51 protein-coding genes and 1 tRNA gene (1 of these 52 cut by a window edge) are annotated in these 55,945 nt (G+C 67.1%); 29 read left to right on the top strand and 23 right to left on the bottom strand.

Annotation, left to right across the window (positions count from 1 at the left end):
• Positions 1–188: hypothetical protein (locus ACWKWX_RS25865; protein WP_483829265.1), on the top strand; the 188-nt coding region annotated here is incomplete at its 5' end.
• An 83-nt stretch (positions 189–271) separates the two neighbouring features.
• Here ACWKWX_RS25865 and ACWKWX_RS25870 read toward each other — a convergent pair.
• Positions 272–994 carry a FadR/GntR family transcriptional regulator gene (locus tag ACWKWX_RS25870; protein ID WP_416423179.1) on the bottom strand — a complete coding sequence of 241 codons (723 nt, stop codon included), beginning with the start codon at positions 992–994 and terminating at the stop codon, positions 272–274.
• Positions 995–1,164: 170 nt separating this feature from the next.
• Positions 1,165–2,904, bottom strand: coding sequence for an IlvD/Edd family dehydratase (locus tag ACWKWX_RS25875; protein WP_473005873.1), 1,740 nt, complete (start codon positions 2,902–2,904; stop codon positions 1,165–1,167).
• Between the two features lie 170 nt (positions 2,905–3,074).
• Here ACWKWX_RS25875 and ACWKWX_RS25880 point away from each other — a divergent pair, with 170 nt between their 5' ends.
• From ACWKWX_RS25880 to ACWKWX_RS25915, 8 genes are all read left to right on the top strand, one after another.
• Positions 3,075–4,406 carry an MFS transporter gene (locus ACWKWX_RS25880; protein ID WP_483829266.1) on the top strand — a complete coding sequence of 444 codons (1,332 nt, stop codon included), beginning with the start codon at positions 3,075–3,077 and terminating at the stop codon, positions 4,404–4,406.
• 21 nt (positions 4,407–4,427) lie between these two features.
• A complete protein-coding gene (gene araD1, locus ACWKWX_RS25885; protein WP_483829267.1) occupies positions 4,428–5,420 on the top strand; it encodes an AraD1 family protein in 993 nt (330 codons plus the stop codon).
• A 9-nt stretch (positions 5,421–5,429) separates the two neighbouring features.
• Positions 5,430–7,004, top strand: coding sequence for an aldehyde dehydrogenase (NADP(+)) (locus ACWKWX_RS25890; protein ID WP_483829268.1), 1,575 nt, complete (start codon positions 5,430–5,432; stop codon positions 7,002–7,004).
• A gap of 249 nt (positions 7,005–7,253) precedes the next feature.
• Positions 7,254–7,526 carry a DUF5629 family protein gene (locus ACWKWX_RS25895; protein ID WP_416423184.1) on the top strand — a complete coding sequence of 91 codons (273 nt, stop codon included), beginning with the start codon at positions 7,254–7,256 and terminating at the stop codon, positions 7,524–7,526.
• 71 nt (positions 7,527–7,597) lie between these two features.
• The gene (locus ACWKWX_RS25900) at positions 7,598–8,770 is read left to right on the top strand and encodes a lactonase family protein (protein ID WP_483829269.1); all 1,173 of its coding nucleotides are present in this window, start codon (positions 7,598–7,600) and stop codon (positions 8,768–8,770) included.
• Between the two features lie 142 nt (positions 8,771–8,912).
• Positions 8,913–9,734, top strand: a complete 822-nt coding sequence (locus ACWKWX_RS25905) for an alpha/beta fold hydrolase (protein WP_483829270.1) — start codon at positions 8,913–8,915, stop codon at positions 9,732–9,734.
• A 191-nt stretch (positions 9,735–9,925) separates the two neighbouring features.
• Positions 9,926–10,000 (top strand) — tRNA-Gln (locus tag ACWKWX_RS25910).
• A gap of 209 nt (positions 10,001–10,209) precedes the next feature.
• Positions 10,210–10,821, top strand: a complete 612-nt coding sequence (locus ACWKWX_RS25915; protein WP_416423187.1) for a hypothetical protein — start codon at positions 10,210–10,212, stop codon at positions 10,819–10,821.
• 24 nt (positions 10,822–10,845) lie between these two features.
• Here ACWKWX_RS25915 and ACWKWX_RS25920 read toward each other — a convergent pair whose 3' ends face one another.
• Positions 10,846–11,484 (bottom strand): RES family NAD+ phosphorylase, encoded by a 639-nt coding sequence (locus ACWKWX_RS25920; protein ID WP_483829271.1) that lies wholly within the window; start codon positions 11,482–11,484, stop codon positions 10,846–10,848.
• Between the two features lie 420 nt (positions 11,485–11,904).
• On the opposite strand from ACWKWX_RS25920, the gene ACWKWX_RS25925 reads away from it, so the two are divergent.
• The gene (locus ACWKWX_RS25925) at positions 11,905–12,084 is read left to right on the top strand and encodes a hypothetical protein (protein WP_416423189.1); all 180 of its coding nucleotides are present in this window, start codon (positions 11,905–11,907) and stop codon (positions 12,082–12,084) included.
• Between the two features lie 271 nt (positions 12,085–12,355).
• Here ACWKWX_RS25925 and ACWKWX_RS25930 read toward each other — a convergent pair whose 3' ends face one another.
• From ACWKWX_RS25930 to ACWKWX_RS25985, 12 genes are all read right to left on the bottom strand, one after another.
• Positions 12,356–12,928 carry a glutathione S-transferase gene (locus ACWKWX_RS25930; protein ID WP_483829272.1) on the bottom strand — a complete coding sequence of 191 codons (573 nt, stop codon included), beginning with the start codon at positions 12,926–12,928 and terminating at the stop codon, positions 12,356–12,358.
• A complete protein-coding gene (locus ACWKWX_RS25935; RefSeq protein ID WP_483829273.1) occupies positions 12,925–16,563 on the bottom strand; it encodes an AAA family ATPase in 3,639 nt (1,212 codons plus the stop codon). Before ACWKWX_RS25935 ends, ACWKWX_RS25930 begins: the two co-directional genes overlap by 4 nt.
• The gene (locus ACWKWX_RS25940; protein ID WP_483829274.1) at positions 16,560–17,798 is read right to left on the bottom strand and encodes an exonuclease SbcCD subunit D; all 1,239 of its coding nucleotides are present in this window, start codon (positions 17,796–17,798) and stop codon (positions 16,560–16,562) included. The genes ACWKWX_RS25935 and ACWKWX_RS25940 overlap by 4 nt, the downstream gene beginning before the upstream one ends.
• 42 nt (positions 17,799–17,840) lie before the next feature.
• A complete protein-coding gene (locus tag ACWKWX_RS25945; RefSeq protein ID WP_483829275.1) occupies positions 17,841–19,469 on the bottom strand; it encodes a BatD family protein in 1,629 nt (542 codons plus the stop codon).
• Complete coding sequence (locus ACWKWX_RS25950; RefSeq protein ID WP_473005883.1) at positions 19,466–21,232, bottom strand: vWA domain-containing protein; 1,767 nt, start codon at positions 21,230–21,232, stop codon at positions 19,466–19,468. The genes ACWKWX_RS25945 and ACWKWX_RS25950 overlap by 4 nt, the downstream gene beginning before the upstream one ends.
• Positions 21,229–22,305 carry a vWA domain-containing protein gene (locus ACWKWX_RS25955; protein WP_483829276.1) on the bottom strand — a complete coding sequence of 359 codons (1,077 nt, stop codon included), beginning with the start codon at positions 22,303–22,305 and terminating at the stop codon, positions 21,229–21,231. Before ACWKWX_RS25955 ends, ACWKWX_RS25950 begins: the two co-directional genes overlap by 4 nt.
• Positions 22,298–22,792 carry a DUF4381 domain-containing protein gene (locus ACWKWX_RS25960; protein WP_416423196.1) on the bottom strand — a complete coding sequence of 165 codons (495 nt, stop codon included), beginning with the start codon at positions 22,790–22,792 and terminating at the stop codon, positions 22,298–22,300. Before ACWKWX_RS25960 ends, ACWKWX_RS25955 begins: the two co-directional genes overlap by 8 nt.
• Positions 22,789–23,733, bottom strand: a complete 945-nt coding sequence (locus ACWKWX_RS25965) for a DUF58 domain-containing protein (RefSeq protein WP_416423197.1) — start codon at positions 23,731–23,733, stop codon at positions 22,789–22,791. Before ACWKWX_RS25965 ends, ACWKWX_RS25960 begins: the two co-directional genes overlap by 4 nt.
• A 5-nt stretch (positions 23,734–23,738) precedes the next feature.
• Complete coding sequence (locus ACWKWX_RS25970) at positions 23,739–24,698, bottom strand: AAA family ATPase (RefSeq protein WP_416423198.1); 960 nt, start codon at positions 24,696–24,698, stop codon at positions 23,739–23,741.
• A gap of 234 nt (positions 24,699–24,932) precedes the next feature.
• Positions 24,933–25,976, bottom strand: coding sequence for a patatin-like phospholipase family protein (locus tag ACWKWX_RS25975; protein ID WP_416423199.1), 1,044 nt, complete (start codon positions 25,974–25,976; stop codon positions 24,933–24,935).
• A 123-nt stretch (positions 25,977–26,099) separates the two neighbouring features.
• Positions 26,100–26,474: a hypothetical protein gene (locus tag ACWKWX_RS25980; protein ID WP_416423200.1), complete on the bottom strand. Its 375-nt coding sequence runs from the start codon at positions 26,472–26,474 to the stop codon at positions 26,100–26,102.
• A complete protein-coding gene (locus ACWKWX_RS25985; RefSeq protein ID WP_416423201.1) occupies positions 26,471–27,445 on the bottom strand; it encodes a hypothetical protein in 975 nt (324 codons plus the stop codon). Before ACWKWX_RS25985 ends, ACWKWX_RS25980 begins: the two co-directional genes overlap by 4 nt.
• 427 nt (positions 27,446–27,872) lie before the next feature.
• Here ACWKWX_RS25985 and ACWKWX_RS25990 point away from each other — a divergent pair, with 427 nt between their 5' ends.
• Positions 27,873–28,163 (top strand): DUF3077 domain-containing protein, encoded by a 291-nt coding sequence (locus tag ACWKWX_RS25990; protein WP_416423202.1) that lies wholly within the window; start codon positions 27,873–27,875, stop codon positions 28,161–28,163.
• Positions 28,164–28,601: 438 nt separating this feature from the next.
• Here ACWKWX_RS25990 and ACWKWX_RS25995 read toward each other — a convergent pair whose 3' ends face one another.
• Complete coding sequence (locus tag ACWKWX_RS25995) at positions 28,602–28,763, bottom strand: hypothetical protein (RefSeq protein WP_483829277.1); 162 nt, start codon at positions 28,761–28,763, stop codon at positions 28,602–28,604.
• A gap of 217 nt (positions 28,764–28,980) precedes the next feature.
• On the opposite strand from ACWKWX_RS25995, the gene ACWKWX_RS26000 reads away from it, so the two are divergent.
• The 6 genes from ACWKWX_RS26000 (at position 28,981) to ACWKWX_RS26025 (ending at position 34,815) form a co-directional block, all read left to right on the top strand.
• Positions 28,981–29,259 (top strand): hypothetical protein, encoded by a 279-nt coding sequence (locus tag ACWKWX_RS26000; RefSeq protein WP_416423204.1) that lies wholly within the window; start codon positions 28,981–28,983, stop codon positions 29,257–29,259.
• 51 nt (positions 29,260–29,310) lie between these two features.
• A complete protein-coding gene (locus tag ACWKWX_RS26005) occupies positions 29,311–30,228 on the top strand; it encodes an AAA family ATPase (protein WP_416427561.1) in 918 nt (305 codons plus the stop codon).
• Complete coding sequence (locus tag ACWKWX_RS26010) at positions 30,198–31,181, top strand: DUF58 domain-containing protein (protein WP_483829278.1); 984 nt, start codon at positions 30,198–30,200, stop codon at positions 31,179–31,181. Before ACWKWX_RS26005 ends, ACWKWX_RS26010 begins: the two co-directional genes overlap by 31 nt.
• Positions 31,178–33,169 (top strand): transglutaminase TgpA family protein, encoded by a 1,992-nt coding sequence (locus ACWKWX_RS26015; protein WP_416423206.1) that lies wholly within the window; start codon positions 31,178–31,180, stop codon positions 33,167–33,169. Before ACWKWX_RS26010 ends, ACWKWX_RS26015 begins: the two co-directional genes overlap by 4 nt.
• Positions 33,169–33,933, top strand: a complete 765-nt coding sequence (locus tag ACWKWX_RS26020; RefSeq protein WP_473005887.1) for a CHAD domain-containing protein — start codon at positions 33,169–33,171, stop codon at positions 33,931–33,933. Before ACWKWX_RS26015 ends, ACWKWX_RS26020 begins: the two co-directional genes overlap by 1 nt.
• 84 nt (positions 33,934–34,017) lie before the next feature.
• Positions 34,018–34,815 carry an acyl-CoA thioesterase gene (locus ACWKWX_RS26025; RefSeq protein ID WP_483829279.1) on the top strand — a complete coding sequence of 266 codons (798 nt, stop codon included), beginning with the start codon at positions 34,018–34,020 and terminating at the stop codon, positions 34,813–34,815.
• Positions 34,816–34,827: 12 nt separating this feature from the next.
• Here ACWKWX_RS26025 and ACWKWX_RS26030 read toward each other — a convergent pair whose 3' ends face one another.
• From ACWKWX_RS26030 to ACWKWX_RS26040, 3 genes are all read right to left on the bottom strand, one after another.
• Positions 34,828–35,013, bottom strand: a complete 186-nt coding sequence (locus ACWKWX_RS26030; RefSeq protein ID WP_416423209.1) for a hypothetical protein — start codon at positions 35,011–35,013, stop codon at positions 34,828–34,830.
• 526 nt (positions 35,014–35,539) lie between these two features.
• The gene (locus tag ACWKWX_RS26035; RefSeq protein ID WP_416423210.1) at positions 35,540–36,793 is read right to left on the bottom strand and encodes a methyl-accepting chemotaxis protein; all 1,254 of its coding nucleotides are present in this window, start codon (positions 36,791–36,793) and stop codon (positions 35,540–35,542) included.
• Between the two features lie 84 nt (positions 36,794–36,877).
• Entirely contained in the window at positions 36,878–37,684 is an 807-nt protein-coding gene (locus ACWKWX_RS26040; RefSeq protein WP_483829280.1) for a TatD family hydrolase, read from the bottom strand.
• A 125-nt stretch (positions 37,685–37,809) separates the two neighbouring features.
• On the opposite strand from ACWKWX_RS26040, the gene ACWKWX_RS26045 reads away from it, so the two are divergent.
• The 6 genes from ACWKWX_RS26045 to ACWKWX_RS26070 all read left to right on the top strand — a co-directional run bounded on the left by ACWKWX_RS26045 (position 37,810) and on the right by ACWKWX_RS26070 (position 43,684).
• Positions 37,810–39,240 (top strand): MltF family protein, encoded by a 1,431-nt coding sequence (locus tag ACWKWX_RS26045; protein WP_473005891.1) that lies wholly within the window; start codon positions 37,810–37,812, stop codon positions 39,238–39,240.
• 236 nt (positions 39,241–39,476) lie between these two features.
• Entirely contained in the window at positions 39,477–39,914 is a 438-nt protein-coding gene (locus tag ACWKWX_RS26050; protein WP_416423213.1) for a DoxX family protein, read from the top strand.
• Positions 39,915–40,063: 149 nt separating this feature from the next.
• Positions 40,064–40,867, top strand: coding sequence for an alpha/beta fold hydrolase (locus ACWKWX_RS26055; RefSeq protein ID WP_473005893.1), 804 nt, complete (start codon positions 40,064–40,066; stop codon positions 40,865–40,867).
• Entirely contained in the window at positions 40,864–41,718 is an 855-nt protein-coding gene (locus tag ACWKWX_RS26060) for an alpha/beta hydrolase (protein ID WP_483829281.1), read from the top strand. Before ACWKWX_RS26055 ends, ACWKWX_RS26060 begins: the two co-directional genes overlap by 4 nt.
• Before the next feature lie 103 nt (positions 41,719–41,821).
• Positions 41,822–42,613: a DUF4892 domain-containing protein gene (locus tag ACWKWX_RS26065; RefSeq protein ID WP_416423216.1), complete on the top strand. Its 792-nt coding sequence runs from the start codon at positions 41,822–41,824 to the stop codon at positions 42,611–42,613.
• 15 nt (positions 42,614–42,628) lie between these two features.
• The gene (locus tag ACWKWX_RS26070) at positions 42,629–43,684 is read left to right on the top strand and encodes an AI-2E family transporter (protein WP_416423217.1); all 1,056 of its coding nucleotides are present in this window, start codon (positions 42,629–42,631) and stop codon (positions 43,682–43,684) included.
• Positions 43,685–43,719: 35 nt separating this feature from the next.
• Here the strand turns inward: ACWKWX_RS26070 and xopAW are convergent, their stop codons facing one another.
• The 3 genes from xopAW to ACWKWX_RS26085 all read right to left on the bottom strand — a co-directional run bounded on the left by xopAW (position 43,720) and on the right by ACWKWX_RS26085 (position 46,742).
• Positions 43,720–44,640: a XopAW family type III secretion system calcium-binding effector gene (gene xopAW / locus ACWKWX_RS26075; protein WP_473005895.1), complete on the bottom strand. Its 921-nt coding sequence runs from the start codon at positions 44,638–44,640 to the stop codon at positions 43,720–43,722.
• Between the two features lie 258 nt (positions 44,641–44,898).
• Positions 44,899–45,978, bottom strand: coding sequence for a sensor histidine kinase (locus tag ACWKWX_RS26080; protein ID WP_416423219.1), 1,080 nt, complete (start codon positions 45,976–45,978; stop codon positions 44,899–44,901).
• Positions 45,978–46,742, bottom strand: coding sequence for a response regulator (locus ACWKWX_RS26085; protein WP_008371971.1), 765 nt, complete (start codon positions 46,740–46,742; stop codon positions 45,978–45,980). The genes ACWKWX_RS26080 and ACWKWX_RS26085 overlap by 1 nt, the downstream gene beginning before the upstream one ends.
• Positions 46,743–47,087: 345 nt before the next feature.
• On the opposite strand from ACWKWX_RS26085, the gene kdpF reads away from it, so the two are divergent.
• From kdpF to ACWKWX_RS26115, 6 genes are all read left to right on the top strand, one after another.
• Positions 47,088–47,177, top strand: a complete 90-nt coding sequence (gene kdpF / locus ACWKWX_RS26090) for a K(+)-transporting ATPase subunit F (protein ID WP_416423220.1) — start codon at positions 47,088–47,090, stop codon at positions 47,175–47,177.
• Between the two features lie 8 nt (positions 47,178–47,185).
• Entirely contained in the window at positions 47,186–48,880 is a 1,695-nt protein-coding gene (kdpA, locus tag ACWKWX_RS26095; RefSeq protein ID WP_483829282.1) for a potassium-transporting ATPase subunit KdpA, read from the top strand.
• Positions 48,881–48,897: 17 nt separating this feature from the next.
• Positions 48,898–50,958: a potassium-transporting ATPase subunit KdpB gene (gene kdpB, locus ACWKWX_RS26100; RefSeq protein WP_483829302.1), complete on the top strand. Its 2,061-nt coding sequence runs from the start codon at positions 48,898–48,900 to the stop codon at positions 50,956–50,958.
• A gap of 10 nt (positions 50,959–50,968) precedes the next feature.
• Positions 50,969–51,526 (top strand): potassium-transporting ATPase subunit KdpC, encoded by a 558-nt coding sequence (kdpC, locus tag ACWKWX_RS26105; RefSeq protein WP_483829283.1) that lies wholly within the window; start codon positions 50,969–50,971, stop codon positions 51,524–51,526.
• 115 nt (positions 51,527–51,641) lie between these two features.
• Positions 51,642–54,293: a DUF4118 domain-containing protein gene (locus ACWKWX_RS26110; RefSeq protein ID WP_473005899.1), complete on the top strand. Its 2,652-nt coding sequence runs from the start codon at positions 51,642–51,644 to the stop codon at positions 54,291–54,293.
• 2 nt (positions 54,294–54,295) lie between these two features.
• On the top strand, positions 54,296–54,988 hold the full coding sequence (locus ACWKWX_RS26115; RefSeq protein WP_416423224.1) for a response regulator: 693 nt from the start codon (positions 54,296–54,298) through the stop codon (positions 54,986–54,988).
• 102 nt (positions 54,989–55,090) lie between these two features.
• On the opposite strand, the gene ACWKWX_RS26120 is transcribed toward ACWKWX_RS26115, so the two are convergent.
• On the bottom strand, positions 55,091–55,945 hold the 3' portion of the coding sequence (locus ACWKWX_RS26120) for an MATE family efflux transporter (protein WP_483829303.1). 519 nt of this gene lie beyond the right edge of the window; only the last 855 of its 1,374 coding nucleotides appear in the window; its start codon lies off the right edge, out of view — the gene reads right to left on this strand; its stop codon occupies positions 55,091–55,093.

Below are 55,945 nucleotides of genomic sequence, written 5' to 3' on the forward strand. Positions count from 1 at the left end.
TGGCGATCGGCGTGTGCACCTGGATCTTCTCGGCCATCAAGTTCCAGGCCGACATGGGCCTGATGCTGACGTTCATGCTGCTGTGGAACATGTTCGGCGCGCTGTGGCTGCTGCCGGCGCTGGCGCGGTTCCTGATCAAGCCGGAGAAGATGGCGGGCAAGGCGGGGGGCTCGATATTCGCGCATTGACGCGGCCTGCGGCCGCTGCTACGACGGACCTCGCGTAGCAGCGGCCGTTAGGCCGCGTCTGGGCGTTACGCGGTGGCAGGAGGTTACAGAGTCAACTCCGACCCCAACACCATCCCCAACGCATTGCGCGCATCGTCCAGCTGCACCAGCGTCGCCTGCCGCGCTGCCAGGGCATCGCGGTTCTCGATGGCGGTCAGGATCGCCTTGTGCCGTGGCATCGCCAGTTCATGCAGGTTGGGCCGCTGGTTGGAATGCTTCAACGCCTCGCGCAGCGCCAGCGCCAGCATGTTGCACAGGTGCGCCAGCAGGTCGTTGTGGGTGGCCTCGGCAATGCGGCTGTGGAAGTCCAGGTCCGGCTGCAGCAAGGCTTCCGGCGTGGGCGCCGCTTCCATGCGCTGGTAGGCCTCGGCAATCGAGGCCACGTCCTCGGCGGTGGCATGCTGCGCCGCCAGTGCCGCCGCCGCCGGCTCGATGATCGCGCGCACGCTGGTCAGCAACGCGAAGAACTCGTTCTGCGGGCTGCTCTGCATCAGCCAGTGCAGCACGTCCGGGTCCAGCAGGTGCCACTCGCGCCGCGCCTTCACCACCGTGCCCACCCGCGGCTTGGAATACACCAGCCCCTTGGCCACCAGCACCCGCGTGGCCTCACGCAGCACCGGCCGGCTGACCGCATATTCCTCGCACAACAGCGCCTCGGCGGGCAGCTTGTCATCGGGCTTCAGCCGCCCGGAGACGATCTGCATGCCGATTTCCTGCACGATGCGCGCGTGCATGCTCTTGCGGTCGGAGGGTTTGCGGTAGTCCATGGGGGGTGGGGAGGTCCTGAGCGATGGTTGGCGCGATCATAGCATTCCCAAGGCGTCTCGCCTCCCGTAGCAGCGGCCGCCAGGCCGCGTCCCGGGCGCCGCGTACCGTGAGGAGTGCGCGGCGCGGCGCGGCGGGACGCGGCCTGGCGGCCGCTGCTACGGGTGGAGTGTCAGTGGGAGTGGCGGGGCACCTCGGCGCCGCGGCAGCCTACCAGGAAGTCGAAGTCGCAGCCCTGGTCGGCCTGCATCACATGGTCCACGTACAGCTGGCGGTAGCCACCGGCCAGCAGGTTGTGCGCCGGTGCCTGCCAGTCGGCCAGGCGCGCCGCCAGTTCGGCGTCGCTGATGTCCAGGTGCAGGCGCCCGGTGCTGCAGTCCAGTTCGATGTAGTCGCCTTCCTGCACCGCTGCCAACGGGCCGCCGGCCGCCGCTTCCGGCGCCACGTGCAGCACCACGGTGCCGTAGGCGGTGCCGCTCATGCGCGCGTCCGAGATGCGCACCATGTCGGTCACGCCCTGGGCCAGCAGTTTGGCCGGCAGGCCCATGTTGCCGACCTCGGCCATGCCCGGGTAGCCCTTGGGGCCACAGTTTTTCATCACCAGGATGGAGTCGGCGTCCACGTCCAGCTGCGGGTCGTTGATGCGTGCCTTGTACTCGTCGAAGTTCTCGAACACCACGGCGCGGCCACGGTGTTTCATCAGCGCCGGGGTGGCGGCAGAGGGCTTGAGCACCGCGCCCAGCGGCGCCAGGTTGCCGCGCAGCACGCAGATGCCGCCGTCGGCCACCAGCGGGTTGTCGATGGCGCGGATTACCTCGTCGTCGCCGTAGATGGGCGAGTTGCGCACGTTGTCCCACAGGCTCTTGCCGTTGACGGTGAGGGCCTCGGGGTTGGGGATCAGGTGGTTTTCGCCCAGGCGCCGCAGCACGGCGGGCAGGCCGCCGGCGTAGTAGAACTCTTCCATCAGGAAGCGCCCGGACGGTTGCAGGTCCACCAGGGTCGGGGTGCCGCGGCCGATGCGGGTCCAGTCGTCCAGCTCCAGGTCGACGCCGATGCGCCCGGCGATGGCTTTCAGGTGGATCACGGCGTTGGTGGAACCGCCAATGGCGGCGTTGACGCGGATGGCGTTTTCGAAGGCTTCGCGGGTGAGGATCTTCGACAGGCGCAGGTCTTCCTTGACCATCTCCACCGCGCGCATACCCGACATGTGCGCCAGCACATAGCGGCGTGAATCCACCGCCGGGATGGCGGCGTTGTGCGGCAGCGAGGTGCCCAGGGCTTCGGCCATGCAGGCCATGGTCGAGGCCGTGCCCATGGTGTTGCAGGTGCCCGCCGAGCGCGACATGCCGGCCTCGGCAGAGAGGAATTCGTCGAGGCTGATCTGCCCGGCCTTCAGCGACTCATGCATCTGCCAGACGATGGTGCCGGCGCCAATGTCGCGGCCCTTGTGCTTGCCGTTGAGCATCGGCCCGCCGGTGACGACGATGGCCGGCACGTCGCAGCTGGCGGCGCCCATCAGCAGGGCAGGGGTGGTCTTGTCACAGCCGGTGAGCAGCACCACGCCGTCGATGGGGTTGCCGCGAATGGCCTCTTCCACGTCCATGCTCGCCAGGTTGCGGGTGAGCATGGCGGTGGGGCGCAGGTTGGACTCGCCGTTGGAGAACACCGGGAACTCCACCGGGAAGCCACCGGCCTCCAGCACGCCACGCTTGACGTGTTCGGCGATGGTGCGGAAGTGGGCGTTGCAGGGCGTCAGCTCGGACCAGGTGTTGCAGATGCCGATGATCGGCTTGCCGTGGAACTGGTGGTCGGCGATGCCCTGGTTCTTCATCCAGCTGCGGTACATGAAGCCGTTCTTGTCGGCGGTGCCAAACCATTGGGCCGAACGCAGTGCAGGTTTCTTCTCAGACATGGGGGCTTCTCTTATTGTAAGACTTAATGACGGCGCTGATAGCTAAAATATGCCTAAAATCCCAACATGTGAAGTCGTTGTTCGTTAAATAGTAATACTATATAGTCGTTCGCAACGGAGGACGGCCTGCCGATCCCCATCCATAACAAGAACAATTGGAGACCGTTGCCATGAGCGAAGAACTGCGCCTGGTCAGGCGTATCACCCTCAAGCTGATCCCCTTCCTGATCCTGCTGTACCTGGTGGCCTACGTGGACCGCTCGGCGGTGGGCTTCGCCAAGCTGCACATGGGCAGCGACGTGGGCATCGGCGATGCCGCCTATGGCATGGGCGCCGGGCTGTTTTTCATCGGCTACTTCCTGCTGGAAATCCCTAGCAACCTGCTGCTGACCCGCTTCGGCGCGCGGCGCTGGTTCGCGCGCATCATGATCACCTGGGGCGCCATCACCATCGGCATGGCGTTCGTGCAGGGGCCCAACAGCTTCTATGTGATGCGCTTCCTGCTGGGCGCCGCGGAGGCGGGCTTCTTCCCTGGCGTGCTGTACTACATCACCCAGTGGTTCCCGGTGCGCCACCGCGGCAAGATCCTCGGCCTGTTCATCCTCTCGCAGCCCATCGCCATGATGATTACCGGGCCCGTGTCCGGCGGCCTGCTGGGCATGGACGGGGTGCTGGGCCTGCACGGCTGGCAGTGGCTGTTCATCGCCATCGGCACGCCGGCCATCCTGCTCACCTGGCCGGTGCTGCAGTGGTTGCCCGACGGCCCGGCGCAGGTGACGTGGCTGAGCGCCGTGGAGAAAGGCTGGCTGGCCGCCGAGCTGCAGAAAGACCTCGACACCTACGGCCAGACCCGCCACGGCAACCCGCTGCACGCCCTGAAGGATTTCCGCGTGCTGTTGCTGGCGCTGCTCTACCTGCCGGTGACCCTGAGCATCTATGGCCTGGGCCTGTGGCTGCCGACGCTGATCAAGCAGTTCGGCGGCAGCGACCTGGTGACCGGCTTCGTCTCGTCGGTGCCGTACATCTTCGGCATCGTCGGCCTGCTGATCGTGCCGCGTAGCTCCGACCGCCTCAACGACCGCTACGGCCACCTGGCCGTGCTCTACGTGCTGGGCGCCGCCGGCCTGTTCTTCAGCGCCTGGCTTAGCGTGCCGGTGCTGCAACTGGCGGCCCTGAGCCTGGTGGCGTTCTCGCTGTTCTCCTGCACGGCGGTGTTCTGGACCCTGCCGGGGCGCTTCTTCGCCGGCGCCAGCGCGGCCGCCGGCATTGCCCTGATCAACTCGGTGGGCAACCTGGGCGGCTACATCGGCCCGTTCGTGATCGGTGCGCTCAAGGAGTACACCGGCAACCTGGCCAGCGGCCTGTATTTCCTCACCGGCGTGATGCTGTTCGGCCTGCTGCTGACCGCGGTGGTCTACCGCCTGCTGGAGCGCCGCCACGCGCTGCCGGCCGAGCAGTTCGCCGCCAGTGCCCGCAGCGCGCAACCCAGCGCACGTACCTGACAACAAAAGGGAGCAGCAACCATGCGTCTAGTGCAATTCCAATTGATTGATGGCCAGCGCCGCGTGGGCCTGGTGGACAGCGACCGCGTGCACGAAGTGCGCGGCGCCAACAGCGTGCGCGAACTGGCCCTGGCGGCCATCGAGGCCGGCATTGGCCTGGCGCGCCATGTCGATGACCTGGGCCTGGGCCAACACCACGATTACCTGCAACTGCTGGACGAGGGCCGCATCCTGCCGCCGCTGGACCACCCGGACCCGGCGCACATGCTGATCACCGGCACCGGCCTGACCCACCTGGGCAGCGCCGCCACCCGCGACAAGATGCACCAGCAGGTGGGCGAGGAAGCGGCGGTCACCGACAGCATGAGAATCTTCAAGTGGGGCCTGGATGGCGGCAAGCCGGCGGCGGGGCAGGCCGGGGTGCAGCCCGAATGGTTCTACAAGGGCGATGGCAGCATCGTCGTGCGCCCCGGTGGCGAGTTCCCGGTGCCGCCGTTCGCCGAAGACGCCGGCGAAGAGCCGGAGCTGGGCGGGATGTACGTCATCGGCCGCGACGGCAAGCCGTACCGCCTGGGCTTCGCCCTGGGCAATGAGTTCTCCGACCACGTGATGGAGCGCAAGAACTACCTGTACCTGGCGCACTCTAAATTGCGCCACTGCTCCTACGGCCCGGAATTGCGCGTGGGCGAGCTGCCCACGCACCTGGCGGGCACCAGCCGCATCTGGCGCGACGGCAAGCTGCTGTGGGAAAAAGAGTTCCTCAGCGGCGAAAGCAACATGTGCCACAGCTTCGACAACCTGGAGTATCACCACTTCAAGTACGCGCAGTTCCTGCGCCCGGGCGATGTGCACATCCATTTCTTCGGCACCGCGACGCTGTCGTTCGCCGACGGCATCAGCACCCAGCTGGGCGACCGTTTCGAGATCAGCCTGGACGAGTTCGGCGCGCCGCTGAACAACCGTGTCGGCCGTGGCGAGGCGGCGTTCGCCCCCGGCAGCATCGGCAAGCTTTGAGGAGGTTCCATGATTCGTGGTCATAACTACATTGGCGGGCGCCGTAGCGCCCAGGGCACGGTAGTGGTCAAGAGCGTCGACGCCAGCACCGGCGCCGAACTGCCGTTCGACTTTCACCAGGCCACCCCGGAAGAAGTCGACGCCGCCGCCCGTGCGGCCCGGCAGGCGTACCCGCTGTATCGGCGCCTGAGCAGCGAGCGGCGCGCGCAGTTCCTTGAAGCGATTGCCAATGAGCTGGACGCGCTGGGCGATGACTTCGTCGCCCTGGTCACCCAGGAAACCGCCTTGCCGGCGGCGCGCATCCAGGGCGAGCGCGGCCGCACCAGCGGGCAGATGCGCCTGTTTGCCAAGGTGTTGCGCCGTGGCGATTTCTACGGCGCGCGCATCGACCGCGCGCTGCCCGAGCGCACCCCGCTGCCGCGCCCGGACCTGCGCCAGTACCGCATCGGCGTCGGCCCGGTGGCGGTGTTCGGCGCCAGCAACTTCCCGCTGGCGTTCTCCACTGCTGGCGGTGACACCGCCGCCGCCCTGGCCGCCGGCTGCCCGGTGGTGTTCAAGGCCCACAGCGGCCACATGGCCACCGCCGAGCGGGTGGCGGACGCGATCATCCGCGCCGCCGAGCGCACCGAGATGCCTGCCGGTGTGTTCAACATGATCTACGGCGCCGGGGTAGGGGAGGCGCTGGTCAAGCACCCAGCCATCCAGGCCGTGGGCTTCACCGGTTCGTTGAAGGGCGGCCGGGCCTTGTGCGACATGGCGGCGGCGCGGCCGCAGCCGATCCCGGTGTTCGCCGAAATGTCGAGCATCAACCCGGTGATCCTGCTGCCGCAGGCCCTGGAACTGCGCGGGGAAACCGTGGCCCGCGAGCTGACCGCCTCGGTGGTGCAGGGCTGTGGCCAATTCTGTACCAACCCCGGGCTGGTGATTGGCCTGCGCTCGCCGGGTTTCAGCGTGTTCGTCCAGCAACTGGCCGCCGCCATGGGGGCGCAACCAGCGCAGACCATGCTCAACGCCGGCACCCTGCGCAGCTACGCCAAGGGCCTGGAGGCGCTGCACGCCCACCCCGGCATTCGCCACCTGGCCGGCAGCACCCAGCAGGGCGCCCAAGCCCAGCCGCAGCTGTTCCAGGCCGATGTGCAGTTGCTGCTGGATGGCGATGAAGTGCTGCAGGAAGAGGTGTTCGGGCCTACCACCGTGCTGGTCGAGGTCGCGGATCAGTACCAGCTCAACGCCGCGCTCGAGGCCTTGCACGGCCAGCTGACCGCCACGCTGATCGGCGAGCCGGCCGACTTCCGCCACCACGCCGAGCTGACCGCGCTGCTGGAACAGAAGGTCGGGCGCATCCTGCTCAATGGCTACCCTACCGGCGTCGAGGTTTGTGAAGCCATGGTCCACGGCGGGCCGTACCCGGCCACCTCGGACTCGCGCGGCACCTCGGTAGGTACCCTGGCCATCGACCGCTTCCTGCGCCCAGTGTGCTTCCAGAACTACCCCGACGAGCTACTGCCCGAGGCGCTGCGCAACGCCAACCCCCTGGGCCTCACCCGCCTGGTAGACGGCGCCCCCAGCCGCGACGCCTTGTGACATAAACTCGACAACCCGCAACAACCCCGTAGCCGCTGCCGCAGGCTGCGCTGGCCCCATGCCCCGCTGGAGATCTCCAGTGTACTCAGGGGCCAGCGCAGCCTGGCGGCAGCGGCTACGGGGTTTTGCGTCGTAGGGTCGCGGCGTTTTCAGGCATGGGGGTGCGACAGTTTGAAGCGGAAACCGGTTTCAAATTGGCCGATTTGGCATATCATGGGCGCCTCTCCACCCCCTTTATGAAAGATGGTCATGACCGGCCTTAAAGAACAACTAGAAACAAGCGGCATGCTGCTGATCAATGATCTGCATGCCTTTGATTTTGTCCTGGACGCGGGCGAACTGCGTATCGAATGCATGGATGGGCGCGAGCTCAAGCGCTGGCGCTTCACCGCCGAGCAACTGGCGGCGGCGCGCTTCGACGATGCGCAACAGTCCTGGGAAATCAGCAACGACACCGGCAACTATCAACTAGTCTGCCTCAGTGGTTTCTCTGCAACGGATGAGGATGACGAACAGGAATAAGCGTTCCTGGCGTCCAACTTCTGAATATGACCGGGGTCTTTTGATCAGGACCCGTCGAGGATAAAACTACAATGAAACGCCATCTCCTGCCCCTGCTGCTCGCCAGCGGAATCAGTGTGCTCTCGTCCCACGTCATGGCCGCCAGCGGCTACGACCTGTTGGTGGGCACCTACACCAACAACACCAGCGAAGGTATCTACCGCTACCACTTCGACAGCGCCACCGGCCAGCTCAGCGCCAAGCCGCTGGCCGTGACCAAGGCCGAGAACCCGTCCTGGCTGACCATCAGCAAGGACCAGAAGCACCTGTTCGCCGTGAACGAAAACGGCCCTGACTCGGCCCACGATAAAGTCGGCAAGGTCAGCAGCTTCAAGATCGACCCCAAGACCCATGACCTGACCCTGATCAACCAGGTCGAGACCAAGGGTGAAGACCCGACGTTCTCCAGCCTGGCCAAGGGTGAGAAGCACCTGTTCGTGGCCAACTACTCGGTGCACCCGGACCCTAACGGCAGCCTGTCGGTGTTCGGCGTGAGCGCCGATGGCACCCTGAGCCAACTGGTGCAGCAGGAAAGCCACGACGCAGCCTCCAAGGTGGTTGCCGAGCGCCAGGCCAGCGACCACGTGCACTCGGTGGTCTCCAGCCCCGACGGCCGTTTCGTCTACGTCCAGGACCTGGGCGCCGACAAGGTGTTCGTCTACCACTATGATGCCGCCAACAAGGCCAAGCCGCTGACCGCCGCTTCGCCAGCCTCGGTGCAACTGCCAGCAGGCAGCGGCCCGCGCCACCTGTTGTTCAGCGCTGATGGCAAGCACGCCTACCTGACCACCGAAATGAGCGGCCAGGTGTTCGTGTTCGACGTCAAGGCTGGCAACCTGGTGCAGAAGCAGGCCGTCAACCTGGCTGCCGCCGACGCCGATGCCGCCCACAAGGCCACCGCCGCGCTGCACTTCTCGGCCGATGGCAAGTTCTTCTACGTCACCAACCGTGGCCAGGCCAGCGAGCTGCTGGTGTTCAGCATCGACAAGGCCAGCGGCGAGCTGAAGGAAGTACAGCGTCGCTCCGTGGAAGGTATCGAGCCGCGTGAATTCACCATCGACCCGAGCGGCAAGTTCGTGGTGATCGCCAACCAGAAGAGCAACCAGATCGTGGTGGTCAAGCGTGACCCGGCCACCGGCAAGCTCGGCGACACCGTGCAGAAGCTCGACATCGATTCGCCGTCGGATGTGAAGTTCCTGCGTTGATTCACCAGAACCCCCGCGAAAGCGGGGGTTTTGCTTTGCGGTGCCCGACGACGAGCGGCACCATCGCCCCGCCTTCCACCATCTAACCTCCCTGTTCGGCCTGCGCAGCGTGCGCATGCTTTCCGCACACTGGAGGTGACACATGGCTCTGTTTACCCTCAAAGACGGCACCCAGCTATTCTACAAGGACTGGGGCACCGGCCAACCCATCGTGTTCCACCACGGCTGGCCGCTGAGCGCCGACGATTGGGACGCGCAGATGCTGTTCTTCCTGCACCAGGGCTTCCGCGTCATCGCCCACGACCGCCGCGGCCACGGCCGTTCCACCCAGACCGCCACCGGCAATGACATGGACACCTACGCCAGCGACGTCGCCCAACTGGTGGCGCACCTGGACCTGAAGAACGCCATCCACGTCGGCCACTCCACCGGCGGTGGCGAGGTGGCGCGCTATGTGGCCCGGCACGGGGCGGGCAGGGTGGCCAAGGCGGTGCTGATCGGCGCCGTGCCGCCCATCATGGTCAAGTCCGCGAGCAACCCCGGCGGCCTGCCCATCGAGGTGTTCGACGGCTTCCGCAGCGCCCTGGCCGCCAACCGCGCGCAGTTCTACAAGGAAGCGCCGGTGCCGTTCTACGGCTACAACCGTGAGGGCGCCGACGTCTCGGAAGGCGTCAAGGACAACTGGTGGCGCCAGGGCATGATGGGCGGCACCAAGGCCCACTACGACTGCATCAAGGCCTTCTCGGAAACCGACTTTACCGAAGACCTCAAGCAGATCAGCGTGCCGGTGCTGGTGCTGCACGGCGACGACGACCAGATAGTGCCCATCGCCGACTCGGCCGAGCTGTCAATCAAACTGCTGAGCCGTGGCGCGTTGAAGGTCTACAAGGGCTATCCGCATGGCATGTGCACCACCCATGCCGATGTGATCAACCAGGACCTGCTGGCATTCTTCAAGGCCTGACACCGCCGGCGCTGGCCCCCGCAATCCGCAGGGAAAACGGGGCCCGGCGCCGCCTTGCGGCCTTTCGAGAGGGCAAGCAGCTGTTTTTAAAGAAAAAATTTCACACTAGGGCTTCACAGATCGATATTTTGCTGGTAAATTGCGCGCCATACCCAACGAGCACTAAGCAACATGCTCGTCGCAACACCTACAGGGGCGTCGCCAAGCGGTAAGGCAGCAGGTTTTGATCCTGCCATGCGTTGGTTCGAATCCAGCCGCCCCTGCCATTTTCTCTTCCAGTATTTGAATTCTTTTTCTCCCAAGTGCATAAGCATTCTGGGGGATTTGTCGTGCCTGGCGTTTGAGCTTTATGGGTGGCGGAGGTAGACATTTTTGCTTACTTTATGGGTGACAGGTAGTCAGGTTTACAAGTTGACAGTTGTTTTTTGTAGGCTTAGCCTTCATTCACTGCTTCTTGAATCCTGGGAAACCTGCCATGAACGTCCACCCCACCCCGTTGAACCCTTCGTTTGAAGCGGCCAAGGCGGCGCTGCTGAAGGAATTTGAGGCGCTGATCCTCGCCATTCCCGAATCAGCGGTTATTGCAGCGGCGAAGCTCAAGGGTGAAAAGGCGGTTGCGGTGGTCCTCAAGAAGCCTGCCCGGCCAATGAGCATCCAGGCCCGTAATGAAATCGCCCTGGCACAGATGAAAGCCGATGCCCTGCAAGGTTTCCAGAAGGCCTACGACGCCTTGGAAGCCAGCGATGTGTGCGCCATTCTTGGGGTCACCAAGCAGGCGCTGAGCAAGAAAACCCGGACGGGCAGCGTGGTCGCCTACACTCACAACCGTCGCCGCTACTACCCCGATTTCCAATTCCGCAACGGCAGGGAAACGCCAGTGATTGGCCAGTTGATCAAACAGCTGGGCATAGACCCGGCGGATGAAACGCTGGTCAATGTGTTGGTCTTGTTCCTGGCCCAGCCGATGGATTTCTCTGAGCCAGGGAAGCCGGCAAACTGGCAGCCTCGTTACCTGCTGCTGGAGCATGAGGCGGCGTTTGACATCATTCTGCGCGACTTCCGTAACCGGTTGGAGATGGGGAAGTAACCGGCAGCCGTTGAGGTTGCTTGGCTACACCACAAGCACTTTGAGCTGAAGTAAAAGCTCAAGCGCTGTAGTGTCCCCGGATAGCATGACAGTCTCAACAGGTGATGCGTCGAGGGCTAGCAACTGGGTGCCGCGCCCTTCGAACAGCACCACATTATGGCCCTCCATCGATAGGGCCCGGCCAAAGGCTACCGAGCTGTACACAAGGCCATCCGCGTCAACGCCGCTTCTCATGCAGGCACCGCTGAGCTGTTGGGTGAGCCGATATCCTGACCCGCCTTGCCCCCTGCCTTCGCAGATAGCGCCCAATTTGCCCCCGAGGTAGCTACTCAGGCGCTGCACATCAACAAGCCGCAGGGTCCGAGCCGTTTCCAGCTGGTGAAGTGACGCGCTGCTGATTTCGGCTACGAGCACGGGAGAGCCAAGCCCATTCCGGCCGTGCTGGAAAGTCTCGGCAATGGCAACTTCCGGGCTGCCCGCGACGTAGCAAACCCCTACCTCCTGGAAGGGGTCGCTGTACCTCGAGATCGAGCGGCGGTTGTAGAAAATGGGCGTTGGGTGGCTGGTGATGCGAAACACCGAAGTTTTTGCTGGCAGGTGTATCCATACATCCTGCCGTTCCATGAGAAGGCGTTGCACCGTCTCCGGATTGGTCTCGGTCATGTTTGTCCATTTCCATAGGTTGTTGTGTACGCAGCTGCGCAGACCTGCGGGATTGGGGGCCGTTGGATGTGGAGCGGGAGAATAGGAATACCTGGCAAGGAGGACAACCCCTACATCGGTCCGGAAATGTTACCGGATGCAGCAAGGGCGGCCGGGGGGGCTGACCCGGCCTGGCGGCCGGTGCTACAGGGTACTTGCGTAGCAGCTGCCGAAGGCTGCGTCTGCGGTCCGCAAGGTATGCGGCGGTGCGCGGCGTGCGTGACGCGGCCTGCGGCCGCTGCTACGGTGAGGTCGCTCAATATCAATCCCAATGATATCCGCTACCACCCCAATGAATTTCAACCCGCGACACCCCAGGCGTAAGTTTGACCCATGGCCTCACCGGCCCCAGCCAAACCACCCTATTCGAGGTACGCCGCCATGAACTTCAATCTCTTCTCCGTGATCGCCGCTTCCGCCGTTTCCGCCACCGTGGCGCTGCCAGCCCACGCCAGTGTGCAGGTCACCGAACGCAAGGCCGCCGTCAGCAGCTACACCCAGCAGTACCTGCAGAAAAGCGCCAACTTCTATGCAGCCCTGGACCACAAGATCCAGCACTGAGCAGCCCTGGGCAGACCCGCCCGATCTGCGGCGGGTTGCTAGCCATCAGCTACAATCAAGAAAACCGATAACCTTCATTGATGTTTGTCACTGGTTTTCGGCGCGGCAATACCTGATCCTGTCAGCCTGAATTCTTCGCCACGGAGCCTTCATCATGGCCAGTGCCATTCTTTCGTCTGCCCGTCACGGTGCCTACCTGGCCATCGGCCTGTATGTAGCGGTGATGCTGGCGGCCACCATCGCCACGCAGTTCGTCGTCGGCGGCTGATACTCAGCGGGCCATGATGGCCTTGAACAACGCAGACTCGATGATGCCTTCGATCCACGCGCGCACGCGCGGGTAGGGCGCCTGCCCGAACCAGTCCGGGTCCACGCCGCGGAACTGGCGGATGAAGGGCGCGATGGCGATATCAGCCAGGCCCAAGCGCTCACCTGCCAGCCACTGGTTTTCCAGCAAACGAGCTTCCAGCACCTGCAGGAACGCGCAGCCCTGTTCCCGGTAGCACACCATGGGGTGTTCGGGGTAGCGGTCGGCGTACTTGTAGCGGTTCAGCGCCTGCTTGAACGGGCCGTCGTTGCAGGCGATCAGCTCATTGCCATCGCTCTCCAGCCAGCCATCCGGATCGTTGTGTGCCAGGGCCCAGCGCATGATGTCCAGGCTCTCGTCGATCACCCGATCCGCTAGTACCAGCACCGGCACCGTGCCCTTGGGCGACGCTGCCAGCATGTCCGCCGGCTTGGCCTTCAGGCTCACTTCACGAATTTCCACCGGCACGCCGCTGTAGCGCAGCGCCATGCGCGCCCGCATGGCGTAGGGGCAGCGGCGGAAGGAGTACAGAATCATCCCGTCACCTCGACGCTGCTGAGGCCGTTGCCCTGGCGCTTGACCTGGATCTGCACCGGGATGCGCTCATGCATCTCCTGCACGTGGGAGATCACCGCCACCTTGCGGCCCTGGGCCTGCAGGCCGTCGAGGGCGTCCATGGCCAGTTGCAGGGACTCGGGGTCGAGGCTGCCGAAGCCTTCGTCGATGAACAGCGACTCGATGCGCAAGGTGCTCGACGCCATCGATGCCAGGCCCAGGGCCAGTGCCAGGGAGACCAGGAAGGTCTCACCGCCCGACAGCGAATGCACCGAGCGCAGTTCGTCGCCCATTTCCGTGTCCAGCACCAGCAGGCCGAGCATGCTGCCGCCGCGCTTGAGGCGGTAGCGGCGCACCAGCTGGCGCAGCTGGGCGTTGGCGTGGTGCACCAGCAGGTCGAGGTTGTAGGCCTGGGCCAGCTTGCGGAATTTTTCCCCTTCGGCCGAGCCAATCAGCGCGGCCAGGCGGCCCCAGCGCTGGAACTCGCCGTAAGCCTGTTCGATGCGCGCCTGCAGCTCGCCGTGGGCAGTCAGGCGGCGCTGGTCCTCGACCTGCCGGGCACGCAGCTCGGCGCAGGTTTCCTCGCAGGCGGCGCACTGTTGCTGGGCCTGGAGCAGGCTGGCGTCCAGTTCGTCGACAGTGCCGGCGCCGTTGGCCTGGGCCTGGTGCGCTTGCAACTGGCGCTCGCGTTCGTGCAGGCGCACGCGGGCTTCTTCCACGGCCTTGTCAGCCTGGTTGAGGCGCTGGCGCAGGTGGCTGACCTGCTGTTCATCGATGGCCAGCAGTGCGGCCAGGCCGTCGTCGTCCAGCTGCGGGTGCTGCTGGCGCCAGGCGTCGAGGCTGGCCGTCAGCTCGCCGAGCGTCGCGTCGAGCTGCTGTTGGCGCTGCTGGTCGGCCTTGAGTTCGCTGGCCAATTGCAGGGCCTGGTTGCTGGCGTCCTGCTGCTGGGCGGCGGCATCGCTGTCGGTGGTGCGCGCCTGATGCACGGCCTGCTCCAGCGCGGTTTGCCAGGTGGCGGCGTCGGCATGCTGGCCGAGCAGGGCCTGCAGGCGTTCGCTGGCGGCCTGGCGCTGCTGGCTGAACCGCGCAAGGCCTTCGGCCTGGGCCTCGGCCGCCTGTTCGCGGCCCTGTTGCAGCAGGCGCTCCTGGGTCAGGCGTTGGCGCCGCTCGTCATGCTCCTGCTGTTCCTCGCGCTGTTGTTCGAGGTGTTGCAGGCGCTGGCTGACGCTGTTGTCCAGGGCCATGAAGGTGGCGGCCGGGGTGTGCAGCAGGCCGTCGAGGTCGCTGGCCGGCAGCACGCTGGCGAACGCCTGCAGTTCTTGGTCCAGGCGCTGCTGGTCGTTGTGCAGGTGCTGGCTTTGCTCGGCCAACAGGCGGCTGGCGTCCTGGCTGGCCTGCTGCGCCTGTTGCAGTTGCTGCTGTTGGGCGCCGGCCTGTTGCTGCAGGGTCAGTAGCGCGCCTTGCTGCTGTTCCTCGGCCTGGATGCGCTGGTGGGCGGCCTGCTGCTGGTGTTCCAGCCACGGGCCGGGTTGTTCTGCGTCGCTCAGCGCAGCGTACAGCGGGTGAGCTTCCATCAGCGGTTGCACCGTGCCCAGCTGGCCTTGCAGCTGTTCGTCCTGTTGCTTGAGCTGCGCCTGCTGGTCACGCAGGGCGATGACTTCGACGCGCAGCTCGGCCAGGCGCGCGGCCAGTTTTTCCACCACCAGGCGGGCGTTGCGCTCTTCGCTGTCATCGTGCCCCGCCAGTGCCTGCAACAGCGCCTCGGGCTGATGCCAGGGATGCTCGGCGCTGCCGCACACCGGGCAGGGTTGATCGGCTTGCAGCTGCGCGCGCAGTTCCTCGACGCTGGCGCTGCGGGCCAGGCGCTGGCGGTTGAGCAGCGCGACGGTGACGTCCAGTTGCTGCACGGCGGTCTCGTGCTCGCCCTTGAGCTGCAGGCCTTCGCGGGTGCGCACTTCGCGCTGCTCGGCGGCAACGCGGGCCTGTTCGCCCAGGCTGTGTTGGCGCTCCTGCAGTTCCTGCTGGCGCTGCCAGTGGCGGTGCAGGTCCTCGACGCTACGCAGCTGCTGGCGGCTGCCCTGCAACTGGTGGGTGAGGGCGCTGAGGCGGTCGGCCAGTTCGTGGGGCGCGCAGCCGGCCTGCTGGTACAGTGCGTCCAGCGCCTGTTGCCGTTCGGCCAGCTGCGCCTGGCTGGCGCTGGCGCGTTGTTCCAGGGCCGGCAGTTCTTCGCGGCCCTTGAGCAGGCGCGCGCTGAGGGTCAGCGCCTGCTGCAGCCGTGGGCGCCATACCGGCCAAGCCTCGGCCAGCGGTGCAAGGCCTGCGCTCTGGGCCAGTTGCTGGGTGATCTGTTCGAGGCGCGCGGTGCTGGCCTGCTGGCCCTGGTCCAGGCGCTGGATGGCAGCCTGGCCCTGATCGCGGGCAACTTCGGCAGCCTGCAGCGCCTGCTGCAAGGGCGCAGCCTGTTCGTCCAGGCGTGCCAGGTGGCTCTGTTCGTCGAAGGCCTGGCGCAAGGCGGGCGCGGCATCAGCCTGGGCGGCCAGGGCGGCGGTCAGTGCGGCCTGTGCCTGTTCGCGGGCCAGCTGCAACTGCGCCTGGCGTGTGTGCAGTTGGTCGCTGGCCTGCTGGTGGCCGGCGATGCGCGCCGCCAGCGGCTGCAGTTCGCCGGTCAACTCGGCCTGGCGGCTGAACAGATGGCGCTGGGGTGCCAAGGTGTCCAGGCGCGCCAGGGTGTTGCGGCTATCGGCCAAGGCTTGCGCTTGTTGCTCGGCCTGTTGCAGCTGCTCGCTGGCGACCTGGTGTTCGCCGTGCAGGCGCTGGCCCTCCACGTGCCACTGGCGCTGCTGTTCCAGCTGCTTGAGGCGCGCCTGCTCGGTGCGCAACAGGCCCAGGGCGGTGCTGTATTCCAGGTCCAGGGCTTCGCGAGCCTCGGTGGGCAGCGGTGCGATGCCGCCGGCCTGGTCCTGCAGCTGCTTGTGGGCGTCGCGGGCGTCGCGGCTCTTCTCGAAGGCGCGCTTGCCCAGGCGCGTGTACAGCGCCGTGTCGGTGAGCTTTTCCAGCAGTTCGCTGCGCTCGTTGTCGTCGGCCTTGAGGAAGGCGCTGAACTCGCTCTGGGCCAGTAGCACGGCGCGGGTGAACTGTTCGAAGTTCAGGCCCAGGCAGCCTTCGAGCAGGGTCTTGTATTCGCCTTTCTGGCTGGCCAGCAGTTGGTCGTTGTCCAGGTCGCGCAGGCTCTGGCGGCTGGCCTGCAGCTTGCCGCCGGCCTTGTCGCGGGCGCGGTTGGCTTCCCAGCGCGCACGGTAGCGGCGGCCGTCGATGCCGACGAAGTCCACCTCGGCAAAGCCTGCGCCGGTGCCGCGGCGCAGCAGGGTGCGCGGGTCGCCGGTGTTGATCTCGCCGTCGGCGTCCGGCACCTTGGCGTCGCGGCCGGTCTTGCTCAGCCGCGGTACGGCGCCGAACAGCGCCAGGCACAGGGCGTCGAGCAGGGTGCTCTTGCCGGCGCCGGTGGGCCCGGTGATGGCGAACAGGCCGGCGCTGGCCAGGGGTTCGGCGGTGAAGTCCAGTTCGAACGGGCCGGCCAGCGAGGCCAGGTTCTTCAGGCGAATGGCGAGGATCTTCATGGCTGTTCTCCCGCCAGTTGCACTTCCTGCAACAGCAGGGCGAAGTCGTCCAGGGTGGCGCTGTCCACCTCGCTGCCGTAGCTGTCCAGCCAGGCGCGGCTGAACAGCTCCTGCGGGCTGAGCTGGTCCAGTTCGATCAGCGCCGCGTCGCCGTCGTCGGCGCCACGGCTGCCGGCGTATTCGGCGCCGATGCGCACCAGGCGCACGGCCTTGTTCTGCAGCGCCGTTTCGATCTGCTGGCGCAGGTCGGGCTGCGGCTCGTCGAGTATCACCCGCACTTCCAGCCAGGGCTGGTGGGTGAGGTCGGCCAGCAGGTCCACTTCGCTCAGGTCGGCCAGCTTGGCCAGCACCTCGGCCAGGGGCGCCGGGCCCAGGCGGATCAGGTCCACGGCGCGGGGAATCAGCAGCGGTTCGACGCTAAGCAGCTGCTCGCCCTCGCAGCGGATCTCGAGGATCTGGTGCGGGTAGTCGATCTCGGAGAACGACAGCGGGATCGGCGAGCCGCTGTAGCGGATGCGCGTTTCGCCGTTGACCTGCTGGGGCTTGTGCAGGTGCCCCAGGGCCACGTAGCTGATGGCCTCGCCGAACAGGCTGGCGGGCAGGGCCTCGGCGCTGCCGATGATCAGGCTGCGCTCCGAGTCCTCCGACACCGAGCCGCCGGCCATGTGCGCGTGACTGACGGCAATCAGCGCCTGGCCCGGCTGCCGCTTGGCCTCGGCGGCGGCGATCAGGCGTTCATGCACGTGGGCGATGCCCTTGAGGTAGTCGTCGCCCAGGGTGGCGCCGGTGACTTCGGCCGGGCGCAGGAACGGCAGCGCCAGGCACCAGCCGGCCACTTCGCCGTCGGCGTTTTGCAAGGGGATCAGCAGGCGCTCGCTGTCCAGCTGGCCGTCGTCCAGCCACACCACGCGGCCCAGGGCGTGGGTGCGCAGGCGGCGCATCAGTGGCGCCGGCAGTTCGATGCGCGAGCCGGAGTCGTGGTTGCCGGCGATCATCACGATGGTCAACGCCGGCTGTTGCTCGTGGGCGTTGACGATGAAGTCGTACAGGCGTTCCTGGGCTTTTACCGGCGGGTTGACGGTGTCGAAGATGTCGCCGGCGATCAGCAGCACGTCCGGCCGGCGCTCGCCCAGGCGGGCCAGCAGCCAGTCGAGGAAGCAGGCGTGTTCGAAGTCGCGGTCCTGGCCATGCAGGCTTTGGCCCAGGTGCCAGTCGGAGGTGTGAAACAGGTGCATCGCAAATTCCTTGGCAGGCCCTGCCCGTGGGGCAGGGGCTGGCTATTTGGGGTAGAGCGGCGGCAACGCGCCGTTGTCGCCGACGGGCGCCTGCACGGCTTCGCTGGCGGGGATGGTGCCGATGGCGCGCCACAGCTCCTGGCCTTGCCAGTGCTGGCCGCTTTCGCTGTACAGCGCGCCGTTGAGGCCGTCCAGTGCGTCGGACAGCGGCACGAAGCGCGCGGCCATGTCGGCCAGGGTCTCGGGCTGCTGCCGCGCCCAGGCGTCGAGGGCCTGGCGGGTGGCCTGGGGGTCGTTGGCCAGGCAGGCGCGCTTGAGGTCGTCCAGCAGCGTGCGCGGGCTGGGACCGGCCTGCGCGACGCGGGCCACGGCGGGTTGCGAGCGTGCACGCCACCACAGCACGAAGCCGGCCAGGGTGGTCAGCGCCAGCACCAGGGTGCTCAGCTGCCACGGCCACAGCAGCGGCGTGGCGGTGCTGCTGGCGGCCGGGGTGTCCACCGTCAGGGTCGGGTTCTGCGCCACTTGCAGGGTGCGCGCCGGCAGGCTGGTGTGGTCCAGGTGGTCTTCCTGGGTGTTCCACCAGGTGACGTCGATGGCCGGCACCTCGATGCTGCCTTCGCGCGCCGGCACCAGCGCCTCGCGCTCGTCGCGGCTGCCCACCAGGCCGCGTTCGTTGACCAGGTTGCTCAGTTGCGGCTGGTCGGGGTAGCGGCGCAGGGCAATGTTGTCGGTGCCCGGCAGCGGCGGCAGTTGCGCGGCCGACAGGCCTTCGGCCTTGAGGCTGAGGGTGCGGGTCATGGAGTCGCCCACCTGCAGGTGGTCGGGCTCGGGGTTCCAGCTTTCGCTCAGGGCCAGGCTGTGGGCCGGCAGCCAGGGCGCGTCGGTGGGGTAGCTGGCGGGCTTGGGCTTGACGGTCAGCTCCAGCTGCGCCGATGTCACGTGCACCAGCTTGCCCGGGTGCGGGCTGTTGGCGTCCTGGCCCGCAGGGGCGGGTTCGACCTCGGTGGCGCTGAAGGTCAGCGGCGGAATCTGCAGGCTGCCGCTGTGCTGCGGGTAGATGGCGTAGCGGCTTTCGATGACGCCGTGGCGGATGCCGTTGATGAGCTTTTCGTAGGTGCGGGTGTCGCCGACCGGCTCGATGCGCGCGTCGGCCACCTGCAGCGGGGTCATGTTGCTGTCGTCGTACAGCGCCACCGAATGGTAGACGCGCACGGTGAGCACGGCCTGGGCCTGCACGTAGACGCTGTTGGTGTCGAGGCTGGCCTCGATGGACACCGGCGCCTCGGTGTTGGCATCCGGCGCCTGGCTGGCCAGCACCTGCACGCTGATGGCCTCGCTGTGCAGGTCGCCCACCTGCAGCGAGGGGATGTTCAGGGTGCCGGCGCGGCGCGGCGCCAGGGTAATCAGCCAGCGCGTGGTGGCCTCGCTGTCGCCGCCCAGGGTGCGCAGCTGGTTGACCTGGCGGGTGTCGCGCACCTCGAAGGCGGCGTCCAGGCCGGTCAGGTCGGGCTTGCCGAACTGGGTGACGTCACTGGTTTCCAGGGTCAGCACCAGGGTCTCGCCCACGGCCAGGCGCGCGCGGTCGACGCTGGCGGTGAGCGCGGCGGCGTGGGCCTGGCTGGCCAGCACGGCGAGCAGCAGGGTGAGGGGCAGGACGCTTGCGCGACTCATCGGGTCTTTTCCTGATGTTGTTGCTGTTCATACCAGAATTTGCGCCGCAGCAGTTCCGACGGGTTGTCGGGAATCTGCCGGAGCCATTGCTCCAGGGCCTGGCGCTGCTCGTCGTTGAGGTCGCCGTCGGTGGGCGGCGGCGGAGCGAAGATCGGCGTTTGCGCGTCCGGCGTCTGGCTAGTGGCCGCAGTGCTGTCAGTATCGCCTGGCGTGGGGTTGTTGCCGGCCTTGGCCTGGTCCTGGGGCGGATGTTGTTCGGTGTTGGCCGCCTGCTGGGCGTTTTGCGCCTGTTGCGCGGCGGCGTCGGATTGGGCGTTTTGCGTGGGTGCAGTCGTGGCCTGGCTGTTGGCGGCATCCCGTGCTGCTTGCGCCGCGGCGTCGGCGGCGGCCTGGGCCTTGCGTTGCTGTTCGTGCAGCAACTGTTCCACCAGCGCCTTGTTGCGCAGCGCCGGGGCCAGGTCGGCCTGGCGCTCCAGGGCCTGGTCGTAGGCGTCCAGCGCCGCTTCCAGCTCGCCGCTCTTGGCCAGGGCGTTGCCGCGGTTGTAATGGTCCTGGGCCTCGTTGCCCTGGGCGAAGTGCTGGGCGGCGGCCGCATAGTCGCCGGCGCGGTACAGGGCAATGCCTTGCCACTGCGGGTCTTCGAAGTGCTGCGCGGCCTCGGCCGGGCGCTGTTGCTGCAGCAGGCGCTGGCCTTGCTGGTCGGGGCGCAGCCACAGGTCGTCCCAGCTGGCGGCAAAGCTGTGCTGCGGCAGGCACAGCAGCAGCGGCAGGCAGAACAACCAGCCGCGGCGCCCGGCGCAGGCGGCCAGCAGCAACAGCGGCAGCAACAGCCAGTAGCCCTGGTCGGCCCAGCTGTCCAGCTGCACGGTCTGGCCGGTGCTGCGCAGGCTCAGCGGGCCGTCGAGCAGGCCCAGCTCACCGAGGTCGTCGTCTTCCAGGTGCGCCTGGCGGTACAGGCCACCGACTTCGCCGGCGAAGGTCTTCAGGCCGATGTTGTCCAGGCGCGGCAGCAGGATGGCGCCCTGGGCGTCCTTGAGGTATTCGCCCTGTTCGTCGCGCACCGGTGCGCCGTCGCGAGTGCCGATGCCCAATATCAGCAGGCGCGGGGCGTCGCGGCCCAGGCGCTGGACAATGCCGTCGCGCTCGGCGTCGCTGAGCGACGAGCCGATCAGCAGCAGGCGGCCCTGGCCCAGCCCGGCCTGGTGCAGCAGGGTCAGGGCCTTTTCCACGGCCAGGTCGGCGCGGTGGCCGCTTTGCGGCATGATCGCAGGCTTGACCGCGTCCAGCAGGTTGCGGCTGGTGGCCAGGTCATCGGACAGCGGCACCAGCACGTGGGCGGAGCCGGCGTAGACGATGATCGCGGTCTGCGAATCGCGGCGCGCCTGCAGCAGGTCCAGCAGCTTGCGCCGGGCCTGTTCCAGGCGGCTGGGGGCGACGTCGGTGGCGAGCATGTCCGGGGTCAGTTCCAGCATCACCACCAGCGGGTCGGCGGGCTTCTGGCTGGTCTGTTCCACCCGCTGCCAGCTGGGGCCCAGCAACGCCAGGGCGGCCAGCAGCCAGGCCAGGCCGAGGACGACCCACGGGGTCTTGCTGCCGCGCCCGTGGGCGCCGTTGAGCAGGATGGCGTGGAAAGCCGGCGGCAGCAGCACCTGCCAGCGCCCGGCGCGTTTCTCCCGGTGCCAGACCTTCCACAGCAGCCAGCCCAGTACGGGCAGCAGCAACAGCCAGGCGGGCCGGAACCAGTGGGGCCACAGGGCGATCATCGGCGCCTCCGCAAGCGCAGGCGCTTGAGCCGTTCACGCCAGTCGCTGCTGGCCGGCAGGAAATGCCGGCGGGTCAGCAGGCGCTGCCAGCGGGCGTCCGGCCATTGCTCGCGCACCACCAGCAGCAGGCTCATCAGCAGCGCCGCCGCCAGCGGCCAGCTGTACAGCGCCTGGGTAGGGCGGGCCTGGGTGGGTTGCTGGGTCACCGGTTCCAGGCGGTCGAGGCTGGCGCCGATGGTCTTCAGCTGCTCGCCGTCCTTGGCGCGGAAGTACTGGCCGCCGGTCAGGCGGGCGATTTCGGTGAGGCTGGCCTCGTCCAGGTCCATGCTCGCGTTGATGCCCAGCATGCCCAGGGCGCCGTCCTCGGACGGGTCGGCGCCGATGCCGATGGTGTAGATCTTCACGTGTTCCTCGGCCGCCAGTTTCGCCGCGGTCAGGGGGTGGATCTCGCCGCCGTTGTTGGCGCCGTCGGTGACCAGAATCAGCACGCGGCTCTGTGCCGGGCGCATGCGCAGGCGTTTCACCGCCAGGCCGATGGCGTCGCCGATGGCAGTGTTCTTGCCGGCGATGCCGATGCGCGCCTCGTCGAGCCAGGTGCGCACGGTGTGGCGGTCGAAGGTCAGCGGCGCCTGCAGGTAGGCCTGGCTGCCGAACAGGATCAGGCCCACGCGGTCGCCCTTGCGGTTTTCCAGGAAGTCGCCGAGCAGGCGCTTGACCAGGGTCAGGCGGCTGACGTCGTCGCCGTCCCAGTGCATGTCGGGGTAGTCCATGGAGCCGGAGACGTCAACGGCCACCAGCAGGTCGCGGCCGCTGGCGGCGATGGGCAGCGGCTGGCCCAGCCATTGCGGGCGGGCGGCGGCGCCCAGCAGCAACAGCCACAACAGTACGAAGGGCGCCTGCTGGCGCCAGGTGGGCAGGCTCATGCGCGCGCGGCGCTTGGCCAGGCCTTCCAGCTCGTCGAGGAAGCTGACTTTCAGCGCCGGCTCGCCGCTGTCGGCCACCGGCAGCAGGGCGCGCAGCACCCAGGGCAGCGGCGCCAGCAGGAAAATCCACGGCCAGGCGAACTCAAACATGTTTGCGGATCCAGGTCTCGACCGACTGGTTGAGGCCCTTGATGGCCTTGTCGTCGAGTTTGCATTCGGGCTTGTAGGCGCCTTCCACCAGCACCATCCAGCGCGTCAGGCCGGCGGCCGGGCAGCGGTTGTCGAGGAACGCCAGCCACTGCCGGCCGTTGAGGGTGTGGCTGTTGGCGTTGGGGTAATGGTTGCGGCACAGGCGCTTGAGCAGCGCGTTGATCTGCTGCAGCCAGGCGCCGGCGGGCGCGCCGTCGTAGGGCTTGGGCAGGCGCGCCAGTTCGTCCAGGGCGTTCTGGCGCACCGGGTCCAGTGGCTGCTCCACCGGCGCTGCGGCCTTGCGCTTGGGCAAAAAGCGGCGCAGGCGCCACAGGCCCCAGCCCAGCACCGGCAGCAAGGCCAGCAGCAGCCACCAGCCGGGGGCGGGCGGCCACAGGCCGGGCGGCGGCGGGGTGATCAGCGGTTGCAGGTCGTCCAGGCTGCTCATTGGCTTTTGCCCGGTTTGTGCGGGTTCAGGTATTCGCGCAGCTGTTCGATCATTTCGCTCTGGGTGCTCAGGGGCATCATCAGGATGCGCAACTTCTGCGCCAGCCGCTCCCAGCGGGCAATGCGCGCCTCGCCCTGGGCGCGGTAGGCCTGGCGCAGTTCGGGGTTCAGGGTGTCGAGCTCCAGTTGCGCGCCGCGCTGGGCGAAACGCAGCAGGCCGGCGGCCGGCAGGGCGTGGTCCAGCGGGTCGGACAGCGGCAGCAACAGCAGGTCACAGTGGCGCGACAGCAGGCTGAGCTGCTGTTCGGCGGCGCTGCTCAGGGCGCGCTCGTCACAGATGATGAAGGCCAGGCTGCCGGGGCGCAGCACCTCGCGGGCGCGGCGCAGGGCCATGCTCAGGGCTTCGTCGTCGTGGCGGCTGTCGGTGTGCAGCGACTGGTTGACCCGCACCAGGCGGTTCAATAGCTGCAGCAGGCTCTGCTTGCTGCGCCGCGGCTTCACCTCGTAATACTCGCCATCGCCGTACACCAGGCCGCCGATGCGATCGTTGTGGCCCAGCGCTGCCCAGCCGATCAGCGCAGCGGCCTGGGCGGCCAGTACCGACTTGAACATCAGCCCCGAGCCGAAGAACAGCCGCTGGCTCTGTTCGACCAGAATATAGATAGGCCGCTCGCGCTCCTCATGGAACAGCTTGGTGTGCGGCTCCTGGGTGCGTGCGGTCACCCGCCAGTCGATGCTGCGCACGTCGTCGCCGGCCTGGTACACGCGCACCTGGTCGAAGTCCACGCCGCGGCCGCGCAGCTTGGAATGGTGCAGGCCGATCAGCGGGCTGCGCTGGCCGGGGGTGGAGAACAGCTGCACCTCGCGCACGCGGTGGCGCATCTCGATCAGCTCGGCGAGGCTGATGCGAGTGCCGGGTGCGGTAGGCGCGGGCACGGACATGTTGGTCAAGCGACGGCGACGACGTCGAGGATGCGCTGTATCACCCGGTCCTGGTCGATGCCGGCGGCTTCGGCCTCGAACGACAGGATGATGCGGTGGCGCAGCACGTCGAACAGCACCGCCTGGATGTCCTCGGGGCTGACGAAGTCGCGCCCCGCCAGCCAGGCGTGGGCCCGCGCGCAGCGGTCCAGGGCGATGGAGCCGCGCGGGCTGGCGCCGTAGGCGATCCATTCGGCCATTTCGGCGTCGAACTTGCTCGGGGTGCGCGTGGCCATCACCAGCTGCACCAGGTATTCCTCCACGGCGTCGGCCATGTACAGCCCGAGGATTTCCTTGCGCGCAGCGAAGATGGCCTGCTGGCTGACCCGCCGCTCGGGCTTGGTCTCGCCGTTCAGCGCTTCGCCGCGGGCCTGCTGGAGGATGCGGCGTTCGACGGCGGCGTCAGGAAAGCCGATTTTCACGTGCATCAGGAAACGGTCGAGCTGGGCCTCGGGCAGCGGGTAGGTGCCTTCCTGCTCGATGGGGTTCTGCGTGGCCATCACCAGGAACAGCGGCGACAGCTCGTAGGTGCTGCGGCCCACGCTGACCTGGCGCTCGGCCATGGCCTCCAGCAGCGCCGACTGCACCTTGGCCGGGGCGCGGTTGATTTCGTCGGCCAGCACCAGGTTGTGGAAGATCGGCCCCTGCTGGAACACGAAGCTGCCGGTTTCCGGGCGGTAGATCTCGGTGCCGGTGATGTCGGCGGGCAGCAGGTCGGGGGTGAACTGGATGCGGTGGAACTGCGCCTCGATGCCTTCCGCCAGTTCCTTGATGGCCTTGGTCTTGGCCAGCCCAGGCGCGCCTTCGACCAGCATGTGGCCGTCAGCCAGCAGCACGATCAGCAGGCGGTCGATCAGTTTTTCCTGGCCGAGGATCTGGGTGGAGAGAAAGGTTCGCAGCGCGATCAGCGCTTCACGATGTTCCATCGATGAAGGTTCCTGGAGAAGGTGACCGGTGCGTCAAGATAACGCCCGGGCCGGGGGCATTACTTTAATCTATCCGGGCCTTGCAGGACTAACGCTGGCGGTAAAATCTTTGTGCATTGCCGAAGGCGCCACAGATCTCGTAGCCGCTGCCGCCAGGCTGCGCTGGCCCTTGAGTGCACCGAATATCTGCAGTGGGGCATAGGGCCAGCGCAGCCTGCGGCAGCGGCTACGGGGCTAGTGCCGCTCGCGCTCGTAATTGTCCAGCGTATCGCTGGCAATCAGCCGGCCCAGCTCGATCAGCTCCGGCGCCTTGTAGAACTCGAAGAACCGGCACACGCGCTTGGGCACGTTGATGAGGATGTCCGGCGGGTAGCCGGCGATCTTGTACTGCGCCAGCGAGGTCTGCATCACCTCGAAGCTCTGGTTGATCAGGTCCAGCAGCGACGCCGGGCCGACGTTATCGACGATGATCGAACCCGTGGCAGAGCTGGGCGCGCCGTCTTCCTCGGGCGCGGCGGCTGGCTGCTGGGCGTTGGGCGACGCCGCGTCGGCCAGCCACGGGTTGGGCAGGATAGCCGCGGCGGGCTTCAGGGTTTCCTGCTCCAGCTGCAGCAAGGCCTCGGCCTGCTTGCGCCGGAACGGCAGGTGCGAGCCCAGGGAGCTGAGCAGCGCGTTGAAACGCTGCTTGAACGCCGCCGGCCGTTCGATCACCGGCAACTGGTATTGCTTCTGGTTGGTGGAGTTGAGGTTCACGGCGATGATCAGGTCGCAGTGGCTGGACACCACCGGCACGATGGGCAGCGGGTTGAGGATGCCGCCGTCCACCAGCATGCGGTTGCCCTGGATCACCGGCGTGAACAGGCTGGGAATCGCCGCCGAGGCGCGCATGGCCTGGTGCAGGCAGCCTTCCTGGAACCAGATCTCCTGCTGGTTGGTGAGGTCGGTGGCCACTGCCGTGTAGGGAATGCGCAGGTCCTCGATGTTCAGCTCGCCGACGATCTTGCGAATCTGCCCGAACACCTTCTCGCCGCGAATGGCCCCCAGGCGAAAGCTCACGTCCACCAGGCGCAACACGTCGAGGTAGTCCAGGCTCTCGATCCAATTGCGGTATTCGTCCAGCTTGCCGGCGGCATAGATGCCACCCACCACCGCGCCCATGGAACAGCCGGCCACGCAGCCGATCTCATAGCCCCGGCGCTCGATTTCCTCGATCACGCCAATGTGCGCATACCCCCGGGCGCCGCCCGAGCCCAGTACCAGTGCGACGCGTTTCTTCATGCTGGAGCCCCCCGGAGCGTGGCGTTGCTTGGTGGGTCCACAATGCGCCATTGGGTGGGGGCGGGACAAGGGTGGGGCGGGGGTGTTTTGGTTTTTTGTTGGGCGGCGATCTGTAAGGCAGGGCTAATTTGCGTAATGCACAAAAATAGCCCAGCAGCCCATTGCCAGGAGGCCCAGGTAACCTGTGTTGAAAATCGTCATCAGAACCAGCCGCTGCCGGCGCGGGATCTTTACAAGGTCCGCGACGTTGACCATGCCCTGTGCATGGCATCTTTTTGGAAAACACAACAGCGTATTGATGCAGCCGACCCTGAAGGTCAGGTCGAAGAATCCATTGCTGGGCCAGTGTCGCTTGTTTTCCTGCACCCATTGCGAAGTTTCCAAAATCTTTTCCAGTGCAACAACGTTTTTGTAGCTGAAGGTATATAGGCAAGCGGCGTGAATGAGCAGCCACAGGGTGAATATGCAATACACCGTCTCGATTGTGGCCAGGGTCATTGCGCTGCCTGCCTGTATAAAAAGCGCCCTGCGTGCTCGCCGCCAGCCTGGCCTAGCATGCCTCCTGCAAAGCCACCGCCCGCGCCACCGATGACAGCACAGGCCAGCGCCCCAGGGCCCGTGGTCAGGCCCAGTGCGACTGCACAGGCCGCAGTGGCCATGACCGCTCCAACGGTACCGCCGAAGTGCGAACCCAAAATTCCGGCGCCGAGCTTTCCGGCCTCGACAAACTGTGCCTCCGTACACTCGGTTTCGCGGCCCGCGTTGCAAACCTCTTGAATCTCCAATGCGGTAGATGTGCTATCCAGGAACCATCCCACATAAGTACCTTTTTTCAACAGCCTGGCCGCGTTGGCAACTTTCGCCATTCGTTGGGCGTATTGCTTGATTTCCCCGCTTTGCCTGTATCGTCGCGTGGAGATATTGAGCATCTTTTTAATCGAGCCGCTGTTCTTCATTCCAGCCCCGTAGCGGGCCATGCCGTCCAGTTGGCCATCCAGCTTCCTGAACAGAATGGTTCGCTCGGCAATGAATCTGTTTCTGCTTTCAGTTGCCCCACCGCGCAGATACCGCGCGTGCAACCGTTCGACTTCCTTCAGGGTTTTCTCGATTTCAGCCAAGTGTTTGCTCCAGGCAGCGGTTGAAGCTCCTACCCCGAGTGCTGAGTAGCCGAGCAAACTCTGCAAAAAATCATAGTTCTTCAGCACGAAACCATCGCCACCCAGCTGATTGGCAATCATCGCCTGCTTCACGTCCCGCGCGCTTTGCATCAGCCACCCCTCTTCTACTGTGCACGCAAGGCTGGTGGTGTCGGGCACGATGATCAATTGGCCGGGCAGTACCATTGTGTTGCGGATGTGGTTGTTGAGTTGGTCGAACTTGATGGCGCTGCTGGGGGACAGTCCCAATCTTTGCTTGAGTTCACTGAAGGTCTGCAGGGGTTCGTTGATGTAGGCGTAGGGCTGGGACACGACGTGACCTCTGGCAAATGGCAGAGGGAGATGATGGAAGGGGGCAGTGGGGATGGATGTAGGGTGATTCGCTTTTGGTGGGCGGAAATGTCCGAGAAGTCAGGGAGGTGGTTCCTCTGGGATGGCTGCAGGCCAATGAATGCGGGGCCTTTAGGCATGCATGGGTAGCCAAGCCATGAAATGTAGGGGTTGTATGGCGTGATTACCGTCTCTAATCTTCTCTGCGCCGCAACGCATTGCGGCCGGGTTTGACGGCCTGTTCATCCTTCTGAAGAAAAGCAGTAACACCTGTTGCTTGCCAGCGAATCCGTTCGCCTGGGCAAACCACAATGGTTGCTGTGCGCGAGGCACGTTTACGTGCGCCGGGTTTTCTTCAGGAGCCGGTCCGTCACCCTGCGTACAGCTCCATTTCTACATGGAGATTTAAATGAACAACCACGACACCCCATGCACCGAACACGTCCCCTTCGGCAAATCCGAACAGGAGGGCCACTACCTGTTCGCCATCCAGGCGGGTATCCCCTTGCTGGAAGCGCTGGAGCAAGCCGCCCTGGCCATGCAATGCGCCACGGCCATCAACGAGGAGTTGGCCTTGGGCGACTTCCACGATGACCGGCGCCTGCGCTGGGCGGCTGTGCGCCTTGGGGAGTGGAGCGCAGCGCTGGTCGACGCCTCCATTCAAGGCCTGCTCGCACACCGCTCTGGCGCCGAGCACTAAGCTGGCTGCGCTGGCCTTCATGTGCGCTGGAGATCTTCAGTGGCGCACAGGGCCAGCGCAGCCTCCGGCAGCGGCTACGGTGCAAGCCTTTCAGGCCATGGCGCGTTCCACCAAACGTAGCAGCTGCCGAAGGCTGCGTCGCGCCGCGTAGGCGGCGCTCGATCTCAAGAGCGGCAAGGCAGCATTGGCGGGCACCTGGAGGCCGTGGCGCGGTCGCCAATAGGAATCTTCGAAGAACGCCCGGTGCGCCTGCCGTGAAACCGCGTCATGGCTCAAAGGTGCATGCCTTGGTTTTTCCATGGCTCTTCAGATCGAGCGCCGCCCGCGCGGCGCGACGCAGCCTGGCGGCAGCATCTACATTTGTTGCAACGTGCCATGGCCTGATGGACAGGCGTTGCCAGCCTTGTGTTCGACATCAAGGCTGCGTGGGGGCATCGCTCAACCGGCAAGGCGTCCTAGCGGCTCGAGGTTCTTATCGCTCGTGGCAATGACCTTCAGGAAGTGTTTTTGATTGTCGGACAGTTGACCTGCCAGCTTGCGAGCCTCGGCCTGGAAGCGAGTAATCATTTCCACTTTGGATTTTGCTGTGCTCTTTTTCATGGCGCGATGATGACTGACGACGCACGATCGAAATGTCAGGCTTATTCCCCACCCACGCAGGAAATTTCCCAAATGCGGAAATATTCCCCCCTGCCTCCCCCCACCCTCAACACCACGCTGGCTTCCAAGGCCCTGCTACGCTACTTTCACGGCACTTTTTCCCTGGCCCAGCGTCTGAGCCAGCATCCAATACCGTATTTTTTTGAGGTGTCACTCCATGAAAGCCTGGATCTGCGTGCCGTTGTTTGCCTTGGCTCTGACAGGTTGTGCCGGCAAGACCGCCTACCGCGACACCTGCGCCACGCAGCTGGATGCCGCCTGGCACGAGCTGGATCTGGCGAAGGCCGAAGGTTTCGCCGGCACCGTGAGTTATTCCAAGGCGCTGTCGCTGTTGACCGGCGCCAAGACCCAGCAGCAGTTCGAGGCCTTTGACGGCTGCACCGAGAAGGCCGAGAAGGCGCGGTTCTACATTCGCGAGTCGCGCGCGGGGCGCTGACCGGTGCGTTAGCCGCAGGCTTCGGCCGGTTCGATACGGAGGGGTTGCATGATGCACAGCCAGTTATCCGCCTGCCTGGAAGCCGTGAACGAGGTGCTGCTGGGCAAGCAGCACCAGGTGCGCCTGGCCCTGACCTGCCTGATTGCCGGGGGGCACCTGCTGATCGAGGACTTGCCCGGCATGGGCAAGACCACCCTCAGCCACACCCTGGCCAAGGTCATGGGCCTGCGCTTCCAGCGCATTCAATTCACCTCCGACCTGCTGCCCAGTGACATCCTCGGCACCTCGGTGTTTGACAAGGACAGTGGCCAGTTCGTCTTCCACCCCGGGCCTATCTTCGCCGAGCTGGTGCTGGCCGACGAGATCAACCGCGCCACGCCCAAGAGCCAGAGCGCGTTGCTGGAGGCCATGGAAGAGGGCCAGGTGACCATCGAGGGCGCCACTCGGCCGCTGCCGCAACCCTTTTTCGTCATTGCCACCCAGAACCCCACCAGCCAGGGCGGCACCTTTGCCTTGCCCGAGTCGCAGCTGGACCGCTTCCTGATGCGCCTGTCCCTGGGCTACCCGGCCAAGGCGGCGGAAAAGGCCCTGCTGCTGGGCGAGTCGCGCCGCGAGCTGCTGCCGCGCATGGCCGCGGTGCTCGACCATGAAGAGTTGGCCGTGCTGCAGCAGCAGGCCCGCGAGGTGCGGGTCAGCGACGCGCTGGTGGATTACGTGCTGCGCCTGGTGGAAGCCACCCGCACCCAGCCGCAGTTCGCCTGGGGCCTGTCGCCGCGGGCGAGCCTGGCGCTGCTGGCGGCGGCGCGCGCCTGGGCGTTGCTGCTGGGCCGCGACTACGTGATTCCCGAGGACGTGCAGGCGGTGCTGCCGTCGGTGGTCAGCCACCGCCTGCGCGAACGCGCCGACCCCACCGGCCAAGGGGGCGGCGCGCTGGTGCAGTGGCTGCTCAAAGAGGTGGCGGCGCTGTGATCGCGCGCCTGCGCCAGGGCCTGGTCCGGTGGCAGGCACGCCGCTCGCCGGTGGCGGCGCAGGTGCAATTGGGGCAGCGGCAGATCTACATCATGCCCGACCGCAGCGGTGCCGCGTTCGGCGTGGTGCTGTTGCTGATCCTGCTGGCGGCAATTAATTACCAGAACAGCATGGCCTACGCGTTGGTGTTCCTGCTGGGCTCGGTGTTCGTGGTGGCGATACTGCACACCTTTCGCAACCTCAGCGGCCTGCGCATCAGTGGCGCCGGCACGCCTGCCGTGTTTGCCGGGGAGCACGCGCGCTTCGTGCTGCGCCTGGAAAGCGTCAACCGCGAGCACCAGGCCATCGGCGTAGGCTGGTCGACCAACCAGCTGCAAAGCGTCGACATCACTGCGCGCAGCGCCCTGGAGCTGGAATTGAACCTGCCCACGCTGGCGCGCGGCTGGTTGCCGGCGCCGCGCATTCGCCTGCAGAGCACCTTCCCCCTGGGCGTGCTGCGCGCCTGGAGTTACTGCAACCTGGGCCAGCAGGTGCTGGTCTACCCGCGGCCGCTGGAGGGCGAGCTGCCGGTGATGGCCAGCGACCTGCAGGACGTCGAAGGCGAAGGCCAGCGCGTGGCCGGGCAGGGCGTGGATGACTACCAGGGGCTCAAGGCCTACCAGCCTGGTGACTCCTGGCGGCGGTTGCACTGGAAGGCCTATTCGCGTGGCGCACAGTTGTTGGTCAAGGAATTCGCCGACCTGCGTGGCCGCGACCTGTGCCTGGATTTCATGGCCCTGGGCGGCGACGTCGAACAGCGCTTGTCGCGGCTGTGCCACTGGGTGCTGGCGCTGTCCCGCGAGCAGCGGCCGTTCGCCCTGCGCCTGCCGGGCCTGTACCTGCCGGTGGAGTGCAGCGACGGCCACCGCGAGGCCTGCCTGCGGGCGCTGGCGCTGTACGGGCAAAAGCCATGAGCCAGGCGCCGGCCATTCCGCGCATCAGCCTGGTGTGGCTGCTGCTGGCGCAGTGCCTGGTGATCGTGCCGTTCTGGCCCCACGTCCCGCCCTGGATGATTGGCCTGTGGCTGGGCTGCACCCTGTGGCGCGTGCAAATTTTCCGCATGCGTGCCGCCTTCCCGGGCTTGTTGCTGAAGGTGGGCATGGTGGTGGCCACTGCCGGCGGGGTGTTCTTGTCCCGCGGCGTGCTGATTGGCCTGGACGCGGCGGCCAGCCTGCTGGTTGCGACTTTCATGCTGAAAGTGGTGGAGATGCGCAGCTCGCGCGACGCGCGGGTGTTGATCTACCTGGGCTTCTTCTGCGTGGTGGTGGCCTACTTGTACGACGCCAGCCTGCCGTGGGCGCTGTACAGCGTGCTGCCGGTGACGGCGCTGCTCACGGCCATGATCGGCCTGCAGCAGACGCGCCTGGTGGCGCGACCGCTGGCCACCCTGCGCCTGGCGCTGACCATCCTCGCCCAGGCGCTGCCGCTGATGCTGCTGTTCTTCGTGTTCTTCCCGCGCATGGAGCCCCTGTGGTCGTTGCCCATTCCCAGCAACAAATCGCAGACGGGCCTGGCGGAAAGCATGACCCCGGGCGACGTGGCCGAACTGGGCCGCTCGCCGCAACTGGTGATGCAGGTCAGCTTTGACGGGCCGATGCCGCCACGCCAGGCGCTGTACTGGCGCGCCTTCACCCTGGAGCGCTTCGACGGCGCGCGCTGGAGCCAGTCGGAGCTGTCGCGCGGGCTGCCGGTGGCGCCCTGGCAGCCCAGTGGCGCGCAATATCGCTACCGCATCATTCAACAACCGCTGGGCGGGCGCTGGTTGTATGGGCTGGACGTAGCCCGCACCGACCTGCCCGGCGCGCGGCAAATGGCCGACTTCCGCCTGCAGCGGGTGCAGCCCCAGGACCGCCCGCTGCTGTACGAGGTGACCTCGTCGCCGCAGGCCATCCGCGACCTGCAACTGAGCGAGTCCATGCGCCGCCAGGACCTGCGCCTGCCCAACGGCGGCGACCCGCGCAGCCGCCAGTGGGCCCATGAACTGCAGGCTCGCTACGCCCAGCCCGACGCACTGGTGCAGGCCATGCTGCAACGCTTTCGCGACGAGGACTATCATTACACCCTCAAGCCACCTGCGCTGGGCGCCGACAGCATCGACAGCTTCCTGTTCGACAGCCGCCGTGGCTTCTGCGCCCACTACGCCGGGGCCATGACCTTCGTGCTGCGCGCCGCTGGCATCCCGGCGCGCATGGTGGTGGGCTACCAGGGCGGCGAGCTGAACCCCGCCGGGCATTACCTCACGTTGCGCCAGTACGACGCCCATGCCTGGGTCGAGTACTGGCAGGCCGGGCGCGGCTGGCGCAGCGTGGACCCCACGGCCGCGGTGTCGCCACTGCGCATCGAGTCGGGCCCCGAGGATGCCCTGGCGGCGGACGAGGAATTTCTTGGCGATGCGCCGTTCTCGCCCCTGCGCCTGCGGCGATTTGCCTGGGTCAACGAGCTGCGCCTGGGCTGGGATAATCTCAACTATGGCTGGCAGCGCTGGGTGCTGGGCTACCAGGCGGCGCAGCAGCTGGACTTTCTCAACCGCTGGTTCAAGGACCTGGCCAGCTCGATATTGCCGGCAGGCTTGCTGGTGATGCTGGCGATATTGGCTATCGTCCTGCTAAAGCCCTGGCAACGCCCGGCCGATAGCCAGCTGCGGATTTACCAGGCGTTCGAGGTGCTGCTGGCCCGTCATGGCCTGGTGCGGGCCACGGGGGAGGGCGCCGAGGCGTTCGCCCGTCGCGCCGCGCGCCAGCTGGGCGCCCAGGCGGCAGCCATCGAGGCCTTCAGTCAAACTTTCATCGGCCAGCGGTATGGTGGCCAACCGCTGGACGTTGCGGTGTTGCGTCAACAATTCAAAGCAGTGCGTGCCAGCCTTGAGGGCCTGCACCCTGCGGCGGTTCGGGAGTCGTTGTAATGTCGAAAATGCTCGATGAAGTCATCGCCCACCTGTTGGGTATCGAGGTGCGCCTGCTGGCCTGCCAGGCGCGGTTGCAGGCCGAGACCGACGCGGAGGCGCTGCACGACCTGCGCACCACCGTGCGCCGCTTGCGCAGCCTGATCCGGCCATTGCGTGGCCTGCCGGGGGTAGACCAACTGGAAGAGGCAGCCAGGGCCGTGGGCCAGTTGACCACGCCCCACCGCGACCGCGAAGTGCTGGCCGCGCACCTGCACAAGCGCGGCCACCATGACCTGGCCCAGGTGCGCGTGGCGCAGATGCGCGGGGTGTTCCCCGCCGTGGCGGCCAGTGCCGAGCTGGGGCGCCTGATTCGCATCCTCGACGGCTTCCCGCGCTTTGCCCGCGCCGCCCAGCGCCAGAAGCTGATCGGCAACCTGCGTGGGCGCATCGAGAAGCGCCTGGCCAAGCAATGGCGCCAGCTTGAGCATGCCTTGAAAGACCCCGGCCACGACCGCCATCGCCTGCGCCTGTTGATCAAGCGCGCGCGTTACGGCGCCGAGGCGTACCCGGCGCTGGACAAGGCCGACGCCAGGCTGGTCAAGCGCCTGAAGCAGGCCCAGGCCACGCTGGGTGATTGGCATGACAACTGGCAGTGGCTGTTGCAGGTGGAGCAGCAGCCCGACCTGCTGCCGTGCCTGCATGAATGGCAGGCGGGCTTGCTCAAGGGCGAGCAGCGCAGCGACCTGGCGCTGGACAAGCTGCTCGGCGCCATGGGCCATTAAGCCGGACAAATGGCCGAAACGGCGCCTGTTGCTTAGGAGCGCGCTGGTTACCATGGAACCTTTGCGTCCCGTGCCGAGGTGCCGATGAAATTTGCCGAACTGCTGGCCGCCGTGCGCCAGCACCCACAGGCCGTGACCCTGCCTGCCGAATGGGCCCAGGGCCGTGCCGGCTATGGCGGGCTGATGGCGGCGTTGCTGTTCGAAGCGCTGCAGGCCAAGGTCGGCCCGGGCCAGCCGGTGCGCTCGCTGGCCATCACCTTCGTGGCGCCGGCGCCGTTGCAGGCGCCGATCAGCTTTGAGGTGGAGGTGCTGCGCGAGGGCAAGTCGGTGGTCACGCTACTGGGCCGGGCCGTTGCCGAAGGCGGCACCGTGACCCTGATGCAGGCCAGCTTCGGCGCCCCGCGCGAATCGGCCATCAGCGTTGCGGCGGAGCCTGCGGTGGCGCTCAAGCCGCTGGAGCAGAGCACGGCGCTGCCCTATATCCAGGGCGTCACCCCGGAATACATCCGTCACCTGGACCTGCGCTGGGGTATTGGCGGGCTGCCGTTCACCAACAGCCCGGGGCGGCAGATGGGCGGCTGGGTGCGCCTGCGCGACGAGCCGGTGGCAGAGCCCGTGGGCGTCGCCCACCTGCTGGCCCTGGTCGATGCCTGGCCGCCTGCGGTGCTACCGCACCTGAGCAAGCCGGCGCCGGGCAGCACCCTGAGCTGGACCATCGAATTCGTCCAGCCGCTGGTGCCGCTGGGCACCCAGGACTGGTGCCGTTACTGCGCGACCATCGAGCATGCCCAGGATGGCTATGGGCACACCTCGGCGATGCTGTGGACGGCTGAGGGGGCGTTGCTTGCCATGAGCCGGCAGACCGTGACGGTGTTCGGCTGACGACAGCTGTTTTCACGCCTTGCGCAGGCCCAGCCCGGCAATCACGCCGATGACGCCCACCGCCACGGCAGGGAAACTGCCGTCCACGGCGCCTGAAGCCACCAGCAGCCCGCCCAGGCCGATCAGCGGCAGGCCGATCAGTTCGGCGGTGTGGTCGACGCTGTTGTGCCAATGAAAGTGGGGCAGGTACTTGCTCATGGTGCTCTCCTCGATGCGCTACGTTGCTGCTTGAGGTAAGCGTAGTGCGGGGCAGGGCCGGGGGCGAATGAGGGTTGGCTATGGGGGTGATAGCACGCGCCTTTGGCCCCGCCGCCGATGCCTCGCCAAACCTACAAGGCTGGCAACGCCTATCTATCAGGCCATGGCACGGTGCAACAAGCCGTAGGAGCCGAGCTTGCTCGCGATGCGCCGCGCGGGCGGCGCTGGATTTCGCAAGCGCTGCAAGGCTCAAGGCATGCACGCCGAAGATCTTCAGCGAACGTTCGGGCCAGCGCAGCCTGGCGGCAGCGGCTACGCGGGTTGCGGGTTGGATTCGGTGGGTTCGTGTTGGAATTGCGTGGGCCCGCAGGTGCATGTCGGGAGAGGTGTGGCGCTCTTGAGATCGAGCGCCGTCCGCACGGCGCGACCCGGCCTCACGGCCGGTGCTACATGTGTTGCACCGTGCCATGGCCTGATGGAGAGGCGTTGCCGGCCCTTGGCGCCCGGCGAAAGAAAAGTGGTATCTTTAAAGTTTAAGTTGGCCGATCGCTCGGTTCAGCTCTGTCGCCAGGCTGGCCAGGTCGGTGCTGGTGCTGGCCGAATCCACGGTCTGCTGCACGGTGTTTTCGGTCACGTCGCGGATGCTCACCACCGCGCGGTTCATTTCTTCGGCCACTTGGCTCTGCTGTTCGGCGGCCACGGCGATCTGGGTGTTGCTTTCGCGCATCTGCGCCACCGCGCCGGTGATCTGCGCCAGGGCCTGGCCAGCTTCGCGGGCCTGCTGCACGCAGTCGTCGGCCTTGAACGAGCTTTCCTGCATGAAGTCCACGGCATCACGGGTACCGGCCTGCAGGGCGGTGACCATGGTGGTGATCTCGTCGGTGGAGGTCTGCACGCGCTTGGCCAGGCTGCGCACTTCATCGGCGACCACGGCGAAGCCGCGGCCCATCTCGCCGGCGCGGGCGGCTTCGATGGCGGCGTTCAGGGCCAGCAGGTTGGTCTGTTCGGCGATGCTGTGGATTACGCCCACCACGCCGTTGATTTTCTGGCTGTCCTCGGCCAGGCGCTGGATCATCTCGGCGGTTTGCTGCACGCCGCTGGACAGGCCGGCAATGGACACCTGCACCCGGTCCACCACCTGCTGGCCGCTGCCGGCCAGGGTGTCGGCGCTTTGCGAAAGGTCGCGGGTGGCGCCGGCGTGCTGGGCGATGTGGTGCACGGTAGCGGTCATTTCGTTGATGGCGGTGGCGGCCTGGTCGGTCTCGCTCTGCTGGCCGAGCATGCCGTGGCGCACCTGGCCCATGCTGCTGGCCAGGCGCGCGGCGCCCTCGTCCAGCTGCGCAGCGGTGCGCGCCACGGTGCCGACCACGCGCTGGTAGCCGGCCTGCATGGCGTTGAAGGCCACGGCCATCTGGCCCACCTCGTCGGCGCCGGCCACCGGCACCCGGGCGGACAGGTCGCCGGTTTTCTCCACGTGCAGAATCACGTCCTTGAGGGTGTTGAGCTGGCTGAGCAGGAAGCGGATCAGCAGCTGCGAGGCGCCGAGCATGGCCAGCATCAACACCAGCACGGCGCCGGCGTACTGGGCGAAACGCTCTGCGAACACCTGGGCGAAGTCCGGGCCCACGGCACCGGGTGACAGCGCCTGCAGGTCGGCCACGCGGCCCTGTTGCTCGAGGTGGATGGCGTACAGCACCAGCAACAGGGTGGTGATGAAGGCGACCGCGTTCACGGCCCAGAATTTGTATTTGAGGGAGATGTTGCTAAGCCAGGTACCCATGGAGGTCTTCTCTGAATTCGCGGAGCATTAAAGGCAAGGTGCCATCATTGTTCCAGAAGACCATTACGCAAATGTTGATATGGGTCAAGGCAGCGTCGGCAAACCGAAGAACGCGCGCGCGCACGCGGTGGTGTGGGCGGCCAGGTCGTCAGCGCTTTCCTGGCGATGGCGAGCCACCTCGTTGAGCACCTCGGTCAGGTACGCCGGCTCGTTGCGGCCGTTCCTCGGCTTGGGCCGCAGGGTGCGCGGCAGCAGGTACGGTGCATCGCTTTCCAGCATCAGGCGGCCGCGGGGGATATTGCCCACCAGCGGGTGCAGGTGGGTGCCGCGGCGCTCGTCGCAGATCCAGCCGGTGATGCCGATGTGCAGGTCCAGGTCCAGGTAGCTGAACAGCGCTTTCTGCTCGCCGGTGAAGCAGTGCACCACGGCGGCGGGCAGGCGGTCGCGGAAGTCCTTGAGGATGTCCAGCAGGCGCACGCTGGCGTCGCGCTCGTGGAGGAACACCGGGCGCTGCAGCTCCACGGCCAGGGCCAGGTGCTGCTCAAGCACCTTCTCCTGCTGCGGGCGCGGGGAGAAGTCGCGGTTGAAGTCCAGCCCGCATTCGCCCACCGCGCGCACTCGTGGCTGGGCCAGCAGGTCGCGCAGCTGGCGCTCGGTGTCGGCGGTCCAGTCGCTGGCGTGGTGGGGGTGGATGCCGGCGGTGCTGAACAGCCGGGTGGCGCTGTCGTCGAGGCGCTCGCACAGGGCCAGGGCCTGCTCGCTGCCGGCGATTTCAGTGCCGGTCAGCACCAGCTGCGCCACGCCGGCGGCGTAGGCGCGCTCCAGCACTGCCGCGTGCTGTTCGTCGAAGCTTGGGTTGGTCAGGTTGACGCCGATGTCGATGAGTTGCATGGTGTGCTACCTCAGGCCGCAGGCCAGACAGCATAACAGAGCGCGTGCAAGAACATTAAAGCCAAGAACTTCAAGACGTTATCGTGGTCTCTTGAGGTCGATTGAGATATCAGGCTGGAGACCCGATGCCCCGTCCCTCATTGTTGACCGTGCTGTTGCTTGCGTTGCTGGCGCCTTTGCCGGCGATGGCGCGCCTGGCCGGGCCGCCCGAAGTGGTGCACCCGGTCAAGGTCCGCGACCTGGCCGACATCCGCCAGAGCCGCGTGCTGCGCGTGCTGGTGAACCAGAGCCGCAACAGCTCCGGCGAAGTGCAGGGCGAGTGCGTGGGCATGGAACTGCACCGCCTGCGCGCCTTCGAGCAATACCTCAATGGCCATGCCAACACCGGCCAGGCCATCCACCTGAAGATCATTCCCCGGCCCAAGGAACAGCTGATCAGCGCCCTGCAACGCGGCGAGGGCGACCTGGTGGCGCCGGGTGAACTGGTGGACATGCCCGATACCCAGCTGGTCAGCGCCAGCGCCCCGGTGGTCAACGACGTGCCGCTGGTGCTGGTGGGCGCCAAGGGCGCGCGCCGCTACGGGCGTGTGGAGCAACTGGCCGGCAAGACCGTGTCCCTGCCCGCCGGCAGTGCGGCCGGCGATGCGCTGCTGGCCATCAATCAGAAGCTGGCGCTGCACAAGCTGGCGCCGATCAAGGTGGAATGGGCCGACCCCAGCCTGGCCGTGGAGGATGTGCTGGAGATGGTGCAGGCGGGCATCCTGCCGATGACCATCGTCGAGCGGCCCATTGCCCAGCGCTGGGCCAAGGTGATGCCCAAGCTGATGCTGGAGCCGGGCGTGCACCTGGGGGCGCCGCGGCAGATCACCTGGTACGTGCGCAACGACGCTTCGATGTTGCATGCCAGCGTCGACCGTTTCCTGCAGGGCTACCGGGCGCCGACCGACCAGGACGCGACCCTGACCCGTGCCTACAAAGGCCTGTACAGGGTGCACAACCCGCTGGCCGCCAGCGACCGCCAGCGCCTGGAGAAACTGCGGCCGGTGCTGCAGCGCTACGCCCGCGAACAGAACATGGACTGGCTGAACCTGGCGGCCCTGGCCTACAAGGAATCCCAGCTGGACCCGTCGGTGCGGGGCGGGGGCGGCGCCACCGGGCTGTTGCAGATCACCCCGTCGGCCGCCCGCCGGGTGGGCGTGGGCAACGTGCAAAACGTGGACAACAATGTGCAGGCCGCCGCCCGCTACCTGGCCATGATCCGCAAGAAGTTCTTCGCCAGCAGCCAGCTCAACGAGCGCGAGCGCATGGCCTTCGTGCTGGCCGCCTACAACATGGGCCCAGAGCGTGTGCAGGCCATGCGCGCCGAGGCCCGCCGCCGCGGCCTGAACCCCAACCAGTGGTTCTTCCAGGTGGAACGCGTGGCCATGGAACAGGCCGGCATGCCGGCGGTGAGCTACGTCAACAGCGTCAACAAGTACTACCTGGCCTACGACCGCGAGCGCGACACCCTCGACCCCGGCGCCATGAAAGGCCGGCGCATCGCCTTCAACCGCTGACCCTTCGCCTGACCCAAAAACCCGTAGCCGCTGCCGCAGGCTGCGCTGGCCCTTACCCACGCTGGAGATCTTCAGTGAGGTAGAGGGCCAGCGCAGCCTGCGGCAGCGGCTACGTGATTCCAAAAGATATCGAATTGTTCGATTTGTATTGTCGTTTATTTGCGATTTTCTTATTCGATAGATCGATTAATATGGCCCCCATCAACTCCTACACCACTTTCGCAAGGGAATACGCCATGAACGCTTCGATCAAACGCCTCTTCACCACCAACGCCGGCCTGGGCTTCACCGTGCTGCGTATCCTGGTCGGGATCATCTTCGTCGCCCACGGCGGCCAGAAACTCTTCGGCCTGTTCGGCGGCTACGGCCTGGAAGGCACCGGCCAGTGGATGGAAAGCATCGGCATCCACCCTGGCTACTGGATGGCCCTGCTGGCCGGTAGCGGCGAGTTCTTCGGCGGCCTGGCCCTGGTCCTCGGCCTGCTGGTGCGCCCGGCGTCACTGGTGCTGATCGTGACCCTGGTGGTGGCCATCCTCAGCGTGCACATCCACAACGGTCTGTTCATGGCCAACAACGGCTACGAATTCGCCCTGGCCCTGCTGGCCGGCACCATCGCCACCCTGGTGGAAGGCGCAGGCAAACTGTCCTTCGACCGCCTGATCAGCCGCGCCTGATACCGGTAGCCGCTGCCGCAAGGCAGCGGCTACACGCCATACCCGTCAATCAATGGCCTGAATACCCTCGTTATTGACCATTCCCCGCATTGCCCCCGCCGCCCAGCTTGCGGACAATCCTCCCCAGGATTCGCCCACGAGCCACCCCCATGCCGCAGACCATCTTCTTCGCCCACGCCAACGGTTTTCCTTCGGGTACCTACGGCAAGCTGTTCGCCCACCTGGCCCCCGACTTCAGCGTCGCGCACCTGCCGCAGCATGCCCATGACCCGCGCTTTCCGGTCACCGACAACTGGCCAGCGCTGATTGCCGAGTTGGTGCACCACCTGCGCCAGCAGCCGGGGCCGGTGTGGGGCGTGGGGCATTCGTTCGGTGGCCTGCTGCACCTGTATGCCGCGCTGCAATACCCTGAGCTGTACCGCGGGGTGGTGATGCTCGACTCGCCGGCCTTGACCCTGGCCGACCAGTGGGTGATTCGCGCCGCCAAGCGCTTCGGCTTCATCGACCGCCTGACCCCGGCCGGGCGCACCCTGGGCCGCCGCGAGACGTTTGCCGACCTCGAGGCGGCGCGGGCGTATTTTTCCCGCAAGTCGCTGTTCCGTGATTTTGACCCCGAGTGCTTCGAGGCGTACCTGCAGCATGGCCTGTGCGCCGACGCCGACGGCCTGCGCCTGCGTTTCGACCCCGCCACCGAAATCGACATCTACCGCAGCGTGCCCCACGTGCGCCCGGCCAGCACCCGGCGCCTGCGCGTGCCGCTGGCGCTGGTGCACGGCGCAGAGAGCCGCGTGGTGCTCAACCACCACGCGCGCATGGTGCGCGGGCTGGCCCAGGGCGAAACCCACCGGGTGGCCGGCGGGCACATGTTCCCGTTGGAACACCCGCTGGCGACCGCCGACCTGCTCAAGGGCATTGTCGGCCGCTGGCAGCAAGGCCAGGCGGCGTGCGCATGAGCAGTGGCGTGGAGGAAATTCGCCTGAGCCTGCCGCACATCGAACTGGCAGCGCACGTATTTGGCCCGGCCGACGGCCGCCCGGTGATCGCCCTGCATGGCTGGCTCGACAACGCCAACAGCTTCGCGCGCCTGGCGCCCCGGCTCGAAGGCCTGCGCATACTGGCCCTGGACATGGCCGGCCATGGCCTGTCCCAGCACCGCCCGGCCGGCGCCGGCTATTCGCTGTACGACTACGCCCACGACGTGCTGCAGGTGGCCGAACAGTTGGGCTGGCAGCGTTTTTCGCTGCTGGGCCATTCCCTGGGGGCGATTGTCTCGGTGGTGCTGGCCGGGGCGCTGCCGGAACGCGTGGAGCGGCTGGCGCTGATCGATGCGGTGCTGCCGCCAGGCTCGCCGGGGCCTGGCACCGCCGAACGCTTCGGCCAGGCCTTGCTCGAGCAGGTGGCCCTGCCGGGCAAGCGCAAGTCGGTGTACCCGGACTTCGACCGCGGCGTGGAAGTGCGCATGCAAGGCATGGTGGCGGTGAGCCGCGAAGCCGCCGAGCTGCTGGCCCAGCGCGGCCTGATGCCGGTGCCCGGCGGCTACAGCTGGCGCAGCGACAGCCGCCTGACCCTGCCCACGCCACTGCGCATGAGCGAAGAGCAGGGCTGGTCGTTCGTGCAGCGCATCGCCTGCCCGGCGCACCTGGTGGTGGCCGAGGAGGGCATGCTGGCCAAGCACGCGGGGCTGCTGGCGCGGCTACCCTTCAGTCACGAGCGCCTGCCCGGCGGCCATCACCTGCACCTGAACGACGAGGCCGGCGCTGCTCTTGTAGCAAGCTGTTTCAATCGCTTCTTCGCCATGCCTTGACTTGCGGTGGCCAAGTGCCGAGGCTTGGCGTGCTTAATGGGAAGCCGAGCATCGACAGGGAGACCTCCATGAACCACCGCCATACCGCCGCGGCAGCCCCGCGATGAGGGCATGCCTGTTCGCCTTCACCCTTGCCGCAGCCGTGAGTGCCACCGCCGCGGACCTGGCCAACGTGCCGCCGCCCGCCGACGCCCAGGTGGTGGACCAGAAGCCCGCCGCCGAGGCCGAGCGCACCTACCCGCTGGGCTCGGTGCGCAAGATCAGCAACCAACTGCGCATGGACGCCCAGGTCACCGCCCGTGGCCAGGTCAGCTCGGTGACCTACGAACTGGCCAGCGGCGCACTGGCCACCGACGCCCTCAACGCCGCGCGCCAGGGCCTGCAGGACCAGGGCAGCCAGGTGCTGTTCTGGTGCGAGGCGCGCGACTGCGGTGAGTCCAGCCTGTGGGCCAACGAAATCTTCGCCAACGCCAAGCTGGTGGGCGCCGACGAGCAGCAAAGCGTGATCCTGCTGCGCCACGCCGACTCCGGCCAGGACACCCTGGTGGCGCTCTACGCCATCAACCGCGGCGGCCGTCGCGCCTACCTGCACGTGGAGCAGTTCGTCGCCGCCAGCCCCCTGGGCACGCTGCTGCCGACCCCGGCCACGCTGCTGCGCGAGCTGCGCGGCACCGGCCGCCTGGACTACCCTGACCTGGGCGTGACGCCGCCCCCGCCGGCCTGGGTGGCGCTGCTGGCGCGCAGCCTGAACCAGGACAGCACCTTGCGCGTGACCCTGGCCGGGCCCGCCGCCGAACCCTGGCGCCAGGCGCTGGTGGCCCAGGGCGTGCGCGCCGCGCGCCTGGAACTGGGCGACCCGGCGAAAAGCGGCCTGCACATCGACCTGATTCGCTGAGGAGTAGCGCCTGCCATGACGCTCAACAACGACCGCCTGCTGGTGCAGATCATCCTGCTGGTGCTGCTGGGCGCCTGCCTGTGGGTGATGGCGCCGTTCATCTCGGCGCTGCTGTGGGGCGCCATCCTCGCCTACGCCAGCTGGCCGCTGATGCGCCTGCTGACCCGCTGGTTGGGCGGCCGCGAGACCCTGGCGGCCAGCATCCTCACCCTGGGCTGGATCCTGCTGGTGATACTGCCGCTGGTGTGGCTGGGCTTCAACCTGGCCGACCACATCCGCGACGCCATCACCTTCGTGCGTGACGTGCAGGTGGACGGCCTGCCGGCAGCGCCGGACTGGCTGCAGGCCCTGCCGCTGGTGGGCCCGCGCCTGGCCACCTGGTGGGACACCCTCGACCAGCAGGGCGCCGCGCTGATGCTCAGCGTCAAGCCGTACCTGGGCCAGGTGGGCAACTGGCTGCTGGCGCGCAGCGCGCAGATCGGCGGCGGCATCCTGGAGCTGACCCTGAGCCTGGTGTTCGTGTTCTTCTTCTATCGTGATGGGCCGCGGCTGGCGGCGTTCGTGCTGCGCCTGCTGGAACGCCTGGTAGGCGAGCGCGCCGAATATTACCTGGACCTGGTGGCCGGCACCGTGCAGCGGGTGGTCAACGGCGTGATCGGCACGGCGGCGGCGCAGGCAGTGCTGGCGCTGATCGGCTTCCTGATCGCGGGTATTCCAGGGGCGCTGGTGCTGGGCATCGTGACGTTCCTGCTCAGCCTGATCCCCATGGGGCCGCCGCTGGCATGGATACCGGCGACGGCCTGGCTGGCGTGGAAGGGCGAGTACGGCATGGCGGTGTTTCTGGGGGTATGGGGCACGTTCATCATCAGTGGCGTGGACAACGTACTCAAGCCCTACCTGATCAGCCGCGGCGGCGACCTGCCGCTGGTGATCGTGTTGCTGGGGGTGTTCGGCGGCCTGCTGGCGTTCGGCTTCATCGGCCTGTTTATCGGCCCGACGCTTCTCGCCATCGGCTACAGCCTGCTGCTGGACTGGACCCGCAGCGGCCACGGCGCCGCGCACAAGCCCTGAGACGGGCAGCCCGAAGGCTGCCCGCGGCGTAAAGGTCAGGCGGCTGTGGTCAGCTGACTGCCCACGGTTTGTTGCGCGTCGGTGGCGTACTGCTTGGTCAGGGCGGCAATCATCTTGTTCAGCGCCGCCGCGGTATCGCTGCTGGCGGTGTCCGAACTGCTGCTGCCACTGCTGCTCTGGTCACCCGAGGATTGCAGGGCGGCGGCCAGTTCCGAGGCGCTGACGGTGCCGTCCTTGTTGGTGTCCAGGTCACTGAACACTTCGCTGGCCAGGCTGCTGGACGACGAGGTGGAGCTGCTGGACGAACTGCTGGACGACGAGCTGGTGGCGCTCAAGGCGCTGCTCAGTTCGGTCTCGGTGATGCTGCCATCGTCGTTGCTGTCCAGCGCGCTGAACAGGTCATCGCTGGAGACGCTGGCTGGTGGCGGCGGAGGTGGGGGCTGCATGGCCGCGGCCAGTTCGTCCTTGCTCACGGTGCCATCGCCGTTGCTGTCCAGCGCCGAGAACAGCTGGCTGCTGTCATCGGTGGTGTCGCCGGCGGCGCTCAGGGCCGAGCTCAGCTCGTCGCTGCTGATGGAACCGCTGCCGTCGCTGTCGATGGCGCTCATCAGGTCGTCGACCGCGTCAGTGTTCGGCGCGCTGTCCTGGGTGGGCGGTGCCGGTGGCTGCAGGGCCGCCATCTCGTCCAGGGTCAGGCCATCATCCGAGTCGCTGTCCAGGCTGCTGAAATTCTTGCTCAGCGTGACCAGGATACCGCCGTCGTTGCTGGTGCCACTGCTCGAACTGTTGGAAATCGCCGTGTTCAGCTCGTCGCTGCTGACCTCGCCGTTGCCGTCGGTGTCGAGGCTGGCGAACAGCTCTTCCTGGAACTTCTTCAGTTGCGCGCTGGCGCTGGTGCTGCTGGTACTTGTGTAGTTGGAATAGCTACTGCTGCTTACGCCGCTTATGGATGACATTGGGTGTGCTCCCCTGTTGTATGCCGGTTACAAACCGCCGGCGTGTAAAGAATCTATCGGGGGAATGTCGAGAGTGTGTGGGGTTTGTAAGGGGCGGGACATGGGGGCGGGGGGTTATAGCGAAAGCGTAGATTGGCCATCCGACATAATCGCCAACCCCACATCTATTGTGGGAGCTGGCTTGCCAGCGAGCTGTTGGCGCCCTAAAGCTCGCTGGCAAGCCAGCTCCCACAAAAAATGGCCGCGACGGGGAGGGACTCAGCGGGGGAGGCGAATGACGGCAGTGAGGCCGCCGCCGGGTGTTTCTTCCAGGCTCAACTGCCCGCCCAGGCGCTGGCACGCCTCGCGGGCGATGGTCATGCCCAGGCCGACGCCGCCGGAGTTGCGGTTGCGCGAGCCCTCCAGGCGGAAGAACGGCTCGAACACCGCTTCGCGCTTGTCGGCGCTGATGCCGGGGCCGTGGTCGATGACGCGGATGGTCACGGCGTCGCGGGTGTCGTCGATGTCCACCAGGGTGGCGCCGCCGTAGCGCAGGGCGTTGTCCATCAGGTTGCTGATGCATGAGCGCAGGGCCATGGGCTGTACTTGCAGCGGCGCACAGGTGCCCCGGGCCTGCACGGCCGCGCCATGGTCCTGGGCGTTCTCCACCAGCGACTCCACCAGCGCCTGCAGGTCATACCATTGCAGCGCCTCGCTGGTGCGCTGCTCGTGCAGGTAGGTCAGGGTGGCGTCGAGCATGCCGATCATGTCGTCCAGGTCCTGGCGCATCTGGCCCTGCAGCTTCTCGTTGTCGATCTGCTCCAGGCGCAGCTTGAGCCGCGACAGCGGCGTGCGCAGGTCATGGGACACGGCGCCGAGCATGCGCGCCCGTTGCTGCACCTGCTCGCGGATGCGTTGCTGCATGCGGTTGAAGGTGTGCGCCACCTGGCGAGCTTCCAGCGGGCCGGTCTCTTCCAGGGGCGGGGCGTCGAGGTTTTCACTCAGCCGCTCGGCCGCTTCGCTGAAGCGGCGGATGGGCCGCGACAGGGCCTTGGCGCCGAACCAGGCGGCCACCACCAGGGTGATCAGCTGGAACAGCAGCGGCACGACAGGCCCGCCGAACAGCGGCGGCGGTGGCCGGTGTTCTTCCTCGCGCAGCTCCTTGGCGCCGAAATCGGCCAGCGCTTCGGGCGAGGGATTGGGGCCCAGCTCCGCGCGCAACTCACGCAGGTGCTCGCGGTGGGGCGGTGGCGGGAAGCCGTACTGCTGGAACCAGAGGAAGGCCAGCAGGTGGGCGAAGATGATGGCAATCAGTGACACGCCGAACAGGCGGGCGAACAGCGTATCAGGGCTGCGCATCAACCAATGTCTCTCGCATCGAAGAGGTAGCCTTCACCGCGCACGGTCTTGATCAGCTGGGGTGCCTTGGGGTCGTCGCCCAGCTTCTGGCGCAGGCGCGATACCAGCAGGTCGATGCTGCGGTCGAACGCTTCGATGGAGCGGCCGCGGGCGGCGTCCAGCAGTTGTTCGCGGCTGAGCACGCGGCGTGGACGCTCCAGGAACACCCACAGCAGGCGGAATTCGGCGTTGGACAGCGGCACCACCAGGCCATCGGAGGAGATCAGCTGGCGCAGCACGCTGTTCAGGCGCCAGTTGTCGAAGCGCACATTGGCACGCTGCTCGGTGCGGTCGTCGCGCACGCGGCGCAGGATGGTCTGGATGCGCGCTACCAGTTCACGTGGCTCGAACGGCTTGGCCATGTAGTCGTCGGCGCCCAGTTCCAGGCCGATGATGCGGTCGGTCGGCTCGCAGCGGGCGGTCAGCATCAGGATCGGGATGTCGGATTCGGCGCGCAGCCAGCGGCACAGCGACAGGCCGTCTTCGCCCGGCAGCATCAGGTCCAGCACCACCACGTCGAAGTTTTCTTCCAGCAGCGCCTGGCGCATGCCTTCCCCGTCGCTGACGCCCAGGGCCAGGATGCCGAAGCGGGCCAGGTAGTCGATCAGCAGTTCGCGAATCGGCACGTCGTCATCCACGATCAGGGCACGGGTGTTCCAGCGTTTGTCATCGTCGCCGACGAGGTTCTTGCTGGCATCGCTGAGAGGGAGCGGGGTGTTCTGCATGCTTGCGTTCATCTGCCTGGTATTGCTGCCAGCCGCGACGACGGGGCCGCGTCAGTTACCCGGAGGGTAAGCGTTCGCCCGGCGGGCTGGTAGTCATGTTCGGATTGGGAGCGGCCAGCGAGGGTCACTCGCAGGCGTGTCGCTGGAATGTCCTGTATGTATCAAGCTCGATACATTTGGCTACATTTTTCCCGTTTCGTTCCGGCAATCGCTCTACATCGGCATTCTTTACGAAAACTTTATGCCGGTCTTTCCCCTTCAGTCTCGTTCCTTTACGGCCTGGTTTCCGACAATACCGACCAATGGCCCCGTGAGGGGCTGGCGATTCCAACGAGGAGAAAGGCCATGAACGTGCTGGATGGGGTGGCACTGCTGCTGGCAGCAGGGCTGTTTGTGTATCTGACGGTGGCGCTGTTGCGCGCCGACCGGCACTAGGAGCGACCATGCACAGCTATGACTATGGGCTGCTCCTGGCCTTCCTGGCCCTGGTGCTGGTCCCGGCGCCCTTCCTGGGCCGCTTTTACTACAACGTCATGGAAGGCCAGCGCACCTGGCTCACGCCTGTGCTTGGCCCGGTGGAGCGCGGCTGCTACCGCCTGGCCGGGGTGGACCCGGCGCAAGAGCAAAGCTGGCAGCGCTACACCCTGGCCATGCTGGCCTTCAACCTGGCCGGGTTCGTGCTGTTGATGGGCGTGCTGCTGTTCCAGCAGTACCTGCCCGCCAACCCGCAGCACCTGCCGGGCATGGAGTGGTCGCTGGCCTTCAACACTGCGGTGAGTTTCGTCACCAACACCAACTGGCAATCCTACAGCGGCGAGGCGTCCCTGAGCTACTTCAGCCAGATGGTCGGCCTCACCGTGCAGAATTTCGTCAGCGCCGCCACGGGCCTGGCGGTGCTGGTGGCGCTGTGCCGTGGCATTGGCCGGCGCTCGGCGAAAACCCTCGGCAACTTCTGGGCCGACATGACCCGCGCCACCCTCTATGGCCTGCTGCCGTTGTGCCTGGTGCTGGCGCTGATCCTGGTGTGGCAGGGCGTGCCGCAGACCTTCATGCATTACGTCAGCGCCGTGACCGTGCAGGGCGCCGACCAGCTCATCCCGCTGGGCCCGGCAGCCAGCCAGATCGCCATCAAGCAGCTGGGCACCAACGGCGGCGGCTTCTTCGGCGTCAACTCGGCTCACCCGTTCGAGAACCCCACGGCCCTGAGCAACCTGCTGGAGGTGGTGTCGATCATCCTGATTCCGGTGGCGCTGGTGTTTACCTTCGGCCACTACGTGAAGGACATGCGCCAGAGCCGGGCGATCATCGCCTGCATGTTCGCGTTATTCCTGATCGGTGGCGGCGTGGCGCTGTACGGCGAGTACCAGCCCAACCCGACGCTGCAAAGCGCCCAGGTGGAACAGGCGCCGCCGCTGGAAGGCAAGGAGGCGCGCTTCGGCACCACGGCCTCGGCGCTATGGGCAGTGACCACCACGGCGGCGTCCAACGGTTCGGTCAACGCCATGCATGACAGCCTCAACCCGCTCACCGGCATGGTCGCGCTGGTGAACATGATGGTCGGCGAGGTGATCTTCGGCGGCGTCGGTGCCGGGCTCTACGGCATGCTGCTGAACGTGCTGACGGCGGTGTTCCTGGCCGGCCTGATGATTGGCCGCACGCCCGAATACCTGGGCAAGAAGATCCAGGCCACGGAAGTAAAACTGCTGGTGGTGACCCTGCTGGTGATGCCTGTCGGTGTGCTGGTGCTGGGTGCCATCGCCGCCAGCCTGGCAGGCCCGGCGTCGGCGGTGAGCAACCCCGGCCCCCACGGCTTCAGCCAGTTGCTGTACGCCTACACCTCGGCCAGCGCCAACAACGGCTCGGCGTTCGGCGGCTTCAGCGCCAACACCGTGTTCCACAACCTGATGCTGGGCCTGGGCATGTTGATCGGCCGCTTCGGCTACATCCTGCCGATCATGGCCCTGGCCGGCAGCCTGGCGCTGAAGAAGACCGCGCCGCTGGGCAACAACAGCTTCCCCACCCACGGCCCGCTGTTCGTCACCCTGCTGACGGTGACCATCCTGCTGGTGGGTGGCCTGACCTTCCTGCCGACCCTGGCACTGGGGCCGATCGCTGAACAACTGAGCCTGGGCTTCTAAGGACCATGACCATGAATATGCCGATCCGTGTTGCCAAGCCGGCCGCCGCCGATGCCGCCGGCGCCGCGCAGAAAACCGCGTTCGCCGCCCTGTGGCGGCCGGCGCTGGTGCAGGCCTTCGTCAAGCTCGACCCACGCCAGCTGCAGCGGGCGCCGGTGATGCTGGTGGTGGAACTCACGGCCATCCTCACCACGGTGCTGTGCGTGCTGCCCGAGGCCGGGGTGAACACTGGGGTGGCGGTGCAGATCGCCCTGTGGCTGTGGTTCACCGTGTTGTTTGCCAACTTCGCCGAAGCCCTGGCCGAGGGCCGTGGCAAGGCCCGCGCCGACAGCCTCAAGGCCGGTAGCCAGGGCCTCACCGCGCGCCGCCGGGACGGTGCCGGGCAGTTCCAGCACGTTGCCGCCGCCAGCCTGCGCAAGGGTGACGTGGTGCGCGTCGAGGCCGGGGAAATGATCCCCGGCGACGGCGAGGTCATCGAAGGCATCGCCGCGGTCAACGAGGCGGCCATTACCGGCGAATCGGCGCCGGTGATCCGTGAGTCCGGTGGCGACCGCTCGGCCGTCACCGGCAACACCCGCCTGGTGTCGGACTGGCTGCTGGTGAAGATCACCGCCAACCCCGGCGAGTCGACCCTGGACCGCATGATCGCCCTGGTGGAAGGCGCGAAACGGCAGAAGACCCCGAACGAGATTGCCCTCGACATCCTGCTGATCGGCCTGACGCTGATCTTCCTGCTGGTGGTGGTGACCCTGCAGCCGTTCGCCCACTTCGCCAACGGCAGCCTGCCGCTGGTGTTCCTGGTGGCGCTGTTGGTGACCCTGATTCCCACCACCATCGGCGGCCTGCTGTCGGCCATCGGCATCGCCGGCATGGACCGCCTGGTGCGCCTGAACGTGATCGCCAAGTCCGGCCGCGCCGTGGAAGCGGCGGGGGACGTGCACGTGCTGCTGCTGGACAAGACCGGCACCATTACCTTCGGCAACCGCCGCTGCACCGCGCTGTACGCCGCCCCCGGCGTGACCGCCAAGGAGCTGGCCGAAGGCGCGTTGCTGGCCTCGTTGGCCGACGACACCGCCGAGGGCAAGTCCATCGTCGAGTTCCTGCGCCAGTTGCACAGCCTGCCGGAGCCGGCCGCCACCGAGTTGGTGGCGGTGCCCTTCAGCGCCGAGACGCGCCTGAGCGGCGTCGACCACGCCGGGCGCATCTACCGCAAGGGCGCGGTGGACTCGCTGCTGGCCTTCGTCGGCCTGGCGCGGCTGGAAATGCCCGCCGCCCTGGCCCGGGAAGTGGACAAGATCGCCCAGAGCGGCGGCACCCCGCTGCTGGTGTGCCGCGACAAGCGCCTGCTGGGCGCCATTCACCTCAAGGACGTGGTCAAGCCGGGTATCCGCGAGCGTTTCGACGAGCTGCGCAAGCTGGGCATCCGCACCGTGATGGTCACTGGCGACAACCCGCTGACCGCCGCCGCCATCGCTGCCGAGGCGGGTGTTGACGATGTGCTGGCCGAAGCCACCCCGGAGAAAAAGCTGGCACGCATCCGCCAGGAACAGGACGACGGCCGCCTGGTGGCCATGTGCGGCGACGGCGCCAACGACGCCCCGGCCCTGGCCCAGGCGGACGTGGGCATGGCCATGAACGACGGCACCCAGGCGGCGCGCGAGGCGGCCAACATGGTCGACCTCGACAGCGACCCCACCAAGCTGCTGGACGTGGTGCAGATAGGCAAGGAGCTGCTGGTGACCCGTGGCGCCCTGACCACGTTCTCCATCGCCAACGACGTGGCCAAGTACTTCGCCATCCTCCCGGCGCTGTTCGCCGCCATCTACCCGCAGCTGGGGGTGTTGAACGTGATGCACCTGGCCAGCCCGCAGAGCGCGATCCTGTCGGCCATCGTCTTCAACGCGCTGATCATCGTGGTGTTGATCCCGCTGGCCCTGCGCGGCGTGCGGGTGCAGGCCGCGAGCGCCGCGCACCTGCTGCGGCGCAATCTGTTGATCTACGGCCTGGGCGGGATCGTGGTGCCGTTCGTGGGCATCAAGCTGATCGACCTGCTGCTGACCGCCGTCCACCTGGTATGAGGAATTGATGATGTCGACTTATCTGCGTCCGGCCTTGAGCCTGCTTGTGTTGATGACCCTGATCACCGGCGTGGCCTACCCGCTGGCCGTGACGGCGGTGGCTCAGGTGGCCTTCCCGGAACAGGCCAATGGCAGCCTGGTACATGACGAGGCGGGCAAGGTGCGCGGCTCCAGCCTGATCGCCCAAGGCTTCAGCGGCGATGCCTGGTTCCACCCGCGGCCGTCGGCTGGGGATTTCGCCACCGTGTCCAGCAGCGCCAGCAACCTGGCCCCCAGCAACCCGGCGCTGGCCAGCCGCATCAAGGACGATGCCGCCAGGCTGTATGTGGACGGGCAGGGGCCGGTGCCGCTGGCGCTGCTGACCACTTCGGGCAGCGGCCTGGACCCGCACCTGCCGCCGGCCGCCGCCAGCTACCAGGTGGCCCGCGTGGCCCAGGCACGGCAGTTACCCGCTGCCACGGTGCAGCAGCTTGTGGCCGAGCACACCGAGCGCTCGCTGTTCGGCCCGCCGGTGGTCAATGTGCTGGCTTTGAACCTGGCGCTGGATCGGCTACCTTCATCGCGTTGATTGCTACCGTGTCGCCTGCATCGCGGCCAAGGCCGGCTCCTACACCGTCCGCGTAGGAGCCGGCCTTGGCCGCGATACAGACGCTGCGGTCCTGAACCTTACCCGAGTACCTGTCATGAGTGATGCCCTGCGCGCCGACGCGTTGCTGGCCCAATTGCCCCGCGACGGCCGCGGCCGCCTCAAGGTGTTCCTTGGCGCCGCCCCCGGCGTGGGCAAGACCTACGCCATGCTGCAGGCCGCCCACGGCCAGCTGCGCCAGGGCCTGCGGGTGGTGGCCGGGGTGGTGGAAACCCATGGCCGGGCCGAGACCGAGGCGCTGCTGGGCGGCCTGGCCCAGTTGCCGCTGGTGCGCTCCCAATACCGCGGCGTGACCCTGGAGGAGATGGACCTCGACGGCCTGCTGCAGGCCGCGCCGCAACTGGTGCTGGTGGACGAACTGGCCCACAGCAACGCCCCCGGCAGCCGCCACGCCAAGCGCTGGCAGGACATTCAGGAACTGCTGGCCGCGGGCATCCACGTCTACACCACGGTCAACGTCCAGCACCTGGAAAGCCTCAACGACCAGGTGCTGGACATCACCGGCGTGCAGGTGCGCGAGACCCTGCCCGACTGGGTGTTGCAGGAGGCCGACGAGCTGGTGCTGATCGACCTGCCGCCGCGCGAACTGCTGGAGCGCCTGCGCGACGGCAAGGTGTACGTGCCCGAACAGGCGCGGGCGGCGATCGAGGCTTTTTTCACCCAGACCAACCTCACTGCGTTGCGCGAGCTGGCCATGCAGACCGCCGCCGCCCAGGTCGACGCCGACCTGGCCCAGGGCTACCGGCGCATGGGCCAGGCCGCCCCGGCGTTGCGCGGGCGGCTGCTGGTGGGTATCGACGGCGATGCCCAGGCCGAGCGCCTGGTGCGCCACGCCAGCCGCGTGGCCCAGCGCCGGCACCTGCCCTGGAGCGTGGTGCACGTGGACACCGGCAAGGCCCGTGACGAAACCAGCCGCCAGCACCTGCAGCACGCCCAGCAGCTGACCGAGCGCCTGGGCGGCGAAGTGGTGGTGCTGCGCGCCGGCGAGGTGGCCAGGACCCTGATCCAGCACGCCGCCGAGCGCCGCGCCAGCCTGGTGCTGGTGGGCCAGTCGCGGCCGCTGTGGTACCGCCGCTGGCTGGGTGGCGGCCTGGGCCCGCGTTTGTTGCGCGACACCCATGGCCTGGAGATCAACGTGCTCGACCGCGACGCGGCGCGCCCCGTGCCCCGTGGCCACGAGGCCGGGCAGTGGGTGTGGTTCGACTACCTGCTGGCGCTGTTCGCCACCATCGCCGCCAGCGGCCTGGCCTCGGCGGTGGCCAGCGTGCTGGCGCTGCCGAACATCTCCCTGGTGTTCCTTGCCGCCGTGCTGCTGGTGGCGGTGCGCAGCAGTCTGGGGCCGGCGCTGGTGTGCGCGGCGCTGTCGTTCCTGGCGTATGACTTTCTGTTCATTCCGCCGACCTTCTCGCTGACCATCTACCGCGAAGAGGACGTGTTGACCCTGCTGTTTTTCCTGCTGATGGCGGCGCTGACCGGCAACCTCGCCGCGCGCCAGCGCCGCCAGTTGCAGGCCCTGCGCGACACCCAGGAAGAGACCGGCGAGCTGCTCGACCTGTCGCGCAAGCTCACTGCCGCCACCGACCGCCAGGCCGTGCTCAGCGCCGCCGCCCAGCACCTGCAGGGTTGGCGCGAGCTGCAGGTGTGGGTGGCCGAGCGCGACGGCCACCAGGGCTGGAAAGACCCCGGCGGCCACCCCATTCCCCTCAGTGACACCGAGCGCGCCGCCGCCGACTGGGCCTGGCAGCATGACCAGCCTGCCGGCCTGGGCACCGGCACCTTGCCCTCGGGGCGCTGGTGGTGGACGCCGGTGTCGCTGCAGGACGGCCCGCTGGTGCTGCTGGGCGTGCGCGACCGCGAGGGCCGCGCCTTGAGCGCCCAGCGCCGGCGCCTGCTCGGTGCCCTCAGCCAGCCGCTGGCCCAGGGCCTGGCCCGCGCGCAACTGGCCCAGGACCTGGAGGCGGCGCGCCTGCACGGTGAAACCGAACAGCTGCGCAGCGCGCTGCTGGCCTCGGTGTCCCACGACCTGCGCACGCCGCTGACGGCCATGCGCGGCAGCATCGACAGCCTGCTGGCCCTGGGCGAGGCCATTCCCCGTGCCGACCGCCAGGAGCTGCTGGAAGGCACCCGCGACGAGGCCGAGCGCCTCGACCGCTACATCCAGAACCTGCTCGACATGACCCGCCTGGGCCACGGCGCGCTGAAGCTGGCGCGCGACTGGGTGGCGCCGGCGGACATTGTCGGCAGCGCCCTGAACCGCCTGCGCGCGGTGTTGGCACCGCTTGTGGTGGACGTCGAGGTGCCGGCGCAGCTGCCGTTGCTGTACGTGCACGCGGCGCTGATCGAGCAGGCGCTGATCAACGTGCTGGAAAACGCCGCGCGCTTCTCGCCGGTCCATGGCCGCCTGCTGATACGCGCCGCCGTCAGCGGCGAGGAACTGAGCTTCGCGGTCAGCGACCAGGGCCCGGGCATTCCCGAGGAGGAGCGGGCGAAAATCTTCGACATGTTCTACACCGCCGCCCGGGGTGACCGCGGTGGCCAGGGCACCGGCCTGGGCCTGGCGATCTGCCAGGGCATGATCGGCGCCCACGGCGGGCGCATCCTGGTGACTGACGGCCTGGATGGCCACGGCACCTGCATCACTCTATGCTTGCCGGTGCAACCGCAACCCGGCCTGGAAAGTGAAGCCTGAACATGAGTCAAACCGCGACCCTGCTGGTGATCGACGACGAACCGCAGATCCGCAAGTTCCTGCGCATCAGCCTGGCCTCCCAGGGCTACAAGGTGCTGGAAGCCGGCACCGGTGCCGAGGGCCTGAGCCAGGCCGCGCTGGGCCGCCCCGACCTGGTGGTGCTGGACCTGGGCCTGCCGGACATGGACGGCCAGCAGGTGCTGCGCGAGCTGCGCGAGTGGAGCGCGGTGCCGGTGCTGGTGCTGTCGGTGCGCGCCAGCGAGATCCAGAAAGTGGAAGCCCTGGACAACGGCGCCAACGACTACGTGACCAAGCCGTTCGGCATCCAGGAGTTTTTGGCGCGCATCCGCGCCTTGCTGCGTCAGGTGCCCAGCGGCGATGCGCCGCCGGCGCCGGTGAGCATCGGCGGGCTGTTGATTGACCTGGGCCTGCGCCGGGTGACCCTGGATGGCGCCGAGGTGGCGTTGACCCGCAAGGAATACGCGGTGGTGGCGCAGCTGGCGCGCTACCCGGGGCGGGTGATTACCCAGCAGCAGCTGCTCAAGGACATCTGGGGCCCGACCCATGCCGACGACAGCCATTACCTGCGCATCGTGGTGGGGCATATTCGCCAGAAGCTCGATGACGATCCGACGGCGCCGCGTTACATCATTACCGAGCCGGGGGTGGGGTATCGGCTTCTGGCCAATCCCTGACGCGGCCTGCGGCCGCTGCTACGCGAGGTTTCGTCGTGGCATTCATCGACTCCCGGCGCGTCATCGATTCCCGTAGCAGCGGCCGCAGGCCGCGTCCGCGGTTCAGGCGCTGCGAATACGCTTGCGCGCGCTGCGCATCAGGCGCACCAGCAGCATCGCCGCCGCACAGGTCAGGCCCACGATCAGTCCCTGCCACAACCCGCTCGGCCCGGCCGGCGCCCCCAGCCAATCGGTCAGCCCCAGCAGGTAACCCACCGGCAGGCCGATGCCCCAGTAGGCAAACAGCGTCAGCAGCATGGTCACCCGCGTGTCCTGGTAGCCGCGCAAGGCACCAGCGGCCGTGACCTGGATGGCGTCGGAGAACTGGAACAGCGCCGCGTACACAATCAGCATGGCGGCAATGTGCAGCACCGCCGGGTCAGCCGTGTAGATACGGGCGATGTGCTCGCGGCCCAGGTACATCAACGTCGCCGAGAAGCACGCATAAGCCAGTGCCGAGGCCATGCCGATGCCGGCGGCGAAGCGTGCCTCGCGTGGCAGGCCGCGGCCCAGGGCCTGGCCGACGCGGATGGTCACGGCCATGCCCAGCGAAAACGGGATCATGAACACCATGGAGCTGATGCTCAGGGCAATCTGGTGCCCGGCCACCACCGTGGAGCCCAGGCTGCCGATCAGCAGGGCGATGACGGCAAAGATGCTCGACTCGGCGAACACCGCGATGCCGATCGGCAGGCCAATGCCCAGCAGGCGCTTGATCACCGGCCACTGCGGCCACTGGAACTGGCCGAAGACGTTGGCCGCGCGGTAGGCCGGCGCCCAGCGCACCCAGGCGGCCATGCCCAGCAGCATCATCCACATCACGCTGGCCGTGGCCCAGCCACAACCCACGCCGCCCATGGCCGGCACGCCCAGGTGGCCATAGATGAACACGTAGTTGAGCGGGATGTTCAGCGCCAG

It is taken from the genome of Pseudomonas imperatae, from assembly GCF_057128625.1.

Coding starts and splice junctions, on each gene's coding strand:
- ACWKWX_RS25920 (WP_483829271.1), bottom strand. CDS start 11,484: ATGACCGAGACCAATCCGGAGACGGTGCAACGCCTTCTCATGGAACGG.
- ACWKWX_RS25945 (WP_483829275.1), bottom strand. CDS start 19,469: ATGAGTCGCGCAAGCGTCCTGCCCCTCACCCTGCTGCTCGCCGTGCTG.
- ACWKWX_RS26040 (WP_483829280.1), bottom strand. CDS start 37,684: ATGCAACTCATCGACATCGGCGTCAACCTGACCAACCCAAGCTTCGAC.
- ACWKWX_RS26110 (WP_473005899.1), top strand. CDS start 51,642: ATGAGTGATGCCCTGCGCGCCGACGCGTTGCTGGCCCAATTGCCCCGC.
- ACWKWX_RS25965 (WP_416423197.1), bottom strand. CDS start 23,733: ATGTCCGTGCCCGCGCCTACCGCACCCGGCACTCGCATCAGCCTCGCC.
- ACWKWX_RS26115 (WP_416423224.1), top strand. CDS start 54,296: ATGAGTCAAACCGCGACCCTGCTGGTGATCGACGACGAACCGCAGATC.
- ACWKWX_RS25890 (WP_483829268.1), top strand. CDS start 5,430: ATGATTCGTGGTCATAACTACATTGGCGGGCGCCGTAGCGCCCAGGGC.
- ACWKWX_RS26070 (WP_416423217.1), top strand. CDS start 42,629: ATGACGCTCAACAACGACCGCCTGCTGGTGCAGATCATCCTGCTGGTG.
- kdpF (WP_416423220.1), top strand. CDS start 47,088: ATGAACGTGCTGGATGGGGTGGCACTGCTGCTGGCAGCAGGGCTGTTT.
- ACWKWX_RS25990 (WP_416423202.1), top strand. CDS start 27,873: ATGAACAACCACGACACCCCATGCACCGAACACGTCCCCTTCGGCAAA.
- ACWKWX_RS25905 (WP_483829270.1), top strand. CDS start 8,913: ATGGCTCTGTTTACCCTCAAAGACGGCACCCAGCTATTCTACAAGGAC.
- ACWKWX_RS25915 (WP_416423187.1), top strand. CDS start 10,210: ATGAACGTCCACCCCACCCCGTTGAACCCTTCGTTTGAAGCGGCCAAG.
- ACWKWX_RS25960 (WP_416423196.1), bottom strand. CDS start 22,792: ATGAGCAGCCTGGACGACCTGCAACCGCTGATCACCCCGCCGCCGCCC.
- ACWKWX_RS25935 (WP_483829273.1), bottom strand. CDS start 16,563: ATGAAGATCCTCGCCATTCGCCTGAAGAACCTGGCCTCGCTGGCCGGC.
- ACWKWX_RS26045 (WP_473005891.1), top strand. CDS start 37,810: ATGCCCCGTCCCTCATTGTTGACCGTGCTGTTGCTTGCGTTGCTGGCG.
- ACWKWX_RS26015 (WP_416423206.1), top strand. CDS start 31,178: ATGAGCCAGGCGCCGGCCATTCCGCGCATCAGCCTGGTGTGGCTGCTG.
- kdpB (WP_483829302.1), top strand. CDS start 48,898: ATGCCGATCCGTGTTGCCAAGCCGGCCGCCGCCGATGCCGCCGGCGCC.
- ACWKWX_RS26080 (WP_416423219.1), bottom strand. CDS start 45,978: ATGCGCAGCCCTGATACGCTGTTCGCCCGCCTGTTCGGCGTGTCACTG.
- ACWKWX_RS25970 (WP_416423198.1), bottom strand. CDS start 24,698: ATGGAACATCGTGAAGCGCTGATCGCGCTGCGAACCTTTCTCTCCACC.
- ACWKWX_RS25995 (WP_483829277.1), bottom strand. CDS start 28,763: ATGAAAAAGAGCACAGCAAAATCCAAAGTGGAAATGATTACTCGCTTC.
- araD1 (WP_483829267.1), top strand. CDS start 4,428: ATGCGTCTAGTGCAATTCCAATTGATTGATGGCCAGCGCCGCGTGGGC.
- ACWKWX_RS25950 (WP_473005883.1), bottom strand. CDS start 21,232: ATGATCGCCCTGTGGCCCCACTGGTTCCGGCCCGCCTGGCTGTTGCTG.
- xopAW (WP_473005895.1), bottom strand. CDS start 44,640: ATGTCATCCATAAGCGGCGTAAGCAGCAGTAGCTATTCCAACTACACA.
- ACWKWX_RS26030 (WP_416423209.1), bottom strand. CDS start 35,013: ATGAGCAAGTACCTGCCCCACTTTCATTGGCACAACAGCGTCGACCAC.
- ACWKWX_RS25940 (WP_483829274.1), bottom strand. CDS start 17,798: ATGCACCTGTTTCACACCTCCGACTGGCACCTGGGCCAAAGCCTGCAT.
- ACWKWX_RS26055 (WP_473005893.1), top strand. CDS start 40,064: ATGCCGCAGACCATCTTCTTCGCCCACGCCAACGGTTTTCCTTCGGGT.
- ACWKWX_RS25955 (WP_483829276.1), bottom strand. CDS start 22,305: ATGTTTGAGTTCGCCTGGCCGTGGATTTTCCTGCTGGCGCCGCTGCCC.
- ACWKWX_RS26025 (WP_483829279.1), top strand. CDS start 34,018: ATGAAATTTGCCGAACTGCTGGCCGCCGTGCGCCAGCACCCACAGGCC.
- ACWKWX_RS26085 (WP_008371971.1), bottom strand. CDS start 46,742: ATGCAGAACACCCCGCTCCCTCTCAGCGATGCCAGCAAGAACCTCGTC.
- ACWKWX_RS25875 (WP_473005873.1), bottom strand. CDS start 2,904: ATGTCTGAGAAGAAACCTGCACTGCGTTCGGCCCAATGGTTTGGCACC.
- ACWKWX_RS25930 (WP_483829272.1), bottom strand. CDS start 12,928: ATGATTCTGTACTCCTTCCGCCGCTGCCCCTACGCCATGCGGGCGCGC.
- ACWKWX_RS25900 (WP_483829269.1), top strand. CDS start 7,598: ATGAAACGCCATCTCCTGCCCCTGCTGCTCGCCAGCGGAATCAGTGTG.
- kdpA (WP_483829282.1), top strand. CDS start 47,186: ATGCACAGCTATGACTATGGGCTGCTCCTGGCCTTCCTGGCCCTGGTG.
- ACWKWX_RS26005 (WP_416427561.1), top strand. CDS start 29,311: ATGCACAGCCAGTTATCCGCCTGCCTGGAAGCCGTGAACGAGGTGCTG.
- ACWKWX_RS25895 (WP_416423184.1), top strand. CDS start 7,254: ATGACCGGCCTTAAAGAACAACTAGAAACAAGCGGCATGCTGCTGATC.
- ACWKWX_RS25870 (WP_416423179.1), bottom strand. CDS start 994: ATGGACTACCGCAAACCCTCCGACCGCAAGAGCATGCACGCGCGCATC.
- ACWKWX_RS26050 (WP_416423213.1), top strand. CDS start 39,477: ATGAACGCTTCGATCAAACGCCTCTTCACCACCAACGCCGGCCTGGGC.
- ACWKWX_RS25975 (WP_416423199.1), bottom strand. CDS start 25,976: ATGAAGAAACGCGTCGCACTGGTACTGGGCTCGGGCGGCGCCCGGGGG.
- ACWKWX_RS26020 (WP_473005887.1), top strand. CDS start 33,169: ATGTCGAAAATGCTCGATGAAGTCATCGCCCACCTGTTGGGTATCGAG.
- kdpC (WP_483829283.1), top strand. CDS start 50,969: ATGTCGACTTATCTGCGTCCGGCCTTGAGCCTGCTTGTGTTGATGACC.
- ACWKWX_RS26060 (WP_483829281.1), top strand. CDS start 40,864: ATGAGCAGTGGCGTGGAGGAAATTCGCCTGAGCCTGCCGCACATCGAA.
- ACWKWX_RS26035 (WP_416423210.1), bottom strand. CDS start 36,793: ATGGGTACCTGGCTTAGCAACATCTCCCTCAAATACAAATTCTGGGCC.
- ACWKWX_RS25880 (WP_483829266.1), top strand. CDS start 3,075: ATGAGCGAAGAACTGCGCCTGGTCAGGCGTATCACCCTCAAGCTGATC.
- ACWKWX_RS25925 (WP_416423189.1), top strand. CDS start 11,905: ATGAACTTCAATCTCTTCTCCGTGATCGCCGCTTCCGCCGTTTCCGCC.
- ACWKWX_RS26065 (WP_416423216.1), top strand. CDS start 41,822: ATGAGGGCATGCCTGTTCGCCTTCACCCTTGCCGCAGCCGTGAGTGCC.
- ACWKWX_RS25980 (WP_416423200.1), bottom strand. CDS start 26,474: ATGACCCTGGCCACAATCGAGACGGTGTATTGCATATTCACCCTGTGG.
- ACWKWX_RS26000 (WP_416423204.1), top strand. CDS start 28,981: ATGAAAGCCTGGATCTGCGTGCCGTTGTTTGCCTTGGCTCTGACAGGT.